Source organism: Nocardia sp. NPDC004568 (assembly GCF_040609955.1).
Taxonomy (GTDB): domain Bacteria; phylum Actinomycetota; class Actinomycetes; order Mycobacteriales; family Mycobacteriaceae; genus Nocardia.
In genome coordinates, this window is the sequence record NZ_JBEXLL010000059.1 from 1 (window position 1) to 46,502 (window position 46,502).

General features: G+C 68.3%; 52 protein-coding genes and 7 pseudogenes. 33 read left to right on the forward strand and 26 right to left on the reverse strand.

Annotation, left to right across the window (positions count from 1 at the left end):
* Window positions 1-292, reverse strand: a 292-nt coding sequence (locus tag ABZV91_RS23425; RefSeq protein ID WP_355245431.1) for a hypothetical protein, incomplete at its 3' end; no start/stop codon positions are given.
* A 250-nt stretch (window positions 293-542) separates the two neighbouring features.
* On the opposite strand from ABZV91_RS23425, the gene ABZV91_RS23430 reads away from it, so the two are divergent.
* The 3 genes from ABZV91_RS23430 (at window position 543) to ABZV91_RS23440 (ending at window position 4,070) form a co-directional block, all read left to right on the forward strand.
* Complete coding sequence (locus tag ABZV91_RS23430; RefSeq protein ID WP_355245434.1) at window positions 543-1,421, forward strand: alpha/beta hydrolase; 879 nt, start codon at window positions 543-545, stop codon at window positions 1,419-1,421.
* A gap of 207 nt (window positions 1,422-1,628) precedes the next feature.
* Window positions 1,629-2,999 (forward strand): hypothetical protein, encoded by a 1,371-nt coding sequence (locus ABZV91_RS23435; RefSeq protein WP_355245437.1) that lies wholly within the window; start codon window positions 1,629-1,631, stop codon window positions 2,997-2,999.
* 93 nt (window positions 3,000-3,092) lie between these two features.
* The gene (locus ABZV91_RS23440; protein WP_355245440.1) at window positions 3,093-4,070 is read left to right on the forward strand and encodes a DnaJ family domain-containing protein; all 978 of its coding nucleotides are present in this window, start codon (window positions 3,093-3,095) and stop codon (window positions 4,068-4,070) included.
* 8 nt (window positions 4,071-4,078) lie between these two features.
* On the opposite strand, the gene ABZV91_RS23445 is transcribed toward ABZV91_RS23440, so the two are convergent.
* The 8 genes from ABZV91_RS23445 to ABZV91_RS23480 form a co-directional block, all read right to left on the reverse strand.
* Complete coding sequence (locus ABZV91_RS23445) at window positions 4,079-4,834, reverse strand: metallophosphoesterase (protein ID WP_355245443.1); 756 nt, start codon at window positions 4,832-4,834, stop codon at window positions 4,079-4,081.
* A 24-nt stretch (window positions 4,835-4,858) separates the two neighbouring features.
* Window positions 4,859-5,137, reverse strand: coding sequence for a BON domain-containing protein (locus tag ABZV91_RS23450; RefSeq protein WP_355245446.1), 279 nt, complete (start codon window positions 5,135-5,137; stop codon window positions 4,859-4,861).
* Window positions 5,138-5,722: a hypothetical protein gene (locus ABZV91_RS23455; RefSeq protein ID WP_355245449.1), complete on the reverse strand. Its 585-nt coding sequence runs from the start codon at window positions 5,720-5,722 to the stop codon at window positions 5,138-5,140.
* A gap of 32 nt (window positions 5,723-5,754) precedes the next feature.
* On the reverse strand, window positions 5,755-5,988 hold the full coding sequence (locus tag ABZV91_RS23460) for a DUF6480 family protein (RefSeq protein WP_355245452.1): 234 nt from the start codon (window positions 5,986-5,988) through the stop codon (window positions 5,755-5,757).
* Between the two features lie 5 nt (window positions 5,989-5,993).
* Window positions 5,994-6,356, reverse strand: a complete 363-nt coding sequence (locus ABZV91_RS23465; protein WP_355245455.1) for a CDGSH iron-sulfur domain-containing protein — start codon at window positions 6,354-6,356, stop codon at window positions 5,994-5,996.
* Window positions 6,337-6,987 carry a HemK2/MTQ2 family protein methyltransferase gene (locus tag ABZV91_RS23470; protein WP_355245458.1) on the reverse strand — a complete coding sequence of 217 codons (651 nt, stop codon included), beginning with the start codon at window positions 6,985-6,987 and terminating at the stop codon, window positions 6,337-6,339. Before ABZV91_RS23470 ends, ABZV91_RS23465 begins: the two co-directional genes overlap by 20 nt.
* Window positions 6,988-6,992: 5 nt before the next feature.
* Window positions 6,993-8,003 (reverse strand): iron-containing redox enzyme family protein, encoded by a 1,011-nt coding sequence (locus tag ABZV91_RS23475; RefSeq protein WP_355245461.1) that lies wholly within the window; start codon window positions 8,001-8,003, stop codon window positions 6,993-6,995.
* Between the two features lie 62 nt (window positions 8,004-8,065).
* The gene (locus ABZV91_RS23480; protein ID WP_355245464.1) at window positions 8,066-8,674 is read right to left on the reverse strand and encodes an NAD(P)H-dependent oxidoreductase; all 609 of its coding nucleotides are present in this window, start codon (window positions 8,672-8,674) and stop codon (window positions 8,066-8,068) included.
* Between the two features lie 318 nt (window positions 8,675-8,992).
* Between ABZV91_RS23480 and ABZV91_RS23485 the strand changes: the two genes are divergently transcribed.
* From ABZV91_RS23485 to ABZV91_RS23500, 4 genes are all read left to right on the forward strand, one after another.
* Window positions 8,993-9,400, forward strand: a complete 408-nt coding sequence (locus ABZV91_RS23485; protein WP_355245467.1) for an STAS domain-containing protein — start codon at window positions 8,993-8,995, stop codon at window positions 9,398-9,400.
* 105 nt (window positions 9,401-9,505) lie between these two features.
* Window positions 9,506-10,159 carry a PAS and ANTAR domain-containing protein gene (locus ABZV91_RS23490; protein WP_355245561.1) on the forward strand — a complete coding sequence of 218 codons (654 nt, stop codon included), beginning with the start codon at window positions 9,506-9,508 and terminating at the stop codon, window positions 10,157-10,159.
* A gap of 168 nt (window positions 10,160-10,327) precedes the next feature.
* Window positions 10,328-10,768, forward strand: coding sequence for an ATP-binding protein (locus ABZV91_RS23495; protein ID WP_063058950.1), 441 nt, complete (start codon window positions 10,328-10,330; stop codon window positions 10,766-10,768).
* Entirely contained in the window at window positions 10,758-11,576 is an 819-nt protein-coding gene (locus ABZV91_RS23500; RefSeq protein ID WP_355245470.1) for a SigB/SigF/SigG family RNA polymerase sigma factor, read from the forward strand. Before ABZV91_RS23495 ends, ABZV91_RS23500 begins: the two co-directional genes overlap by 11 nt.
* Window positions 11,577-11,621: 45 nt before the next feature.
* On the opposite strand, the gene ABZV91_RS23505 is transcribed toward ABZV91_RS23500, so the two are convergent.
* Window positions 11,622-12,161: a DUF664 domain-containing protein gene (locus tag ABZV91_RS23505; RefSeq protein WP_355245473.1), complete on the reverse strand. Its 540-nt coding sequence runs from the start codon at window positions 12,159-12,161 to the stop codon at window positions 11,622-11,624.
* Between the two features lie 178 nt (window positions 12,162-12,339).
* Here ABZV91_RS23505 and ABZV91_RS23510 point away from each other — a divergent pair, with 178 nt between their 5' ends.
* Window positions 12,340-12,816 carry a nuclear transport factor 2 family protein gene (locus tag ABZV91_RS23510; protein ID WP_355245476.1) on the forward strand — a complete coding sequence of 159 codons (477 nt, stop codon included), beginning with the start codon at window positions 12,340-12,342 and terminating at the stop codon, window positions 12,814-12,816.
* Between the two features lie 10 nt (window positions 12,817-12,826).
* On the opposite strand, the gene ABZV91_RS23515 is transcribed toward ABZV91_RS23510, so the two are convergent.
* Window positions 12,827-13,867: an NAD(P)-dependent alcohol dehydrogenase gene (locus tag ABZV91_RS23515; RefSeq protein WP_355245478.1), complete on the reverse strand. Its 1,041-nt coding sequence runs from the start codon at window positions 13,865-13,867 to the stop codon at window positions 12,827-12,829.
* Window positions 13,868-14,043: 176 nt separating this feature from the next.
* On the opposite strand from ABZV91_RS23515, the gene ABZV91_RS23520 reads away from it, so the two are divergent.
* The 6 genes from ABZV91_RS23520 (at window position 14,044) to ABZV91_RS23545 (ending at window position 19,569) form a co-directional block, all read left to right on the forward strand.
* A complete protein-coding gene (locus ABZV91_RS23520; protein ID WP_355245481.1) occupies window positions 14,044-15,390 on the forward strand; it encodes an NAD(P)-binding domain-containing protein in 1,347 nt (448 codons plus the stop codon).
* A complete protein-coding gene (locus ABZV91_RS23525) occupies window positions 15,387-16,034 on the forward strand; it encodes a TetR/AcrR family transcriptional regulator (protein WP_355245483.1) in 648 nt (215 codons plus the stop codon). The genes ABZV91_RS23520 and ABZV91_RS23525 overlap by 4 nt, the downstream gene beginning before the upstream one ends.
* Complete coding sequence (locus tag ABZV91_RS23530; RefSeq protein ID WP_355245486.1) at window positions 16,031-17,038, forward strand: alpha/beta fold hydrolase; 1,008 nt, start codon at window positions 16,031-16,033, stop codon at window positions 17,036-17,038. The genes ABZV91_RS23525 and ABZV91_RS23530 overlap by 4 nt, the downstream gene beginning before the upstream one ends.
* Window positions 17,039-17,372: 334 nt before the next feature.
* The gene (locus tag ABZV91_RS23535; protein ID WP_030521223.1) at window positions 17,373-17,597 is read left to right on the forward strand and encodes a hypothetical protein; all 225 of its coding nucleotides are present in this window, start codon (window positions 17,373-17,375) and stop codon (window positions 17,595-17,597) included.
* Window positions 17,594-18,892 carry a hypothetical protein gene (locus tag ABZV91_RS23540; protein ID WP_355245489.1) on the forward strand — a complete coding sequence of 433 codons (1,299 nt, stop codon included), beginning with the start codon at window positions 17,594-17,596 and terminating at the stop codon, window positions 18,890-18,892. Before ABZV91_RS23535 ends, ABZV91_RS23540 begins: the two co-directional genes overlap by 4 nt.
* Before the next feature lie 176 nt (window positions 18,893-19,068).
* Complete coding sequence (locus ABZV91_RS23545) at window positions 19,069-19,569, forward strand: L,D-transpeptidase (RefSeq protein WP_355245492.1); 501 nt, start codon at window positions 19,069-19,071, stop codon at window positions 19,567-19,569.
* Between the two features lie 237 nt (window positions 19,570-19,806).
* On the opposite strand, the gene ABZV91_RS23550 is transcribed toward ABZV91_RS23545, so the two are convergent.
* A complete protein-coding gene (locus ABZV91_RS23550) occupies window positions 19,807-20,049 on the reverse strand; it encodes a hypothetical protein (protein WP_355245494.1) in 243 nt (80 codons plus the stop codon).
* A gap of 10 nt (window positions 20,050-20,059) precedes the next feature.
* Window positions 20,060-21,790, reverse strand: coding sequence for a sodium:solute symporter family protein (locus ABZV91_RS23555; protein ID WP_355245497.1), 1,731 nt, complete (start codon window positions 21,788-21,790; stop codon window positions 20,060-20,062).
* A gap of 445 nt (window positions 21,791-22,235) precedes the next feature.
* Between ABZV91_RS23555 and ABZV91_RS23560 the strand changes: the two genes are divergently transcribed.
* Together ABZV91_RS23560 and ABZV91_RS23565 are read left to right on the forward strand one after the other, a co-directional pair.
* Entirely contained in the window at window positions 22,236-24,212 is a 1,977-nt protein-coding gene (locus tag ABZV91_RS23560; RefSeq protein WP_355245500.1) for a hypothetical protein, read from the forward strand.
* Window positions 24,213-24,334: 122 nt separating this feature from the next.
* The gene (locus tag ABZV91_RS23565) at window positions 24,335-25,090 is read left to right on the forward strand and encodes an SDR family oxidoreductase (RefSeq protein ID WP_355245503.1); all 756 of its coding nucleotides are present in this window, start codon (window positions 24,335-24,337) and stop codon (window positions 25,088-25,090) included.
* Between the two features lie 22 nt (window positions 25,091-25,112).
* Here ABZV91_RS23565 and ABZV91_RS23570 read toward each other — a convergent pair whose 3' ends face one another.
* The 3 genes from ABZV91_RS23570 to ABZV91_RS23580 are packed head-to-tail and all read right to left on the reverse strand — an operon-like array spanning window position 25,113 to window position 26,519.
* Window positions 25,113-25,562, reverse strand: coding sequence for a MarR family transcriptional regulator (locus ABZV91_RS23570; RefSeq protein ID WP_355245505.1), 450 nt, complete (start codon window positions 25,560-25,562; stop codon window positions 25,113-25,115).
* An 11-nt stretch (window positions 25,563-25,573) separates the two neighbouring features.
* The gene (locus ABZV91_RS23575) at window positions 25,574-26,209 is read right to left on the reverse strand and encodes a DJ-1/PfpI family protein (protein WP_355245508.1); all 636 of its coding nucleotides are present in this window, start codon (window positions 26,207-26,209) and stop codon (window positions 25,574-25,576) included.
* Window positions 26,210-26,246: 37 nt separating this feature from the next.
* Window positions 26,247-26,519 carry a hypothetical protein gene (locus ABZV91_RS23580; RefSeq protein ID WP_355245511.1) on the reverse strand — a complete coding sequence of 91 codons (273 nt, stop codon included), beginning with the start codon at window positions 26,517-26,519 and terminating at the stop codon, window positions 26,247-26,249.
* Between the two features lie 43 nt (window positions 26,520-26,562).
* Here ABZV91_RS23580 and ABZV91_RS23585 point away from each other — a divergent pair.
* The 6 genes and pseudogenes from ABZV91_RS23585 to ABZV91_RS23610 all read left to right on the forward strand — a co-directional run.
* A pseudogene (locus tag ABZV91_RS23585) lies at window positions 26,563-26,859 on the forward strand (FMN reductase); the annotation flags it as partial.
* Window positions 26,860-27,149: 290 nt separating this feature from the next.
* A pseudogene (locus ABZV91_RS23590) lies at window positions 27,150-27,726 on the forward strand (alpha/beta fold hydrolase); the annotation flags it as partial.
* A gap of 137 nt (window positions 27,727-27,863) precedes the next feature.
* Window positions 27,864-28,715: an SDR family oxidoreductase gene (locus ABZV91_RS23595; RefSeq protein WP_355245514.1), complete on the forward strand. Its 852-nt coding sequence runs from the start codon at window positions 27,864-27,866 to the stop codon at window positions 28,713-28,715.
* A gap of 120 nt (window positions 28,716-28,835) precedes the next feature.
* Window positions 28,836-29,126: pseudogene (locus ABZV91_RS23600) on the forward strand (cytochrome P450); the annotation flags it as partial.
* Between the two features lie 97 nt (window positions 29,127-29,223).
* Window positions 29,224-30,351 carry a cytochrome P450 gene (locus ABZV91_RS23605; RefSeq protein WP_355245564.1) on the forward strand — a complete coding sequence of 376 codons (1,128 nt, stop codon included), beginning with the start codon at window positions 29,224-29,226 and terminating at the stop codon, window positions 30,349-30,351.
* A gap of 2 nt (window positions 30,352-30,353) precedes the next feature.
* Window positions 30,354-31,349, forward strand: coding sequence for an ANTAR domain-containing protein (locus ABZV91_RS23610; RefSeq protein ID WP_355245517.1), 996 nt, complete (start codon window positions 30,354-30,356; stop codon window positions 31,347-31,349).
* Between the two features lie 357 nt (window positions 31,350-31,706).
* On the opposite strand, the gene ABZV91_RS23615 is transcribed toward ABZV91_RS23610, so the two are convergent.
* Window positions 31,707-32,045 carry an SDR family oxidoreductase gene (locus ABZV91_RS23615; protein ID WP_355245566.1) on the reverse strand — a complete coding sequence of 113 codons (339 nt, stop codon included), beginning with the start codon at window positions 32,043-32,045 and terminating at the stop codon, window positions 31,707-31,709.
* A 53-nt stretch (window positions 32,046-32,098) separates the two neighbouring features.
* A pseudogene (locus tag ABZV91_RS23620) lies at window positions 32,099-32,335 on the reverse strand (helix-turn-helix transcriptional regulator); the annotation flags it as partial.
* Between the two features lie 209 nt (window positions 32,336-32,544).
* Here ABZV91_RS23620 and ABZV91_RS23625 point away from each other — a divergent pair.
* A complete protein-coding gene (locus ABZV91_RS23625; RefSeq protein ID WP_355245520.1) occupies window positions 32,545-32,793 on the forward strand; it encodes an Atu4866 domain-containing protein in 249 nt (82 codons plus the stop codon).
* Between the two features lie 403 nt (window positions 32,794-33,196).
* Here the strand turns inward: ABZV91_RS23625 and ABZV91_RS23630 are convergent, their stop codons facing one another.
* Entirely contained in the window at window positions 33,197-33,646 is a 450-nt protein-coding gene (locus tag ABZV91_RS23630) for a hypothetical protein (RefSeq protein ID WP_355245523.1), read from the reverse strand.
* Between the two features lie 479 nt (window positions 33,647-34,125).
* Here ABZV91_RS23630 and ABZV91_RS23635 point away from each other — a divergent pair, with 479 nt between their 5' ends.
* Both ABZV91_RS23635 and ABZV91_RS23640 read left to right on the forward strand, forming a co-directional pair.
* Window positions 34,126-34,239, forward strand: coding sequence for a hypothetical protein (locus ABZV91_RS23635; RefSeq protein ID WP_355245526.1), 114 nt, complete (start codon window positions 34,126-34,128; stop codon window positions 34,237-34,239).
* A complete protein-coding gene (locus ABZV91_RS23640) occupies window positions 34,236-34,682 on the forward strand; it encodes a sigma factor (RefSeq protein ID WP_355245529.1) in 447 nt (148 codons plus the stop codon). The genes ABZV91_RS23635 and ABZV91_RS23640 overlap by 4 nt, the downstream gene beginning before the upstream one ends.
* Here the strand turns inward: ABZV91_RS23640 and ABZV91_RS23645 are convergent.
* Window positions 34,639-35,094: a MarR family transcriptional regulator gene (locus ABZV91_RS23645; RefSeq protein ID WP_355245569.1), complete on the reverse strand. Its 456-nt coding sequence runs from the start codon at window positions 35,092-35,094 to the stop codon at window positions 34,639-34,641. The genes ABZV91_RS23640 and ABZV91_RS23645 overlap by 44 nt on opposite strands.
* Before the next feature lie 90 nt (window positions 35,095-35,184).
* On the opposite strand from ABZV91_RS23645, the gene ABZV91_RS23650 reads away from it, so the two are divergent.
* Together ABZV91_RS23650 and ABZV91_RS23655 are read left to right on the forward strand one after the other, a co-directional pair.
* Window positions 35,185-36,084, forward strand: a complete 900-nt coding sequence (locus tag ABZV91_RS23650) for an ABC transporter ATP-binding protein (RefSeq protein WP_355245532.1) — start codon at window positions 35,185-35,187, stop codon at window positions 36,082-36,084.
* Window positions 36,074-36,865 (forward strand): ABC transporter permease subunit, encoded by a 792-nt coding sequence (locus ABZV91_RS23655; RefSeq protein WP_355245535.1) that lies wholly within the window; start codon window positions 36,074-36,076, stop codon window positions 36,863-36,865. Before ABZV91_RS23650 ends, ABZV91_RS23655 begins: the two co-directional genes overlap by 11 nt.
* A gap of 98 nt (window positions 36,866-36,963) precedes the next feature.
* On the opposite strand, the gene ABZV91_RS23660 is transcribed toward ABZV91_RS23655, so the two are convergent.
* Both ABZV91_RS23660 and ABZV91_RS23665 read right to left on the reverse strand, forming a co-directional pair.
* Entirely contained in the window at window positions 36,964-37,965 is a 1,002-nt protein-coding gene (locus ABZV91_RS23660) for a DUF1214 domain-containing protein (RefSeq protein ID WP_355245538.1), read from the reverse strand.
* Window positions 37,966-38,126: 161 nt separating this feature from the next.
* Window positions 38,127-38,747 carry a TetR/AcrR family transcriptional regulator gene (locus tag ABZV91_RS23665; protein ID WP_355245541.1) on the reverse strand — a complete coding sequence of 207 codons (621 nt, stop codon included), beginning with the start codon at window positions 38,745-38,747 and terminating at the stop codon, window positions 38,127-38,129.
* 69 nt (window positions 38,748-38,816) lie between these two features.
* Here ABZV91_RS23665 and ABZV91_RS23670 point away from each other — a divergent pair, with 69 nt between their 5' ends.
* On the forward strand, window positions 38,817-40,022 hold the full coding sequence (locus tag ABZV91_RS23670; RefSeq protein ID WP_355245544.1) for a cytochrome P450: 1,206 nt from the start codon (window positions 38,817-38,819) through the stop codon (window positions 40,020-40,022).
* Window positions 40,023-40,281: 259 nt separating this feature from the next.
* On the opposite strand, the gene ABZV91_RS23675 is transcribed toward ABZV91_RS23670, so the two are convergent.
* Window positions 40,282-40,860: a TetR family transcriptional regulator C-terminal domain-containing protein gene (locus tag ABZV91_RS23675; RefSeq protein ID WP_355245547.1), complete on the reverse strand. Its 579-nt coding sequence runs from the start codon at window positions 40,858-40,860 to the stop codon at window positions 40,282-40,284.
* 91 nt (window positions 40,861-40,951) lie between these two features.
* On the opposite strand from ABZV91_RS23675, the gene ABZV91_RS23680 reads away from it, so the two are divergent.
* A complete protein-coding gene (locus ABZV91_RS23680; protein WP_355245550.1) occupies window positions 40,952-41,788 on the forward strand; it encodes a class I SAM-dependent methyltransferase in 837 nt (278 codons plus the stop codon).
* A gap of 111 nt (window positions 41,789-41,899) precedes the next feature.
* Here ABZV91_RS23680 and ABZV91_RS23685 read toward each other — a convergent pair.
* Both ABZV91_RS23685 and ABZV91_RS23690 read right to left on the reverse strand, forming a co-directional pair.
* Window positions 41,900-42,661, reverse strand: a pseudogene (locus tag ABZV91_RS23685) (sterol desaturase family protein); the annotation flags it as partial.
* 50 nt (window positions 42,662-42,711) lie between these two features.
* Window positions 42,712-42,918, reverse strand: a pseudogene (locus ABZV91_RS23690) (helix-turn-helix domain-containing protein); the annotation flags it as partial.
* A 124-nt stretch (window positions 42,919-43,042) separates the two neighbouring features.
* On the opposite strand from ABZV91_RS23690, the gene ABZV91_RS23695 reads away from it, so the two are divergent.
* The gene (locus ABZV91_RS23695; protein ID WP_355245552.1) at window positions 43,043-43,246 is read left to right on the forward strand and encodes a zinc-ribbon domain-containing protein; all 204 of its coding nucleotides are present in this window, start codon (window positions 43,043-43,045) and stop codon (window positions 43,244-43,246) included.
* Between the two features lie 66 nt (window positions 43,247-43,312).
* Here ABZV91_RS23695 and ABZV91_RS23700 read toward each other — a convergent pair whose 3' ends face one another.
* On the reverse strand, window positions 43,313-44,143 hold the full coding sequence (locus tag ABZV91_RS23700; protein ID WP_355245555.1) for an NAD(P)-dependent oxidoreductase: 831 nt from the start codon (window positions 44,141-44,143) through the stop codon (window positions 43,313-43,315).
* A 75-nt stretch (window positions 44,144-44,218) separates the two neighbouring features.
* Here ABZV91_RS23700 and ABZV91_RS23705 point away from each other — a divergent pair, with 75 nt between their 5' ends.
* The 3 genes and pseudogenes from ABZV91_RS23705 to ABZV91_RS23715 all read left to right on the forward strand — a co-directional run.
* The gene (locus ABZV91_RS23705) at window positions 44,219-45,796 is read left to right on the forward strand and encodes a methylmalonyl-CoA mutase family protein (RefSeq protein ID WP_355245558.1); all 1,578 of its coding nucleotides are present in this window, start codon (window positions 44,219-44,221) and stop codon (window positions 45,794-45,796) included.
* Entirely contained in the window at window positions 45,796-46,203 is a 408-nt protein-coding gene (locus ABZV91_RS23710; protein ID WP_063058865.1) for a cobalamin-dependent protein, read from the forward strand. The genes ABZV91_RS23705 and ABZV91_RS23710 overlap by 1 nt, the downstream gene beginning before the upstream one ends.
* Before the next feature lie 86 nt (window positions 46,204-46,289).
* Window positions 46,290-46,406, forward strand: a pseudogene (locus tag ABZV91_RS23715) (LLM class F420-dependent oxidoreductase); the annotation flags it as partial.
* Window positions 46,407-46,502 lie beyond the last annotated feature (96 nt).

Sequence of the window (46,502 nt, forward strand, 5' to 3'; positions counted from 1 at the left end):
GCCCGCCGCGGCGGGCGAGCACCGGGATCTGCGGCCGGTGCCGGCCCGGGGACGGGCGCCAGGGGTCGCGCCGGGCCAGGGCGCCGGCGAGCGGGAGTGCGTGCCGCGCCGCGTAGAAGCGGCGGCCCCGGAGTTCGGCGCGGGTGCGCGGCCGGAACCTGCGGTCCCGGTCGCCTCCGTGGCTGCGGTAGCCGTCGTATCGGATATCGCTGCTCAGGATCGCGGCGGCCACCGACCGGGCGGCACGGTCGTTCCGGGCGGGTACGGCGAAGTCCGATCCGGCGCAGTACATTTCGATTCCACAACGCGGGCAACCGTACCGCACCGTCACACGTGGATCCGCCCCGGCCCGCCGACTCCACTGCTTCGGCGATATCCGGAAGGACGCGCAGACGTAGTGCGTCCGGTATCGGTACGACCTGTTTCGCACATGCCGCGAAGGTAACCCGCCCCACCGGTGAACATCGCGCAATATGCTCCGGAGCGAGCCGTATCCACCCCGGTTCCGTCCACCGGGGTGGATACGGAGGGAGGAGACCGTCATGGTGAGTCGCCGCGCCCGGGCACTGTCGGTATTCCTGCGGGTCACCCGCAAACGCGGTATGGCGACCGCCGAGCGGGCCCGGACCGCGATGGCCGAGCCTGCCGGCGCGCACACCCCGCCGCGGTGGCTGGAGCGCCGGCACCGGGTCGAGGCCCGCCTCGTCGACGGGTTCCCGTGCTACCGCGTGACACCCCGGACGACGCCCGGATCCGGGAAGGTCGTGGTCTATCTGCACGGCGGCAGCTTCTTCCGGGAGATCAGCCGGTGGCACTGGCGGTTCATCGATCGGCTCGTCGCGGCCGGGCACCGGGTCGAGGTACCGATCTATCCGCTGGCGCCGCGCTACACCTACCGGTCGGCGCGGCCGTATCTCCTCGCGGTGTACCGGGAGGTGATCGCCGCGGTGGATCCCGGGCGGGTGGTGCTCGCCGGGGATTCGGCCGGCGGCACGCTGGCCCTGCTGCTCGCCCAGGCGCTGCCGGCGGCCGGGCTGCCCGGTCCCGCGCGGCTGATCCTGTTCGCGCCGTGTCTCGATATGCGCCTGTCGGCTCCGGAGATCGACCGGGTACAAGCGGACGATCCGTGGCTGGCGCGCCCCGGTCTGCTCGAGGCGGGACGCGTCTGGGCCGGCGGGGACGACCTCGGGCGTCCGGAGCTCAGCCCGATCAACGGCCCGGTGGACGCGCTGCCGGAAACGGATCTCTTCGTCGGCACGCACGACATCCTGTACCCCGACGCGCGCGTGTTCGCCGAACGCGCCGGCGCGCGCGTGCGCCTTCTCGCCGAACCCGGTTTGTTCCATGTGTATCCGCTCGCACCGGTCCCCGAGGCGCGTCCCGTGGTGAAAGCGGTCCTGACCACCCTGAACGCCCTGTGAACTTCCGCGCTGCCGGGCGTCGCCGGGGCGTGTCGCGCACCCGCGGACGCGGAAACGCCGGGCCGCCGGGGGAACTCGTGAACAGCCCGTGAACGTCCACGGAATTCGATTGTTTCGACCGTGACGATGCATCGCGGAGCAAAGCGCGGTACCGTACCCCGGCGTGACTACTTGTCTGCCATCGAATCACCCGAGGCGGGAGCCGCAATGACTGTCGAACCGCCACTCGAGGACGATGTCACGCAACTGGCTCAGCGCGTCGAACACGCTCGGGGCCGCTTGGCCTACCAGTTCGACCCCGCCCTCACCGAAGCACTGTCGGAATCGGAGCTACGCGCCGAACGCGAACTCGCCGAGCGCATCCGCGAACAGGAGCGCGGGCAACGCTGGAAGGAGATCCAAGCGGTCGCCTCGGCCAACGATCGGGCCAGGCAGACCACCGAGCAGATCGAGAAGGCGGATATGCGCGACCTCTTGCTCGCCCGTAAAGCCATCGCCGCTCAGCGCCGGGAGTCCAGTCCGCACGCCAAACTCGCTTCGCTGTACCGGCATCGATCCTGGTCGTTGCGCGCACTGGCCGGTGTGGTCGGCGCCGGGATGCTTTGGTCGGCCGTCAACGTGCAGCAGAACATCGCGCCCACCGGCCCGACCGACCCTCTGTTCTGGTTCAGCTACCTGCTGGAAGCGATGATCAGTGTCTGCCTGATCATCATCATGATCGGTACCAACAAGGTCGCCGAGTGGGGAGTGATCAACAACCGGAAGCAGACGGCCGCCGCCGAGATCGCGCTGCTCGCGCTGACCATCGGGTTGAACACCTACCCGTATCTGAGACTCGGCGAATGGTACGACGCGGCTGTACACGCGGTCGCCCCCGTGATGATCGGTGTCGCACTGCTCATCCACGACGCGGCGAGTGCCCGGTACGGTATGGCGATCCTGCGGGCCACCGAACAGGTCCGGGTGCTACCCGATCCGGCGGATCAGATCCGCAACAACCTGCCCCGGGTGAGCCTGCGCCTGGACCATGCGAAGGCAGCGGCCACGCTGCCGGTGACCGAGGCCGCGCCGCAACCGGCAGCGCTGGAACCGGGTGGTAACAAGACATCGGGTACCGCATCGAGCGGTTCGGCCTTCCGGTCGGACAGCAAGGGTGGTGATATGGGAAAACGCCGGTCGGGGGATCTGGCGGAGGTCACCTCGGGATTGATCGGACGGACCAGCTCGCTGCTCGATGAGATGGCCGCCAATTCGCCACTGTTCGACGGGGATTCGGTAACCACCAGGACCGCCGACACCACCGACAAACTTCCGGTGCCCAAGCCCAAGAAGATCTCGGGGTTGGGTAAGAGTTCCTCGGACGGGGCCAGGAACGGTTCCTCGGACGGCCCCAAGGGCAAGATGTCCGGGGACAAGGAGACCGACGAGTTCCTCGATGTCGTGCGCTCCTCCGACGGCTACGACACCGGCCAGTTCCGGGTCGCCGACATCCTCGAGCAGGAGCTCGCCGAACTCCAGGCGGAGCGCCGCCGCGCCCGTTCCGGTCGCACCCGCAGCGCCTCCACCAACGGCGCCTGAGCCCCGGTGCGCGACCCGTGGGCTCCACGGGTCACCACCGGTGCCGGCTGCCGGGATCGCCGCTACCGTGGTGGGAGACGGTGAGGAGGCACGATGACCGAGCGCAAACCCGTCGGTATCGACTTCGAGTCCTGGGTCGATCGCAAGATCCGGGAGGCCGCCGAACGTGGTGACTTCGAGAACCTCCCCGGCGCCGGTGAACCGCTACCGGGCGCCGGAAATCCCTACCACGACGAGAACGCGTGGTTGCGCGACTATCTGCGTCGCGAAGGTGTGAGCGGCGACGCGATGCTGCCCCCTTCGCTGCTGCTGCGCCGTGATGTGGAGCGCTTACCGGAGACCGTCCGCGACGTGACGTCCGAACACGAGGTCCGTGCGACGGTCGCCGAACTCAACCGGCGCATCGTCGACGGCTGCGGCTGCCCACCGGCCCACAGGTGCCGATCGCGCCGGTGGACGCCGACACGGTCGTCCGGGAGTGGCGGGAGCGGCCCGCCCGGGTGGACGTCGCGGTCCCGGCGCCGCGCCCGGGCATCGCGGGGCCCGGCCCCGCGCCCGGGGTGCGCCGGTGGCGCCGGATCTTTCGCCGCCGCCGAGCCCGAACCGGCCCGGAACACCGCGACGGTGCGGTTGTATGGACGGATGGATTCAGCGACCCTCGCCGACCGGCTCGAGATCACCGATCTGCTCACCCGCTACGCCACCGCCGTCGACAGCAAGGACTGGGCGCTGTACCGGACGGTGTTCACCGCCGACGCGCAGATCGACTACAGCACGGCCGGCGGCCCGGTCGGCGATCTCGAGACCGTGGTGGCCCAGCTGACCGAACAGCTGAACCTGTTCGTCCGCACCCAGCACTTCATCTCGAATATCGCGGTCGACCTCGACGGCGACACCGCGAAGGTGCGGGCGATGTTCTTCAACCCGATGATCGTGTCCCCGGGCAAACAGTTCACCTGTGGTGGCTGGTACAACCACGACCTGGTCCGCACTCCCGAGGGCTGGCGCAGCACCCGGCTGCTCGAGGAAGCGGCCTGGTTCGACGGTATCGAGGCCGCGTTCTCCCCATAGAGGCCACGTCATCCGCTCAACGCGGTCTCGGTGCGTTCGCGCTCGCGTAGCTGCCGCGGATGCAGTTCGTATACGGCGAAGGCCGATCGGATGACCGGCTGGGCGACATTGCGGACGCGGATACCGCCGGGTGTGGTGCCGCGTTCGCATCCGGCGTGGGCGTGCCCGTGTAGCGCCAGATCCGCCCGATGGGTGTCGATGGGTTCACCGAGTAGGTAGGAGCCCAGGAACGGGTAGATCTCCCGCGGTTCACCGTGCAGGGTGTCGCTGACGGGGGAGTAGTGGGTGAGGACCACTGTGACATCGGTGTCCAGCTCGGCCAGCGCGGTATCGAGCCCGGTGGCCAACTCCACGGTGTGCCCGGCGAACTCGCGCATCAGGGGTTCGCCGAACACGCTGGCGCATTTCCCGGCGAACCCGCCGCCGAAGCCCTTCGTCCCGGCGACCCCCAGCGTGCGGTCGCCGATCGTGACCGTGGTGGCGCTGCCCTCGAGGACCGTGATGCCGGCCGCACCCAGCATTGCGGTGATCTCGTCGGAGAGGTCGCTGTGATAATCGTGGTTGCCGAGTACCGCGATGACCGGGACGCCGAGATCGGCGAATTCCCTGGCCACCACCTCGGCTTCGGGCATTGTCCCGTGGTTGGTCAGATCACCGGCCAACAGCAGCACATCGGCGTGGTCCGGGAGGCCGCGCAGTGCCGGACGCAGCAACCCCCGCGAATCGGTTCCCAGGTGGACATCCCCCACAGCGGCGATCCGCATCGGTGCACTCCCTTCCGCCCGGTGTCAGTCACCGAGGTCCTCGCATTCGCCCGGGCCGGGCGTCGCGGTCACGTGTACGTCGTTGTGGATCTGGACGTCCGGTGCGATCTCGTGCACCACGTCCTCGAGCCGGCGCCGACGCTGCGCGGTACCCACTTCGCCGTCGAGTACCACCACATCGCCCCGGATCCGTACGCGTACGCCCTGTTCGGCGCAGCGTGGATCCTCGGTCAGTGCCCGGTGCAGTTCGGCGGCCAGATATTCCGGTGGCCGGCCGGGCGGACGGTTCTGGGTTTCCGACATCTATCCGGCCTTTCCTGAGGTTCGATCATCGGCGTGGGTGTCGGCGATGCCCAGATCGTCGATCAACCCGAGAAACGCCCGCGCGTAGGGCGAATGTTCGGTCTGGGCGCGCACCGACGGCCAGTCCACCTGTTCGCGCAGATCGCGGGAGATACGTAACAGCGGGCTCAGGTCCAGCCGGTGTGCGTCGAAGACCAGCAGTTTGTCGACCAGCAGGTCGGTGCCGTGCACCACCGGCGCCATCGTCGGTCCCACCCGCATGAGTTCGGCCCGGGCCAACAGGGCGTCGTCGACCTCGCGGTTGTTGGGCCGGTGGATGACGTCGATGAGAGTATCGCCGTCGTAGGCCTTGGTGAGCCAGTCCTCGGCCGCGTCGGCGATACGCAGTCCCGCCCGGGCGAGTTCGCTGCGCGCCCGGCTGCTGTCGGCGGGTTTGACGAAGATATCGACGTCGTGGTCCGAGGGCGGTCCGCCCCGGGCGTAGACCGCGCAGCCGCCTGCCACGGCGAAGGGGACGTCGTGGTGCGTCAGCGCATTCGCGGCTCGCGTCAGCGCATGGAGCAACTGCTGAAGGGTCGGAGCCATACGGGGCGGCTACCCGCATACGGCGCCGCCAATCAGCTCACGACCGCGATCACCAGGGCCACCGCCACCACCGCGAACACCGCGACCAGGGCGATCGTCAGCACCACCGCCAGGACCCCGGTCGGCGGGAAGTGATGCCGGGTGGCCGGCTCTTCCGCCGACAACCCGGAGGTCTGCGGGGTGTCGGGTGGTGTGGAACCCGGCGGCACACCGCCGCCCGGTTCCAGATCAGGGGTTTCGGCGGGGTCGGGATCCATGGATGACATACCCTCTACCTCCCGTCTCGGTCCTTTCCGGAGCGCCGGGCCCGGCGGCGATGGCTCGTATCGCACAGCGGGTAGCTCCCGGAACGTTTGCAGGTACACAGCGCGACCAGGAAGCGGTCGGCCGGCACGTGGTCGCCGTCGGGGGTGACCACCTCCAGCGGGCCCTCCACCAGAGCCGGGCCTTCGGCGGTGAAGGTGATCCGGCGCACCCGGTCCGTCCCCTCCGGTGTCGTGGCGTCCGGCGCGGGCCGCGGGCCGGCGCCGACGTCCTCCGCCGCACCGTAGTCCGGCGGAGCGGAGGCGGCGTGGCGGATGGCGGCGAGCAGTTCGTCGGGACCTGCCGGTGTGTCAGCGGGTTCGGTCGGCACGGATCACCACCAGTTCCTCGTGTTCTTGTTCGGGCTGGATCAGCCCGCGCTCGCGCAACCACTCCTGCCGGTCGCGCATCACCGGCCCGAACGGGATGACGGTGCGGGCCACCACGGTCGCCTTCAGCCCGCCCGTACGCAACCGGGTCAGGGTAGTGGCGATCCCCGAGACCGCGGAGTGCACGATCAGCGCGGTACCGCCGACCCGGAGCAGCTGCGGCATCATCTCGCACAGCGGGTCCAGCAGATGGCGGCCGTGCCAGCCGGCATCCCAGGCGCGCGCCGGTCCGTCCTCGGGCGGATGTGTTTCGCTGGGCACGTACGGCGGGTTGGCGACCACCACGTCGAATGTCCGGCCCTCGATCACCTGGGTGACGTCCCCGCACAGCAGTTCCAGCCGCACGCCGTACAGCCGGCTGTTGAACCAGGCCGAGGCCAGCGCGGCACGCGACAGGTCCACCGCGGTGACCGCCGCCGCCCCCGACCGGGCGGCGTGGATCGCCAGCGCACCGGTTCCGGTGCACGCGTCGAGGACCCGCGCGTCGCGCGGCAGGGCCGCATCGGTCATCGCACGGGCCAGCAGCCGGGTATCCGGCTGGGGACGGTAGACGCCGGGAACTCGGACGAACACCGGATTCACCCTTCCGTCGTCCGCAGCGAGCTCGCGCCCGCGCGCCAGCGGCCGAGCATCTGCTCCGCGCACCGGTCCTCGAGCAGATCGGTCGCCTGGATGCCGAAGACGACCGATTCGGCCAGCTCGGGTTCGCGGGCCAGCAGATCGTCGAGCACCTCCCGGCGGACGACCTGTTCGTGGACGGCGTCGGCGGTCACATGCTCGCTGTAGAAGCGGACGCAGTCCGGGTGGGCGGAGAACCGCCGCAGCGCCTCGACCATGAGTTTCGAGGCCGGTGAGGAGGTGATCTCCACCGCCGCGAAATGGCCCACGACCGCCCCCCGCAGCGAACGGTGCAGGCCGAACAGCGACATCATGTCGACCAGGGCGAGCATGGACGCGGGAACGATGTCCAGATAGTGCAGATAGCCGTCGGACAAGCCGGCGCCGCGCAGCAGGTCGGCGTAGAGGCGGGCGTGGACGCGATCCCCGCGACCGCCGCCGAACTCGTCGAACTCGATCGCCACCAATCCGGCCTTCGCCCGCCCGCGCAGACGCGGTATCACCCAGGCCACCGGATCGGCCTCTTTGTGGTGGTAGATCGAGCGCTGGACGAAGTACTCGCGCATCTGCCACCAGGACCCGTCGTCGCGCAGCCGGCCCGGTACGCCGCCGGCCACCGGTACGGTGAGCAATCGGTCCAGTTCCGCGGTGACATCGGTACCTCCGGGCACCTCGGCGCGCAGGGTGGCGAGGAACCGGCGCTCGAGTTCCGCGCGTAATCGCAGCAGCCCCGGGTCCCACTCCCAGTCGGCGTCGACCCCGCGCAAACCTTGATAGTGCAGCTCGTAACAGGTGTGCAGGGTCAGCTGGAAATCGTCACCGTAGGGATCGAGGTCGTCGGGGACCTCGGGTACCGGCCGTCCGGGCGCTTCCCGCAACAACGGCAGCACGGCCGCCGACAGCGGGCCGCGGGCCACGGGGAGCGCGGGCGCGCCGACGGCGGCTCCGCGCGGGGTGAGTGTTTCGACCATGGTTCGCCTTTCACAGGCATCGGGCGGACCCCTGGAGAGGGTGGCGGGAACACGCCGCGGGTTCAGTCGGCCGGGTAGGGCGCGCCGCGCAGCGCCCGCGCCAGATGTGCCGCATTCCGGGCGGCGGTCGCGTTGGTGGAGGCCACCGCATCGGGGATCTTCTCCAGGTCCAGGTAGTCGACCCCGCTCATGGCCTCACCGTTCCAGTAGGTTCCGCCCTGCGCGGGCACGGTGTAGCCGATGTCGTTCAGGCCCTGGAACAGGTCGGCGGTGATCTTGTGGGCGCCGTCCTCGTTCCCCACCACCGCGGTCAGGGCGACCTTCCCGAACATGGCGGGCCGCCCCGCGTCGTCGGTTTCCGACAGTTCGGCGTCGAGTCGTTCCAGCACACGTTGTGCGACCGAGGACATATGACCGACCCAGGTCGGCGTCGCGAACAACAGGATATCGGCGTCGGCCACCCGGGCCCGGACACCGGGCCATTCGTCGCCGTCACCTTCGTCGGCACTGGTACCGGGCCGGATATCGTGGTCGACGACCCGGATCACCTCGCCCGACACATCGTGTTTCGTGAGTTCGTCGAGCACCTGCCGGGCCAGTAGATCGCTACTGGATTCGGTGGGTGAACTCTTCAAGGAGCACACCAGTGCCACCGCGGTCAGAGAAGCCATTCCGGAAACCTCCGCCCCTGTTCGGTCGGCCGGTCCGACCCGGCCCTGTGCCTCTGCGCAATAGCCGGTCGTTCGAGGGATAAACATCTCCATCCGGCCGTCCGGGGGTGCCGGTGATCGGATATGCCGGGGTCGGCGGCGGTGTACACGGTCGGCCGACCGTGCCAGAATGGTCGACAGGTTGAAAACATGCAGCCGATCCCGGTGCCGCGTATCCCGGTGCCCGGGTTCGATGAGCGGGAGACGTTCCCATTCCGATATCCGCCCGTCGCGCGTACGCCAACCGGAAATCCCCCACCAGCAAGGGATGGGATTGATATGTCGGTTACCACCGCCCGGTGCCAGGTCGATCAGCATCGCAAGAGCGACTCGCGTCCGGTGACCACCGGGCGCATGTGGTCGCGACGCAGGTCCGAACACCCCGAATGTGTGATCGCCCGCGTCGAAGGCGAGTTGGACGCCGTACTGCACGAAGAACTACGCACCCTGCTCGAACGATGCCGCACCGGCCTGTGCCGCGCCGTGGTCCTGGACCTGCGCGCGACCACGTTCATGAGCATCCGTGCCGCCGTCATCCTCGCCGAGGCCAAGGCCGCCGCGTGGCGGGCCGGCGTCGAGTTACGGGTGGTCAGTGGCCGCAAGGAAGTGGAACGGGCCCTCGAGGTCGCGGGAGTGCGGCCGCTGTTCCAGTACTTCCCGAGCCTGAGCAGCGCGCTCACGAGCTGAGCCGCCGCTTCCGCGCGCTACCCCGCCCCGGCCGCCGAGCGGCCGGGGCGGGTCGCTTTCCACGTTGGAACGGTCGATACTCGAGCCGTGACGCGAGAAGACGGCGTGGTCGCCGAGGAACTGCTGGACTCGATCGGGGGCGTCTCGCAGTGTGCGGGCGCCTTCCGGTTCTGGTTCGCCGACCAACGCTGGGAATGGTCGGAAGCCGTAGCCGAGATGCACGGTTACCCGGCCGCGCCGATGACGCCCAGTACCCAGCTGCTGCTCGGCCACAAGCACCCCGACGACCGCGCGCAGGTGGCGAACGCGCTGGCGAGATCGGTGGCCGAAGCGACGCCGTTCTGCAGCAGGCACCGCATCGTCGACCGCGCCGGTCGGACCAAGCACGTGATCGTGGTGGCCGATGTGATGACCGACGAGCACGGTGTCGTGATCGGGTCCACGGGCTACTACATCGACCTCACCGAGACCCTGGCCGAGGAACGAGAAGAAACTCTGCAGGACACGTTGCCGGGTCTGTACGCGGCGCGCGCGGTGATCGAGCAGGCCAAGGGCGCGTTGATGGTCGTGTACGGGATCAGCGCCGACCAGGCGTTCCGGGTCTTGATCTGGCGCTCCCAGGAGACCAACACCAAACTCCGCGCGCTGGCCGCGCAGTTGGTCGCCGAACTGCCCACGGTCGACTACGCTGCACCCGCGTTGCGTACCGAATTCGACCATCTGCTGCTCACCGTTCACGAACGGACCGACCGCGCGTGAACTGGGCGGGGTTTCGGCGATTCCGGCCGGGGTATGTGCGCATGTGACAATCAGGCCGACATCCGAAGGAAAGACGAACCGCGGCGTCACCGACGGTCACGGGCACCGACGGGACCCGGTGGGCGCCCCCGGCCGCCGGGGTGCGGCAGGAACGAGGTGGTGGTGCGCATGGGGGAGAGTGTCTCCGATTCCGTCTATACGACATCGGCGGATACGACCGTGGGCGTACGGATCCCGGCCCGGCAGGAGCAGCTGGTCATGCTGCGAGCGCTGGCCGAGACCGTATCGCTGATCGCCGATTTCGGTCTCGACGAGGTGACCGATATCCGGCTCGCCCTCGACGAGGTGGCCACGTCGTTGATTGCCGCGGCTGTTCCCGATTCGAGTCTGACCTGCGATTTCGATTACGACGAGCATCGCATGACAGTGCGCGTAACCTCGATCTCGGAGGTCGACTCCCTCCAGGACCAGGAGGGGTTCGGCTGGCATATCGTGCGGACGCTGACCCGTTCGGTCAGCGTGGAACAGCACCCCTACGACGTGGCGAGTGGTGGTTACCCGACCGATGTCGAGTTCAGCTGGTTCCGAGGAGGCGCCGATGGCGCGTGAAGGAGTGCGGGCGGACCCCGGACCTTCACGCCGTCATCGCGGCCACGACAGTTACGACAACATCGAGCCGTTGTTCGGCAAATCGGCCGCCCTGCCGGAGGACGACCCCGCCCGTGCGGAACTGCGTGCGGAGATCATGCGACGGTGCCTGCCGTTGGCCGAGCACATCGCCCGGAAATTCTCCGGCCGCGGCGAGAACTACGACGACCTGCTGCAGGTGGCCCGGCTCGGCCTGGTGAACGCGGTGGACCGCTTCGACGTCGCACGGGGTTCGTCGTTCCTGTCCTTCGCCGTGCCGACCATCATGGGCGAGGTCCGCCGGCATTTCCGCGACAACACCTGGTCGGTCCGGGTGCCGCGCCGGGTCAAGGAACTGCAGCTGAATCTGGGCCCCACCATCGAGATCCTCTCGCAACGGCTGGGTCGGGTGCCGCGGGCCAAGGAGATCGCCGCGGAACTCGAGATCGATGTGGTGGAGGTGACCCAGGCCCTCATCGCCGGCAACGCCTACCAGGCGTCCTCGCTGGACGCGCCCGCCACCGGGGAGGACAGCGACAGCTCTGCCCTGCCACTGGTGGAATCGCTGGGCGCCGAGGAACCGTCCTACGGCTGGCTGGAGGACTACCTGGCGATCGAACCCCTGCTCGAAGAGCTGTCCGACCGGGAACGCCAGGTGTTGCGGATGCGGTTCTTCGAATCCCGTACCCAGTCCCAGATCGCCGAGGAGCTGGGGGTGTCGCAGATGCACATCTCGCGGATACTCTCGCGCACCCTGGGCTGGCTCCGCGAGCAGGCGCTGCGCGATTGACGGGCGCGCTCTTTCCCGGCCCGGCGCCGCCGGGCCGGGCAGCGGTCAGCGGGTCGCGGCCGGATCCGCGCGGCCGGCGGGGGCGCGGGACAGGATCCCGCGGACGAAAGCGGCCTGCCCGGCGTGCTGGAGATCGTCGGCGATCACACTGACCAGGCGGACGCCCATGGTCACCGGCGGATCCCAGTTCGCGTCCACGACCGCGTCGAGGTCCCGGTCGACCAGCGCGCCCACGAAGCGGACCGTCCGCGCGTGCACGGCGTCGTGGTAGCCGGTGAGCAGTTCGGGCGGCGCGCTGATGCGGGCCACTGCGGCGGGCGTGTCGCCGTAACCGGTGGCTTCCCGGTCGATCGGCAGGTCGAAACGTTCGAACCAGCCGCGGCCCGTCCACAGCGATTCGGCACTCTGCAATTCCGCCAGATGCTCGTCCTGCACCCGCGTGAGATGCCAGACCAGCCACGCGATGGAATTGGCCGCCGGGTCGAGACGGTGGGACAGAGCCTCTTCGTCGAGTCCGTCCACCGCCTCGTGGACCGCACCGCGGACCCGGTCGAAGGCGTCGATGAGTATGTCGGCACTGTGCATTGCTGTCTCCGTCGCTGCTGGATCGCGCGACAACCCCTGCGCGACGGACCGGGGTGCCGCGAGCTGTCGTCCGGTATCGGCGCAGTACCACGATCGGGAATGCGCAAACGAGGGTCGCCGCGGCGAAAAAGTAGAACATGTTCTTGCCGCGCTCGTGTCACCGTGCCAAGGTGGCTGCATGGATCTGCAGGCACTCGAACTTCTCCGCGGCCTCAAGTACCGGTACTTCCGCACTCTGGATCTGAAGCAGTGGGACGATTTCGCCGCCACGCTGGATCCGGAGATCGAAGCCCGTTACGGCACCCACGCCATGGGTGAGGCGCTCACGCTCGACGGACGCGACGCGGTGGTCGGGTTCATGCGCGAGAACATGGGTCCCGGCCTCGTCACCACCCACGTGGCCAATCATCCGGAGATCACCGTCGACGGCGACACCGCGACCGGTAGCTGGCTATTCGAGGACACGGTACTGGCCACCGAGTTCGGTGTGCTGATCCGCGGCGCCGGGTACTACACCGACCGCTACCGGCGCGGCGCCGACGGGGTCTGGCGCATCCACGCCACGTCCTATGTGCGGATCTACGAATCCTCGCAGTCGCTGGCCGATACCCCCAGCCATAAACTGCTCAGCAATATGTGGGCGACCGGGGCGTAGGGGAGCCCGGTCAGGGCACCAGGACCGCGCGCCCCCGGATCCGGCCCTGTTCGAGCAGTTCGTAGGCGTGCGCGCCCTCTTCGAGGGAGAACTGCTGGGTGCGCACGGTGATCCGCCCTTCCCGGGCCAGCGCGATACTGTCGATGAGATCGCGTTTGGTACCGCCGTAGGATTTGCGCACCGTCGCGCCCCACGGCAGACCGGGGCCGCCCGCGGGGCCCGCGGTGATACCGGGATCTCCCTCGCCCAGCCCGATCATCCGGTAGGCGCCGTTGGGTCCCACCGATTCGACCGAGAGCTTCGCGGTCGCGTCCACACCGACGAAGTCGAATACCGCTTCTGCGCCGCGGCCGCCGGTCATGGCGAGGATCCGGGACGCGGTGTCCGCATCGGCGGGAAGACCCTCGTGCGCACCGCATTCCGCCGCCAGCTCGAGCTTGTCCGGATCGGTGTCCACCGCGATCACCCGCACCGGGGTGACCGCGCGCAGGATCTGGATCCCGACGTGGCCGAGTCCACCGGCGCCGATCACCACCGCCGTGGCCCCGGGGTAGAGCTGATCGCGGGCGCCGCGGATGGCGTGATAGCTGGTGAGCGCCGCGTCGGCCAGTGGTGCGGCGGCGACGAAATCCAGCTCGCCGATGGGGACGAAGGAGGTGGCCGGAACGGCCACGTACTCGGCCATACCGCCGTCGGGTCCGAGGCCCGGACAGGGTGGCATGGCGACCCGTCCGGCCGCCCGGCACACATTCTCGTTACCACTCGCGCATTCCGGGCAGTGCCCACACGACCAGCACAGATACACCACACCGCGTACGCCGGTCGTCCGCCCGGCGACCTGGTCGCCGACCGCGGCGACGGTGCCGGCGATCTCATGGCCGAGGGTCAGCGGGTCTTCGCGGACCTTGAAGGGGAGGTGGAGTACATGCAGGTCGGAGTGGCAGAGCCCGGCGGCGCCCACCCGGATCAGCAGCTCGCCCGGACCCGGTTCCGGAATCGGGACCTCACGTATCTCCAGGGTGCCGGGTTCGGTGAGTTGCAGCGCTCTCATGGGTGACCTCCCGCTCCGGCCGACTATGGCGTGCCTCACAAAGTAGGCCCCTCCGCCGAGGGCTGACAAGAGTTGATTTTTATTGACACCTGTCAAATTCATGCCTAGGGTCCGTGTGTGACCGGTATCACCCGGCTCGTCGGCCGAAATACCGGCGTAGTGCTCGAGGAGGTCGTATGTCTCAACCCACCGTCGCTGTCATCGGGGCGGGTATCAGCGGCCTGACCACCGGGAAGATGCTGGGCGACTACGGTGTTCCGTACACCTGTTTCGAAGCCTCCGACCGTATCGGCGGCAACTGGGCGTTCGGTAATCCGAACGGCCACTCCAGCGCCTACCGCTCCCTGCACATCGACACCTCGAAATACCAGCTCTCCTTTCGCGACTATCCGATGCCGGAGTCCTATCCCGACTTCCCGCACCACACCCTCATCAAGGAGTACCTGGAGGGCTATGCCGCGGCCTTCGACCTGAAACGCGCCATCGAATTCGGCAATGCCGTCGAACACGCCCGCCCGGCCGCGGGCGGTGGCTGGGATATCGAGACCGGGACCGGCGAGACCCGCCGATTCGATCTGCTCGTGGTCGCCAACGGGCACCACTGGGATCCCCGCTTCCCGGATTTCCCCGGTGAGTTCACCGGGGAATCCATCCATTCCCACTCCTATATCGATCCGCGCACGCCGCTGGATCTGTACGGCAAGCGCATCCTGATCGTCGGCATCGGCAACAGTGCCGCCGATATCGCCGTCGAGCTGTCCTCACGCAGTACCGAGAACGAGGTGTGGTTGTCGACCCGGTCGAGTGCGTGGGTGGTGCCCAAATACTTCGCCGGTACTCCGGCCGACCGTTATTTCCGCACCGTCCCCTATATACCGCTGTCCTGGCAGCGGAAGATCACCCAGATCTTCACGCCGTTCGTCTCCGGAGATCCGGTGAAATACGGTCTGCCCGCGCCGAACCACAAATTCTTCGAAGCCCATCCCACCCAATCGGTGGAACTGCCGCTGCGGCTCGGCTCCGGTGATGTGGTCGCGAAACCCGATGTGAGCCGGTTGGACGGCGCCACGGTGCATTTCGAGGACGGGACGGCGAAGGATTTCGATGTCATCATCTACTGCACCGGATACAACATCACCTTCCCTTTCTTCGATCCGGCATTCCTCAGTGCTCCGGGCAATCGGATAGCCCTCTACAAGCGGATATTCACACCGGGTATCGACGACCTCGCCTTCGTGGGATTCGCCCAGCCGTTTCCCACGCTCTTCCCGTTCGTGGAATGCCAGGCGCGGCTGGTGGCCGCGTACGCGGCCGGGCACTACCGGCCGCCGCCGGTGGAGACGATGCACCGGGTCATCGAAGCCGATCAGCAGCGGTTCACGGGTCATGTGGTGGACCGTCCCCGGCACACCCAGCAGCTGGACTACTTCGTCTACGAACGGGACCTGCGTCTCACCGAACTGCCCGCCGGGCTGCGCCGGGCCCGGGCCCGGGGGCCGGTCCCGCTGGGACGGGCGGGATGACCGCACGGTCGCGCACCGATCGCCGGGCCCCGCAGCGCGGCGATCAGCGGCGTAGCGCGTTGTTGACGGCACTGGACGAACTGCTGCGCGACAACGGTGGCCGGCTCGAGCCCATCAATATCGCCGAGATCTCCCGCCGTGCCGGGCTCACCCGATCCGCGTTCTACTTCTATTTCGAGAACAAGGCCGCGGCCGTGGCCGCCGCGCTCGAGGAAACCTATGAGGAAGTATTCGCGCTCAACGATATTCTCGTCGGCGCCGGCGAACCCGCCGAGCGTATCGAGCGGACCATCCGCGGACTCGTCGAGTTCTGGGATCGCAACCGTCATCTCTACGGCGCCGTACTGGCCGCGCGCAGTGCCCCGGGCGTGCGCGAACTGTGGGAGTCCGATCGCCAGGCCTTCATTCCGTCCATCGCGGCCATGATCGAGGCCGAACGCGCCGGCGGTCGCGCCCCGGCCGGCGCTGACGCCACCGCCGTCGCCGATGTCCTGCTCCTGCTCAACGAGCGCCTGCTCGAGCGACTGACCTTCGACGTGGAACTGGACCGGGAAAGCTATATCGAATCGGTGGTCAGCGTCTGGCTGCGGTCGATCTACGGCGCCGGACCCGCCGCACCCAGCACAGCGAGGAACGATTCATGACTCTGCGCGAGACCCCGGGCCCGGCCGATACCACCGCCGTGGCCACCGTGACCTTCCGCTCCGGCGGCGAGGACTGTCACGCGTGGCATTTCCCCGCCGCGTCCGCCGAGTTCGACGGCCCGGCCGGTCGTCCGGTCGCGGTCATGGCGCACGGTTTCGGGGGAACCAAGGATTCCGGGCTGGAACCGTTCGCGCGGGCCTACGCCGCGGCCGGAATAGACGTCCTCGCCTTCGACTTCCGGTACTTCGGTGCGAGCGGGGGCCGGCCGCGGCAGCGGGTGCGTATGTCGGAACAGTTGGCCGACTACCGGGCCGCGGTGCTGGCCGCCGCGCGATTACCGGGCATCGACCCGCGTCGGGTGGTGCTGTGGGGCGTCTCGCTGTCGGGCGGTCATGTATTCGCCGCCGGTGCCGCCGCTAGCGCCACACCGGCCGACTCGACCGCCGTCCGGGCCGCTCTGGCGGCGGTCGTCTCGGTCACTCCGCTGGTCGACGGCCGGGCAGCGGGTGTCCTGGCGGTGCGGGAGAGTGGTGTCGCGGGAGTACTGCGCGGAGCGGTCGGCGGTGCCCGGGCCCGGCTGGCCGCGGCCTTCGGCGGTAGCGGGCTCATCCCGCTCGTCGGACGGCCCGGGGAGGTCGCCGCGCTGACATCGGAGGGTTATTACGACTCCTACCGCGCGCTCGCCGGACCCACCTGGCGAAACGAGATCGACGCGGGTGCGCTGGCACAGCTTCCCGGTTACCGGCCCGCGCGCGCGGCCGCCGAACTGAACCTTCCCGTGCTCGTGCAGATCGCCGATTTCGATCGGGGCGCACCGCCGCACGCCGCGGCGCGGGCGGCGTTCGCGGCGCGGGCCGAGGTACGTCACTATCCCTGCGACCACTTCGGTATCTGGCCGGGCAATCCGTTCTTCGATGCCGCCGTGGCCCACCAACTGCTGTTCCTGCGCCGGCACCTGGCGGCAGCGGAGAACGGGACACCACCCGCGCCCGCGGCTCGCTGATACCGGCGTCCGTGGCGGGTGAGTGCTCTCACTCCCCGGCGGCCGCAGCCGCCGGGATCCCCAGCGCCCGAATACAACAGCATTGACCTGGGGTGATCGGCGAGCCGGGCCCGAGCCGGGCCCGTGTCGGTCAGCGGACCATCGGGCAGGGTACCGGCCTGCGGTAGCGTCTGCGGCACCCCGGCGGTGTGCGGCGACACAAATTGCAGGCAGATAACACCAGTTGTGAATGCCCTTACGTTCGCGAAGATTCGGCATATCGTCGGGCGGGTAATACCCGGTGTCGGCGGTGGTTGTCGCGGCCGCCGGCCCCTGATAGATACACAGGAGCAGAATGAGTGCCAAAACCGAACTCGTCCGCGAACTGAACGGACCCACTGCCGCGTCGGAAATGCTGTCCGACTCCGAGATCCAAGATCTGCTCGGATTGTTCCGCAGTGCCCAGCAACAGGAGAAGGACCTGCTCATCGAAGCCGTCAACGGCATGATCCGGTTCTTTCCCCCGCCGTTCCGGACGATCACCCGCCGGATCATGTTCGGGGACAAACTCGAAGGATGAGCGATCTGGTCACCCGCGCGCAGATGATCCTGCTCGCGCGCACGCTACACGTGCCTGTCGAACGTATCGCCTACCTCGAACGACTCGGCGCCGATCACCTGCACGAACTCGAGCAGCGTATCTCGGGCCGGATCTTCGAGTACCACGGTGAGATGTTCAAACGGATCGGACGCTTGATCCCGATCATCCCGCTCACAGTGTCGCTGCCCCTGGTACAGCGCATCGTGCCGCCCATGATGACCGGCCGGGCGGCCGGAGCGGTCGGCGTCGAATATCCCGATGCCGCCGCCGAGACGCTCACCATGCTGAAGACGGAGTACGCCGCGGACTGCACCCCCTATGTGGATCCCAAGGCACTCGGCGAACTGGGCGACATCATGGCCTCCGAGCCGCTGGTCGCCATCGTGAACGAGGTCCTACGCCGCAAGGACCACATCACCGTCGGACCGTTCCTCGAATACGCCAAACCGAAATTCGTCGAGGCGGTCGAGCACGGAACCCTGGACGACGAGGGCATCATCTTCTCCGCCGCCTACGCGTATTCCGCGCCCGCGATCAGCAACATACTGCGCCAGTTGCTGGACGGCCGGTCGCGACGGGTCCCGCGCATGATGGAGACGGTGCTGGCCGGTTCGCCGGAATTGAAGGAGGCGGCGATCTCGGTGATGTCGCGGGCTTCCCGGGACGTGGTGTCCGAGATCGGGGATATCCTGCTCGCGATCGCCAGTCCGGAAGCGCTGGGCAAACTCGCCGCCCACGTCATCCAGAAGGGCGCGGCGCCGGAACTGATGACCTTCGTGTCGAAACTCGGTAACCCGGCCCTGCAACGGATGGCGATGAATCCCATCTTCGCCAATACCGCGGCGCTCACCGCGATCGTCGAATCCCTGGTCATCGCGTTCTACCCCGGACCGTGGCGGGGTCTGCTGCTGCTGGCCGAACGCAGCCACCCCGACGTGCAGCGCTATATCGTCGGTCTGCTGGTGCGGATGCCGCCGGAACGGATCGCCGAACTGCCGGAGATAGCCAACGCCGACGACCTCTGGCCGGAACTCCTCCGGTTGGTGGCTCTTGCCGATCATCCCTCGCAACGCCGGATCGGCGCGATCTGGGCGGGCTTGTCGGCGGAACGGAGAGCCGGGCTGCACCGGCGGATCGCCGAACTGCGGCTGGACGCGCAACTGGCCGGAATCGTCGAGGAGATGCCCAACATCTCGGTGGAGGAGGTGTTCTACCAGCGTCGGCGGCGCGGGCGGCGACGCGGCTCGACGCCTGGTAGCTGGAGTGTCGCCTGAGCGGGTGAAGGTTGCTGTGTGATCGCCGGGCCGGGTCTCATTTCGGCACGTCCCCGGTGATTATCGCCCACGGCTCGGGATATTCGGTTACCTTGGTGAAGGTCTCTGATTTCGCTCGGAATTTGCTATCCCTCGCCGGATGCGGCGGCAAATCGACGAAAAGAGGTCGGCACGAGATGAGCAACGGACAGTTCCTCCATCGGATATGCCGTACGGCCGCGCTCGCCGGTATCGTGGCGGCCGCGCTGGCGCCCACCGCGCCCGCGCTGGCCGAACCCCTCTGGCCGAACGGGCCGGATGTGCCCGGTGCACCGGCCGTCATCCCGGCGCAGGCGCCCTGCTCACCGGCGGCCCGGGCCTGCCTGCGACTGTCCAGCAACGAGGTCTGGTTGATGGACAACGGCATTGTCGTCTACGGGCCGACGCCGATGTCACACGGTATGCAGGGCTTCGAGACCCCACCCGGTGTCTTCCACGTCGCGTTCAAGGAGCTCTACCACTGGAGCACCATGCACAACGCCCCGATGCACTACGCGGTGTTCTTCAACGGCGATATCGCGTTCCACATCGGGCCGGTGGAACACAAATCACACGGGTGCATCCGCTTGACCGAACCCGGCGCCGTCGCGGTCTACCACTACCTGAACCCGGGTGACGTGGTCGAAGTCGTGCCCTGATCTCTCCGGATGAACCGGTCCGGGCCGCGCCGCCCGGACCGGCGACCCGGTCCCCGGGTCGCGCGTCCGGTTTCGTACGCTATGCCCCATGTGGATCATCGTGGCTGTCGCCGTCATCAGTTGTGTTCTCATCGCGATCGGCTTCGCGCTGGGTCTGCCGGACTGAGCTGCCGCCGGTCCGCGTATCGGCCCGCTCCACCGTGGAGGGATACGCCGCACTTCCGGGCACCGGGCGGATCAGTCGGTGCCGTCCCGCGGCGATTTCCGATCGGGGTGGTCGACCGCCACGGGACGCAGTAGCGCCCAGGCCACGAAGGCCGCGGCGACCACCACCAGGCCCAGTCCGGCCCACAGGTTCACATTGATACCGCCGGTCTTGGCCTCCTCGTCGACGGTGTCGTGAACCAGTCCGGTGATCACCAGGATGACGCCGTAGAGGCCGAGCAGGCTGCCGACAATGGTGCGGATATCGAAGAGCACGATGGTTGTCCTATCCGGTGACGATATTGAGGACGATCACGAGCACCAGCGCGATACCCGCCAGCAGGACCGGGCGCTGATACCAGGGCAGGGTGGCGGCCTCGGGGTCGGTGCGCAGTTCGCGCGGTGTCTCCGAGTAGACCAGCCCGACCAGCTCGGCGGCCGGTTTCGGTGCGGTCACCAGCGTGACGGCCACGCTGACCAGGATATCCACCACGAAGGCTGCGCCGGCGGCCACGAAGCTCACGCCCTGGCCCGACAGTGAGAACACCTCGGTCTCGTTCAGTACGAAGATGGTCACCGCCACCGCGGTACCGGCGACCAGGCCGGTCCAACCGGCCGTGGGAGTCATCCGTTTCCAGAACATGCCCAGGATGAAGGTGGCGAACAGCGGGGCGTTGAAGAAACTGAACAGCGTCTGCAGGTAGTCCATGATGTTGCTGAACCCGCCGGCGATGAAGGCGGTGAAGATGGCGGCGACGGTGGCGCCCACCGTGGCCAGCCGCCCCACCCGCAGGTAGTAGCCGTCGGATTTGTCCTTGACCACGTACTGCTGCCACAGGTCGATACTGAACACCGTGTTGAAGGCCGAGACATTGGCCGCCATACCGGCCATGAACGCGGCCAGCAGGCCGGCCAGGCCCACCCCGAGCAGACCGTTGGGCAGCACGTCCTTCATCAGATAGAGCAGCGCCTGGTTGTAGGTGACGTCGCTCTCCACATCCGGGTTCGCGGTGACCGCCGCCTTGTACTGGGCCATCTGCGGAACCAGGACCGCGCTGATCATGCCCGGGATGATGACGATCAGCGGGATGAGGATCTTCGGGTAGGCGCCGATGATCGGGGTGCGACGCGCGGCGGCGATGGAGTGGGTGGCCAGTGCACGCTGCACTTCGACGAAGTTGGTGGTCCAGTAGCCGAAGGACAGGACGAATCCGAGGCCGAACACGATGCCGAGGACGGACAGGAAGTCGTTGGCGAAGCCCGACAGCGCGTTACCCGGCCAGGAGTCCAGTTGTTCGGGACCGCCGGGGGAGGCGGCCACCTTGTCCTGCAATCCGTCCCAGCCACCGACCCGGTGCAGGCCGATCAGGGTCAGCGGGAGCAGCGCGGCCACGATGACGAAGAACTGCAGCACCTCGTTGTAGATCGCCGCCGACAACCCGCCCAGGGTGATGTAGGAGAGCACGATGATCGCCGCCGCGATCACCGCGACCCACAGCGGCCAGCCCAGCAGCACATTGAGGATGGTGCCGAGCAGATAGAGGTTGACTCCGGCGATGAGGACCTGGGCCACCGCGAAACTGAGCGCGTTCACCAGATGCGCACCGGTACCGAAGCGGCGGCGCATGAACTCCGGCACGCTGCGCACCTTGGAGCCGTAGTAGAACGGCATCATCACCACGCCCAGGAAGAGCATGGCCGGGACCGCGCCGATCCAGAAGTAGTGGAAGGCGGGGAAACCGTACTCGGCGCCGTTGGCCGACATGCCCATGATCTCGACCGCGCCGAGGTTGGCCGAGATGAACGCGAGGCCGGTGACCCAGGCCGGTAGGGACCGCCCGGAGAGGAAGAAGTCCATACTCGACGACACCCGTTGCCGGGCCAGTAGCCCGATACCGAGGACGAAAACGAAATAGAGGGCGACGATCGCGTAGTCGACGGGCTGGGCGTCGAGCCGCAGTACCTCGCCTTCCGCGACCAGTGAAACGACCTCGTGGGATAGCTCGTGCTGCGACATACGACGTTCTCCTCGAAGCGGTCCCGGACAACCGCGCGCAGCTCGCGTCATCGCTTCTACCGATGGCTGGCCGCACTACCAGACCGGCTCTGGTGTATCGAAAGTACCGTGTTGGACGATCGACCGGGCGGTGTCGGCGGAATCGGGCGTGTCCGTGAAGAGGAAGGAGTCCCGCTGGGTGGCCGTCGCCCGATTGCGCGCGCCCTGATGCGGGCGCAGGCTCTCGTGCGCTGTCCCGGGTATTGCTACCATGGACGGCGGCGCATCCAATCGCATTGTGCGCCAGGGAATTTCGGAGGTCCCTGGCGCCGCTGTGATGTGCGCGGGTTTCGTGGTCACCGATGTAGGGGTCGCCGTGATTGTACGCGTGCAGAGCACCGAATTGTCGGGCGTTCAACGTTTTGTCCGGCGACTCGTATCCGATTGGGGTCCGGGAGCCGGCCGGTTGGGTGGTGTGGCACTGCTCGGCTCGTCGCGACCGCGCTCGCGCCGCCGGCCCGCCCCCGACACCGACCTGCTGATCTGGACCCCGTATGCCTGCACCCTGGTGGTACTGGCCGATTTCGGTTCCGTCCAGCACGGTGTGCTCACTACCGGCCCCACCGGACGCTGGCTGATCGATGGCGGCGTCGCGGATCTGCGTACCGGGAAGTCCGCGCCGAATCCGATGCTGCGGGGGCGCAAAGTACGCGATGAACTGGCCACGCTCTTCCGGCGGCACGGCCTGTCCGAGCATATCGATGTACTCGTGGTGCTGATCCCCAAGACCGGCTCACGGATCAGCTGGACACCGCCCCCGCCGGAGGACGGTATCGAGACCGTCCTGGTCCGGATCGGTCGCTCCGAGGGTTTGGCGGAGTATTTCGAGCGTTCGACCACGGGCCCGGTGCGCTGGCGCGGCGAGGACATGGAGCGGGCCTTCGAGGCCCTCGGAGCGACACGGTATCTGCCCGATCCGGACGCACTCGGCGAGGAGGGATTCGCTTTCGCGCCCGATCCCGGTCCCGTTCCGGGTGCGTCGTCGGAGCCGGTGTCCTCGGGTGGGCAGAGCCCTGTCGCGGCGCTTTCCACAGCGTCCACCCTGCTGCCGGGGCGAGGCGGCACCGGAGACTTCGTGGTCTCGCCGCGGGGTGCGTCCGCGGAGCAGGCCGCCCGCTCCTGGCCGCCGGTCCGGGGATCGGGCGCCGCGGCACGGTCGGCCGCTCCGGATGCGTATCCGGAGCGCGGCGAAGTCACCCGTGGGACCGGTGCGGGCCCGGCCGATTCCGCGGGGTCGTCGATCGGCAACGAGCGCGGGGCGAAGCGCGAGACAGGTAGCTCGGCCGGGATGCGGGCCACGGATACCCGGGCTCGTGGCCGGGCCGACTCCGATCAACGACTCTCCGGGCCGGAGACCGGGGTCGAGGACGGTCATGGGCGCCCGGCCGCGGAGGATCCCGGTGTCGGGGACGCGGTGACCGGGCGAGGGCGGGACGACGGTGGTTCCGGTGGCGCGGTGGCGGAACCACGGCAGCGGTCCGGGATCCCGGCTCGGGAGACGGGCGCGGAGCCGAGGGTGCGGACCGGCTCGCCGGCGGTATCGGCCGGGCACGACGGCCGGGACTTCGCCGATCCGGCGGCCGCCCCCGGGCCCGATCGTGGCCACCGCATCGGCGACCGTATCCCGGCGCCGGTGCGACGGGGTCTCGCCGGGCTCCGGGAGATGCCGGAGCGAGCGCGCCGGGCGGCGGCGGGACCGCGGCCGGCGGCCCGGCCGCCCCACCGGCCCTGGGTGGAGCGCGCCTACGGTGAACCCGCGCGCCGCCGGAAGGACCTGCGGTATCCGGCGGCACTGGGGTTGGCCGGGGTGGCGCTCGCGGCCGTGACGGCCACCGTGTTCGCGGCTTCCGGTTTCGCCCGGTTCGATGTGGCCGAATACGGTGCGTTGTGTGCGGGCGGTGCGGGGAATCCGGCCGCCGCACCGTATTCGGCCGCCGGGCCCAGCCCGGTGTACCTCGGCGGGGAACTACCGGAGTACACCGCGTTCGGGCCTTCCGCGGTATGGCGTCCGATCGATTCCGGTGCGGTGCAGCTGGTCGCGTGCGTGAGCCAGGCGCGCCGAGGGGAACTCGTGCACACCTGCCAGTACCCGCCCGCGCCCGGGCAGCCGGTGGGCCGGACCCTCAACCTCTTCACGGCGGTCTATCGCCTCACCGTGTACGAGGCCCGTACCGGTGGCCGGCTGGCCGCGATGGAGATCACCGGCGACGAGTTCGGTACGGATCCCGCCGCCGCGGACACCGATCCGTGCCGCGCGGCCACCGGCGCGCCCGAGGACGGGCTGCCGGGACGCCGGTACAGCCGGCCCTCGCATCGGCAGATCGAACAGGCACTCACACCGTTCGTGGCCCCGGCGGAGCAACGGATCCGGGCCGCTCGCTGAAGCGCCGACAGCTCCGGTGCCGAACTGCGGGCAGGCGCCCTCGTAGCCGTTAGGCTCGGGACATCCGCCGCTCATCGCCGCACCGGTCCCGGTGCCGGCCCGACCGCAGGAGATTCAGCACAGTGGGCACTGGTTCGATCCTCATCACCGGCGCGAGCTCCGGTCTGGGCGCCGAAATGGCCCGGCAGTTCGCCGCTCTCGGCTACGACCTGGCCCTCTGCGCGCGCCGCACCGAGCGCCTCGACGAACTCGCGGCGGAGATCGCGGCGGCCCATCCCGGCGTCCGGGTGCGGGTCGCGGCGCTGGACGTCACCGATTTCGAAGCCGTACCGACGGTGTTCGACGGATTCGCCGCCGATCTCGGCCGGATCGACCGGGTGATCGTCAATGCCGGCCTCGGCAAAGGGGTGCCGTTCGGGAAGGGCGGCGACCGGCCCAACCGGCAGACCGTCGAGACCAATTTCCTCGGCGCCATGGCCCAGATCGAGGCGGCCATGAAGATCTTCCGCGCGCAGGGCGCCGGGCACCTCGTGGTGATCTCCTCGATCTCCGCGGTACGCGGTATGCCCAAGACGATGACCGCCTATGCCGCGAGCAAGGCCGGGGTGGCCGCGCTGGCCGAGGGTATCGCCGCGGAGCGGGTCCCCGGGGTGGACGTATCCATCATCTACCCGGGCTATATCGCCTCGGAGATGAACGACAAGGCCGCGCATCCGCCCACCTTCTTGGTCGATACCCGCACCGGTGTCCGCTCCATGGTGTCGGCGATCGAGAAGCGGCGGTTCAAGGCCTACTGCCCGGCCTGGCCGTGGGTACCACTGGCCTACGCGATGAAGGTGCTGCCGCTGTCGGTCGTGCGCCGGCTCGCCGGGATCTGAGCGGGCCCGTACGCGGGCGGGCTCATTCCGGCGGGTCGAGCACCGTCACGGCCGCGGACAGGTCGGTGAGCGCGGCCACGATCTCGGTCAGGCGCTCGACACCGAGTTCGGCCGCGAGCCGGGCGGCGAATTCCGCGTGTCGCGGTGTGATACGGGCGACGGCCGCGTGACCCGCGTCGGTGATCGCGACCAGTTTGGCGCGGCGGTGCGCCGGATTCGGCCGGTATTCCGCGAGGCCGCGTTCCACCAGCAGATCGGCGATCCGCTGCACCCCCTGGCGGGTGACGCCCATCGCCCGGGCGATACCGGCCACCGGGAGCGGTTCGTGCAGGACCGCGCCCAGCACCTGCCACCAGGCGGCGGTGAGGCCGGCCGGCCCGGCCAGGTTCTCGGCGATCGCGAGAAACTGGCCGTTGAGCCGGAACGAGGTGATGGCGGCCGTGCTGAACAGCTCCTGTTCGGGATTCTGCACGGTGCCCGGCCTCAGACCCTCGCCTGCCGCGCCTCGTACTCCGCCAGAATCGCGTAACCGGCCGGATCCCCCGCGCTGAAGAGGCGGTACCAGCCGTCGAGTACCTCGGGTTCGTAGATCTCCAGGGCGGCCAGCACTTCGCGCGCGAACTCGAACGGCGCGGTGGAGTTGGCGGTGATCACCCCGCGGTCGGTGACCGCCGGTTCGTCGATGTAGTGTTCTCCGCCCGCGTACCCGCTGGCCGCCAGGAACTCGGCGATATTGCTGGTGTGCCGGCGGTCGTCGAGCAGGCCCGCTCGCGCGAGGCCGAAGGTGGCACCGCAGATCGCGGCGACCGGGACGCCCGCGGCGGCGAATTCGCGGGCCTTCGCGGCGAAGGGATCCAGTTCGCCGAGTTCCCAACCCGTGGCGCCCGGCAGGATGAGCATGGCGCTGTCGGCCGGGGTCAGCTCTGCCAGGGTCATATCCGGCACGATCCGCATGCCGCCCATCGTGGTGACGGGATCGGTGCTCACGCCGACGGTGCGGGTGCGGTAGGCGCCCGGTGTGCGGTGCCAGGCGTCGTTGTTGATGTGCGCGGTCGCCGCGCCCACCTCCCAGTCTGCGAGGGTATCGAAGACGGCCACGTGCACGATTCTCGAAGTCATGACAACATTCTGTCGATATGACAGTTTGTTGTCAAATTCAGAGATGTGGTGTCCCGCCCACCACCCCGTCGCGTTCGAGGGCAGCCACTTCCTCCGCGCTGTACCCGAGTTCGGCCAGTACCGCATGATTGTCCTGGCCGAGCAGCGGAGCGTGGGTCCGGTGGTAGCGGCCGGGCCCGGCGGAATAGCGGGCGGGGACCGTGCTGTGCCGCGCGGTGGGATTGATCGGATGCGCGACGGGTTCGAAGAACTCGCGATGGCGCAACTGGGGGATCTCCGACTGTCGGTGCGGCTGTAGTACCTCGGCCACCGGTATCCCGGCGTCCCAGAGGCGGGCGACGACCGCACCGGCCGCACTGGATTATGTGGAGGATATGCGCACCGATCCCACGGTCTACCTGGACAACAAACCCTGGGGTTGCATCACCTGCGCCTACGGCTGGCAGGCCGCGGTCGGAACGCTCGGCCAGCTGCGCGGTATCGGTCACGCGTTGCGCGCCTGGCCTACACCTATCGGGGTGGCGATCAATTCGGCGGACAAGATCTGGGACGACACCGGGGCCTTGGCCGATCCCGGGGTACGCGGTCAGCTCGAGCTGCTGGCCGCGCAGGTGCTCTCCAGCGCCAGGGCGATCGGTGGCACCGTATGAGCGACTCGGACCGGGAATCGGCCGGGGAGCGTGACCACGGGGGGACCCGGGTCGTGCCGGAAGGACGCAGCACGAGCGGGTCGGATAGGCAGGCGCCCGCGGAGCGCGGCCGTGGCGGATCCTCGGTGGTACGGGGTGAGAGCACAAGAGAGCCGGCAAGGCGAAACCACGGAGAGTCCTCGGCCGGCCTCGGTGGACACAGCACAAGCGAATCGGGTCAGGGACCGGAAGCGGAGCGTGGCGGTGCAGGGCCCGTGGGCGTCCTGGATCGGCACAGCACGACCGGTTACATGCACCGCACACTCGTGGTGGACGGTCTGCACACGCATTTCCTGGAGGCGGGGGCGGGTGAACCGGTCGTCCTGCTGCACGGCGGGGAGTTCGGGGCGAGCGCCGAAATCGGCTGGGAGAAAACCCTCTCCGTGCTGGCGCAGCGCTATCACGTCTTCGCGCCCGATATGCTCGGCTTCGGCGAATCGGCCAAGGTCGTCGATTTCACCGACGGCCGGGGATTGCGTATCCGGCATATCGCGCGGTTCTGCGCGCTGCTCGGTATCGAATCCGCTTATTTCGTGGGGAACTCCATGGGCGCGGTGAATCTGCTGGCCGATACCACCGCCGATCATCCGGTGCTGCCGGTGCGCGCCATGGTGACCCTCTGCGGCGGCGGGCAGATCCGGACCGGTGAGCATAGCCAGGCCCTCTACGATTTCGACGCCACCCTGCCCGCCATGCGCCGGATCGTCACCGCGCTGTTCGCCTCGCCCGCCTACCCGGCCGACGAGGACTATGTGCGCGGGCGGTTCGACTCGGCCACCGCCCCCCGGTGCCTGGGAAGCGATCGCGGCCGCACGGTTCCGGCGTCCCGACGGTGAACGCGCTGCTCCTGGATTTCCTGGACCGGCAGTCCGCCCGGCCCACGTCGGTCTCCGATAAGGCGCGCAGTGGATGAGCGGGGGCTCGCCGGCGGTCGCGGGAAGTCGTTACGAGAGGAATACAGCGCAATGGGCAACGAGTTGGCGGGCAAGGTCGCGGTGGTGACCGGGGGCGCGACCGGCCTGGGCAGCACCATGGCCGAGCGGTTCGCGGCCGAGGGCGCCCGGGTGGTGGTGGGTGATATCGACGCCGACCGCGGCGCCACCGTGGCCAGGCGCTGTGGCGCGGACGCCGTATTCCGGGCCGCCGATGTCGCCGATCCCGAGCAGATCGCCGCACTCGTCGCGTGCGCGGTGGACCGCTTCGGCGGCCTGCACATCATGTGCAACAACGCCGGTATCTCCGGGACGATGCACCGCAGCATCCTGGACGACGATTTCGCCGATTTCCACCGGGTGATGTCGGTCAATGTGCTCGGCGTCATGGCCGGGACCCGGCTGGCCGCTCGGCATATGTCCGAGCACGGCGGCGGCTCGATCATCAACCTGTCCTCGGTGGGCGGGGTGCAGGCCGGGGGTGGGGTGATGACCTACCGCGCCGCCAAGGCGGCGGTCATCCATTTCACGAAATCCGCGGCGATCGAACTCGCGCAGTACGACATCCGGGTCAACTGCCTCGCCCCCGGCAATATCCCCACCGACCTGCTCGCCAAGGCGTCCACCACCATGTCGCCCGAGAAAGCGGAGCGGATGACGCGGGCCATGCGGGAGATGATGAACCAGGACCGTCCGCTGCCCTGGGAGGGCACGCCCGAGGACGTCGCCGAAGCGGCCGTCTACTTCGCCGGTGATCGGTCCCGCTATCTGACCGGGACGGTCCTGACCGTCGACGGCGGCACCACCGCGGGCAAACCGCTGCGCACTCGCCGACCCGACCCGGCGGCCAACGGTTCCGCCTCCGCCCCGGCGGGATCCTCGTGAGCCGGCCGAGTCGCGATCATCACCACCAGAAAGAGAACGTCATAAAAGTGACTGTCGAGCAAGGGAAATGCGTTCCCGCCGGGCATTGCGTGATGGCGGCGGACGCGGTGTTCGATCAGCAGGCCCGGTGAGGGTGTGATCATCGACCTCGCCCCGGCCAACTGGGATCCCGCCCAGTTCCCGGAGCCCGGCAAACTCGACCTCACCCGCCCGGCCCGACTACACGTCGGCTTCGGCTTCGGCCCGCACCAGTGCGTCGGCCAGCAGCTGGCCCGGGTGGAACTGCAGATCGTCTTCAAAACCCTGCTGCGCCGGATCCCCACCCTGCGCCTGGCCATTCCGGCCGAAGACGTCGAATTCAAACACGACAAGCTCGCCTTCGGCGTGTACCGCCTACCCGTGACGTGGTGACCACGCCGCACAACTGCCGGAGAGGAGACGGCCTGTGACGACCAGCGACGTCTACTACGACCCTTACGATGTCGAGCTGAACGCCGACCCGTATCCCATGTTCAAACGGCTCCGCGACGAGCGACCGCTCTATTACAACGAAACCCACGACTTCTACGCGCTGAGCCGGTTCGCCGATGTCAATGCCGCGCTGATCGACAAGGGCACCTTCAGTTCGGCGCGCGGGGCGATCATCGAACTCATCAAGGCGAATATCGAGATTCCGCCGGGTGTGCTGATCTTCGAGGATCCGCCCGTCCACACCATGCACCGCAAACTGCTGTCGCGTATGTTCACCCCGCGCAAGATCTCCGCGCTGGAGGAGAAGGTGCGCGAGTTCTGCCGGCGCAGCCTGGACCCGCTCGTCGGCACCGGCCGTATCGATTTCATCGCCGATCTGGGCGCGCAGATGCCGATGCGGACCATCGGCATGCTGCTCGGTATCCCCGAGGAGGACCAGGAAGCGATCCGGGATTTCGCCGGCGACCAGATGCGCACCGAAGAGGGCAAGCCGATGCAGGTCTCGGCCGAGAGCCTGGCCAGCGGCGAACTCTTCGAGAAATATGTCGACTGGCGGGCCGAGAATCCGTCCGACGACATCATCTCCGAACTGCTGAAGGTCGAGTTCGAGGACGAGACCGGCACGCTGCGCCACCTGACCCGCGCCGAGGTGCTCACCTACATCAATGTCGTCGCCGGGGCCGGTAACGAGACCACCACCCGGCTGATCGGCTGGGCGGGCAAGGTCCTCTCCGAACATCCCGCCCAGCGCCGCGAACTCGTCGAGAACCCGTCGCTCATCCCCGCCGCCGTCGAGGAACTGCTGCGCTACGAACCCCCCGCGCCGCACGTGGCCCGCTATGTGACCCGGGATATCGATTTCCACGGCACGACAGTGCCCGCGGGCAGCGCCATGATGATGCTCATCGGCGCCGCCAATCGCGACCACCGGCAATTCGCGCCGGACGGCGACGTTTTCGATATCCACCGGGAGAGCAGGCCCCATCTGGCCTTCAGCGTGGGCACCCACTTCTGCATGGGTTCGGCGCTGGCGCGGCTGGAGGGCCGGATCGCGCTGGAGGAGATCCTGAAACGTTTCCCGGAGTGGGAGGCCGACGCGTCGAACGCCGAACTCTCACCGACCTCCACAGTGCGCGGCTGGGAAAGTATGCCCGCGACATTCTGAATGTGCGCGCCCGGGCCGGGACTGCGACGGCCGCCGCATTCCCGGAAGGCGGCCCAGCCGAAAGCGCCACCATGGCCGACGAAGGCGGGCGTGGCCGGCGAGCGAATGCGGCGACCACCGGCATGACCGCCAGACGTCGCACTGACATTGCGGTAGTCATCGTTGTTGCCGGCCCAGGCGGCTACCGGCCGGTCCCAGCGGGCTGGGCTTCAGGAGTGCCTCCCAACCGGTGGCCTGCTCTCCTTCGGCCCAGCACAGGTCGCGCGATCGGCTGCTCGGGGCATTGGCAATACTGGGGTCGTGATCGAGAAGACGCTATGACCGGCCAGCCGAACCCCAGCCCTGAACCGCAGCGTGTGGGGGGTTTCTGGTTCTATGCCGACGGGCAGCGCTGGGAGTGGTCCGACGAGGTCGCCGCGCTGCACGGCTACAGCCCCGGCGAAGTCGAACTGACCGTCGAGCTTCTGCTGAAACACAAGCACCCCGATGATCGGGATCATGTCGCCGACGTGCTGTCGGCGGTGGTGGAGGCCGGCCGGCCCTACTGTTCCCGGCACCGCATCCTGGATGTCGACGGCGCCGAACATCATGTTCTGGTGGTGAGCGATCAGATGCGCGATGAAGCGGGCGCCTCGATCGGCACCATGGGCTTCTACATCGATGTCTCCGACACTGCGGCCAGTATCCGCACCCAGGTGATCGACGAGGCGATGCCCGAGATCGTGGAAGCGCGTGCGGTGATCGAACAGGCCAAGGGTGCGGTGATGGCGATGTATGCGATCTCTGCTGAGAAAGCATTCGATGTACTGGTGTGGCGGTCGCAGGAAACCAACACCAAGCTGCGGGTCCTGGCCGAGAAGCTCGTCGACGGCCTGACAGAGTTCGGTGGCGTGGCGGTGCAGACCCGCACCCGCTTCGACCACCTGCTCCTCACCGCCCACGAACTCCCCGACCGCACCGCGGATAAGGACGTGGACCAGGGGAAACGCTCGTCATGACACGGCTCACGGCTGCGGGTGAGCTTCGGCGAATACTTGTACAGCGTGGTCCGCGACACCCCCGGTAGCGGCGCGATCGAGGACACCGTTTCATCCGGCCGGGTCGGCAGCGCGTGGGCCCGGCGGACCTGCTCGTCGCCCATGGCCGGCCGGGGCGTTGCCCGCGAGCCCGGGCGGCGGCGAGGTCGTGGACGCCGCCGACGATGAGCTCGCGGACGAATCCGGCCGCCGCAGGGACCGGAACCCGAGACCGCGGCGGCGCATGTCTGTCCGCGCCGGCAGGAGCGGCCCGTGTCGGATGGGAGGCACGGATACCGGTGTGCCGCCCTGCCCTGGAGGCGAGGGCGGCTCGGCTGCTCAGATGATCTGGGCGGTGGGCAGGATGGTGATTTCGGTGAGGTTGACGTGCTTGGGGACCGCGGCGACGAAGGCGACGGTTTCCGCGACGTCTTCGGACTGCAGGACGTCGATCTGGTCGATGAGGTCGGCCATCAGTTTGCCGGCGTCGGGGTCGGTGACGTGGTCGGGCAGTTCGGTGTCGACCATGCCGGGTTCGATCGTGGCGACGCGGACGTTCTTGCGGCCGAGTTCGGTGCGCAGCAGTCGGGTGAGCTGGCTGATGTAGGCCTTGGTGCCGGAGTAGACCTGGAACTTCTCGCGGACGCGGGTTGCCGCGATCGACGAGGTGGTGATCAGGTCGGCGGTCCTGCCGGCTTCGGCCGCGTCGACGAGGGAGGTTGCATCTCCTGATCGGCATCCAGGCCGAGCGCACGGGAGAGCGCGTCGAGCACCTGGGCCGACGGGTTGCGTTCACGGCCCTGCTCCAAACGCGTGTAATAGTCGACGCTGAGCCCGGCGAGGAACGGGACCTCTTCACGCCGAAGCCCCGCGACCTTACGCACTCCGTAGGTCCGGACCCCGGCTTCCTCGGGTGAAACCTGCGCGCGACGCGACCGGAGGAAATCTCCGAGCTCATTGGACGACATACACCGAGCGTAATTCCGAACCCAGGCTTCCAGGTGGGTGCGCTACACCCACCCGAGCCCGATGCCACCGCCGCCCTGCTGCGCTGCCGCGTCTTACCGGGGCGGGTGGCACCCAGGTAGGTCACGGCCTGTTTCCCCTGCTCGGACCCGGACAGACTCAGCTCATGCATTCACATGAGTCGATCGATACCGACCATCCGAGGCCAACCATGGACAGAGCAGACGTCGTCGGTATGTGGGTGACCAGCGATGGCCACATCCGGCAGGAATTACGCGCGGACGGTCGCTACGACGAGGCCAGAGGCTCACGCCGCAGCGCCTACACCGGCAGCTACACGGTGACCGGAAATCATCTCGACTACGTCGACGACCTCGGCTTCACCGCCACAGGAGATATCCGCGACGGCGTGCTCTACCACGAACACCTCGTCCTGTATCGAGAGGACCGAGCATCGTGACGCGGGGCCGAGATGCTGATCACCGTGTTCCAGAACGCAGCATGGTGCCACCCCCGGCATGAACGCACCGATGCCGGCACCGGCCGACCTGGTCGTGCAGTGACGTCTGATGCCCACCTGAAGGCTTTCCCAACAGCCCGTGGTCATTATGTCCATCAATGAGTTCCGTACCCTGCCCCGGCGGATCACAGGGTTCGTCTTGCGGTCATCCCATCAACACCACCACCGGACAACGGCACCCCAGCACAACAGCGTGCGGCTACCGCGGCACGCCCTCGGCAACCAACCACCGTGCGGCACCCTCTCGACGCTGTCCAGGAAGGGTGTTTCTGGACTGATTCGAGGCCGGAATGATCGTCGATCAGCCATGTTCCGGGCTATAGATGTCCACCAACGCATCGTTTCAGGAACCCGACCCCGGCGATGGTGCTGCGCGCCTTCGCCGGGGTCCGGGCTTCTGCACCGACACGATCGCCAATGTCACTGCCCCGGTGACCGATGCGACCCCGCCCAGGCACAACGGGTTCAGTGCGGCCTGGACGGTCACTTGTTCGGCGAGTGCGCCGGCGAACTCGCCTGCGGTGATCGTGCCGGTCGCTGTCACCACGGGTACGCCATCGACGGTGGTGACTGTCCGGTTGTAGGCGAACGTGCTGGTGTCACCGGTGTTGTAGGTGAAGACCCGTGTGCCGGAACCGCCCTCGACGATGTCGATGCAGCTCTTGGTGATGGTGGTCGTGTACTCGTACTGCACCGACGAAATCGGACCGCCGACCGGGCAGAGGGGCAGATCTCCGACCCCGTGGACCGTGGTGACCTGCGGAGTCAGGGTTACCGGCGGATCGTAGGTCACCGTCTCCGTGCCGGTGCAGGAAAGCAGTGTCGCGGCGCTCGCCGGCGCCGCGGCGGGGTGGCGGTCGGCCGCCGTACCACCCCGGTTCCCGCAAATGCTTCGGTCATACCCATCCGGTGGGCTCTCGGCGCGCACTACTGGCTGGCGTGACCCCGGTGCTGTTCGTGCTGACCCTCACTCACCGGGGCACCCGATGACCGCACTGAGAGCAGTGTCGAATGAGGCAGTTGCCCTCGTGCGCCCCTTCCGTTGCACCGAGTTTGTGCGCCTCCGGAGAGGGTAGACGTCGCAGATGGACGCGAACGAGCGCGAGGTGGCGGGGCAATCCGGTCCGGCCGGTGACCAGGTCTCGGTGTTGCTGCTCGCGGATCCGGGCAAGCCCGCTGCTGTCGCGGAACGCCTCGCGCAGTGTCTGCCGGGACGTGGTCGCCACCGACGGGCCGTTCGCGGAGCTGAAGGAGGTCCTGGCCAGCTTCGCGGTGATCGACGTCGCCGGACACGAACGGGCCGTGCAGATCACCGCCCGCATCGTCGAAGTGCTCGGCGAGCCGATCGAGATCCGCCCGATCATGGGTGAGGACTTCACCGCGTGACCCGCGCGATCGAGAACCTGCTGCGCGCCGAAACGCCGCAGGTCCTCGGCGCGCTGGTCCGCCGGTTCGGCCGCTTCGACACCGCCGAGGACGCCGTCCAGGAAGCGCTGCTGGCCGCCGCGCACCTGTGGCCGGCCGAAGGCATCCCGGACAACCCGCGCAGCTGGCTTATCCGCATCGCCTACCGGCGCATGGTCGATCTGCTGCGCTCCGATCAGGCCCGCCGCCGCGAACTGGAAACCGGTGCCGCCGAACTGGCCATGGCCGAACCCGCACGGGCAGCTCGGGCCGGCGGAATCGACGACAGTCTCACCCTGCTCTTGCTGTGCTGCCACCCCGCGCTCGGCCACACCTCCCGGGTAGCGCTCATCGCAGGTGGTTGCGCCGGTGGCGTAGTGGTCAGGGATGTTCGGCAGCGTAGTTCTCGCGCCACCGCTCGATGAGGGGCACCAGTTCGTTGAGCATGAAGGTGTAGAAGTCCTGCATTTCGTGCAGGCGCCGGGCGGTGACGGTATCGGAGCCGGTGGCGTCCAGGCCTTCCTGAGCGGAATCGCGCATGGTCACGAGCATGCTGTTCTGCTGTGACATCAGCGCCGCCCAGGCCCCGGCCCGGAACCGGTAGTGGTCTCGGCGGCTGCCGGGGGCAGGGACGCGTTCGATCAGCCCGACCGGGGTGAGGTGTTTGATCGCGGTCGACACGGCGCCCGAGCTGATCGAAAGTTCCTGGCACAGGTCGGCGGCGGTCATGGTGTCCTGCTCGGTGTAGAGCAGGGCGGTCAGCACCCGCGCGGTCGAGCGTTGCATTCCGCCGCCGGCCGACAGGGTCAAGGCCAGTTTCTCCGCCGCGTCACGCAATCGCTCATTGGTACCCATGCCCGCCAAGATATCAGAAGCATGAATGTTCTGAGTATTTACAAATCTGTGAAGGTTCGATAGTTTTCGGTCATGGTGAAAGCAATCGAGCTGCACGGGCTCACGAAGACCTACGGCTCGGCCCGCGGCCTGGTCGAGTTGTCGCTGTCGGTGGAGACAGGGGAGGTATTCGGCTATCTCGGGCCCAACGGTGCCGGGAAGTCCACCACGATCCGGCTGCTGCTGGATCTGATCCGTCCCACGACCGGCACCGCACAGGTCCTCGGCATGGATCCGCGTGCCGACGCGGTGGCGCTGCACGCACGGATCGGCTACCTGGCCGGGGATTTCGTCGCACCGGGTCGTCAGCGCGTCGGTGCGGCTCTGCGGTTTCTGGCCGCGTTGCGCGGTGGGGCGGGAGCGGACCGTATCGACGGATTGTGTGAGCGGCTGGAGCTGGATCAGGGCAAACAGATCGCGGCCTTGTCGAAGGGCAACCGGCAGAAGGTCGGGTTGGTTCAGGCCTTTATGCACGAACCCGAGCTGCTCGTTCTCGACGAACCGACCTCGGGCCTGGATCCGTTGGCGCAGCAGATCTTCCTGGACATGGTCACCGAGGCCGCGGCCGCCGGGCAGACGGTGTTCATGTCCAGCCACATCATGAGCGAGGTCGAAGCGGTCGCCGACCGGGTCGCGATCATCCGCGAAGGACGCCTGGTCGCCCTCGACACCGTGGCGGGCCTGCGTGCCGACGCGGTGCGCGAGGTGGAGGTCGGCTTCACCGAAGCGATCGAGGCCGCGGAGTTCGCGGCGTTGCCCGGGGTCACCGATGTGCGGGTCGAAGCGAATACGTTGCGCTGCCGGGTGACCGGGAGCCCGGACGCGCTGCTGCGTGCGCTGGCCGGTCACCGTGTGGCCGGACTGCTGGTCACCGAACCAGCCCTCGAGGACCTGTTCCACAGCTACTACACCGGAGAAGCCGATGCTGCCTGACCTCTACACCCGCACCCTGGCCGATAACCGCCGTGCCCTGCTGGCGTGGTCGGTCGGTATCGCCGTGGTGGGGCTGCTGTATGCCGCGTTCTACCCCCAGGTCTCCGCGGGAGGTATGGCCGACACCGTGGCGAACTACCCCGAAGCGATGCGTGAAGCCCTGCGAATGCAGGATATGAGCTCCGCGGCGGGTTATCTCGGGTCCACCGTGTTCGGGTTACTGCTACCGCTGCTGGTCACCGCCTTCGGGATCACCTTCGGTGCTCGTTTGATCGCCGGCGACGAGGAAACCGGATACCTGGACCTGCTGCTGGCCCACCCGCTGGGCCGCCTCCCGCTGGCGCTCCAGCGTTTCGCCGTCCTGGCCACCGGCGCGGCCGCCATCGCGGTTCTGGTGTTCGCCGCGATGATGACGATCCGATCCGGCGCCGACCTCGACACCGTCGGGATCGCCGGGTTCGCCGGCCAATGCGTGCACCTGGCGCTGCTCGGCACCACCTTCGGCGCTCTGGCCATCGGCCTGGGCGCGGCGCTGGGCAGCTGCGGGCCGGCACTCGGAATCTCGGCCGGGATCGGCGTGTTCACCTACGTGGCGGGCAACCTCGCCGGTGTGATCGGCGCCGACTGGCTGAAATACCTGTCCCCGTTCCACTACTACATCGGCGGTGAACCCCTGCGCCACGGCCTGCGACCAGGCGATGCCGCGGTCCTGCTCGCCTTCACTGTCGTTCTGCTCGCGCTCGGGTTCTGGCGGTTCGACCGCCGCGATCTGCGTTCTTGACCTACCGGTGAGGCCCGCAGCCCGTAAACGGCTACGGGGCCTTTCTGAAACCGACCCACACCTTCCGTCCGGCGAACAGCCGGTTCAGGGTCGCCGTTTCATTGCCGGGTGATGACCGGTGGGGTCCAGCTGCCGTCAGTGATGGGGGTCTTGCCGCCGTAGGCGCGCAGGTAGAGGGAGAAGTTGTGTTCGGGGGCGGGGAGCCAGTTGTCGTTGTGGTCGCCGCCGGGCGGGGTGTGCCCGGCATACAGGGTCAGTGCGCCGTCGTGGCCGTGGTGCAGGGAGGCGTTCTTCGTGCCCAGCGAGTAGCGGCGCAGTTCGTTGGGGTGGAAGAAGTGGGCTTCGTTGTACATCGTCAGCGACCAGAAACCGTCGCCCGGAGGCAGATCGCCGGCGGCGAAGGTGACGGTGTAGGTGTGCGCGCCGGTCAGTTGCCGCCCAGTGGAGTCGGTGTCGCTGTAGAAGTACTGGGTTTCGCCGGGGCGGTTCTCGAACATGTTGGACTTGGAGGTCACGGCACGGTTGTAGTAGTCGAGGCCCCATTCGGAGTTGTGCACCGACCGGTTCCAGCCGTTGCCGGCGGGTGTGCCGTTGTAGCGCCACTGCATCGCGTCGGCGACGAAGGTGTCGTCCATCTCGGCGAACACCTCGGCCATCTGCTTCGCGATCGCGGGGTCACGGCGGCCGCGGTCCCACAGGGCGGCGAACTGGGCGTGCAGCGCCTCTTCGCCCGGCCGCGGCGCGACCGTGTGCAGCAGCTCGGCGAACTGGTCGAAGTAGGTCTCGGGCGCGACCCATCGTGTTTCACCACCGCCTGCGTCCGGTCCCGGGTCGAAGGAGGGGACCGCCGACCAGTCGGTGGTCCGCATCCGGCCGGTGTATTCGGTCAGCGGGTAGACCATGACCTGGTTCAGCAATGGCCGGATCGCGGCCCGGTCCTCGGCGGTGTCGTCCATGAAGATCCGCGGGATCGCATTGCCCAGCGCGGTGGGACCGGTGAACACCTGCGCTATCCCGTCGGGCACGGTGCCTTCCCAATTCGGGCCGACGAGGAGGTAGTGGCCTGAGCTGCTGCGGTACGGGGAGCCACCACGCAACAAGGACCTCGGTCAGGCGGCTACCGACACCCACCACATTCCCGGCGGCCTCCACTCACGCTATGGCCGGAAGCTACCGCCACCAAGCACAACACGCCCCATGCCCGGCGGACATAGGCAGCGAGTCGGTGTCCAGGTAGAAATTCATTGTTCGAACAGTCGGGTCAGTCGGGTGTGGCGAAGAGTAGGTGCGCGGCGCGGGCGATGGTGCGGCGGATGTCGGTGATATCGGCCGGGTTGGTGGTCAGGTCGAGTAGGCAGGTGGTCAGGACGTGGCCGAGGACCAGGGCTCGGTCGTGTTCGTCGGTCCAGTCCGGGTCGGTGAGCGCGGCGCGGACCAGTTCGGTGAACAGTGGGCGCCATACCCTGATGCCGGGTCCGTCGCCGGAGTGCACCGAGTTCATGCCGGCGTGTAGCAGGTTGCGGTCCTCGTCGGCCCAGTCGATGACCTGAGCGAAAGCGCCGGCGACCCGGTCGGCGGGGGCGGCGGTGGGGTCGACGGGTAGCCGGGTGATGCGGTCGAGGGTATCGAGAGCCCATTCCGCCATCAGGTGCTGGATCAAGCCGTCCTTGGAACCGAAGTACCGGTACACGGTGACCGGGGTGGTGCCGGCTTCGGCCGCGACCTGCCGGATGGTGACACCTTTGTAGCCGTCGCGGGAGGCCATGACGCGGGCGACGGCGGCGATTTCGCCGCGCCGCTTGCGTTCGGTGGGCCCGAATTCGCGTACGACGCGCAGGGAATCGCGGGACTCACGGAGTAGGGCGGCAGCGTTATCGACCACGAGCCGAAGGGTACCGCAAACCCGTCAACGTTGTATAACGTGTTATACAACCTGTGAAAGGACGGTGCTGTGACGAGTGTCCCCGACCTGTTCTCCCCGGCCGCGCTGGCGGACCCCTACCCGGTGTTCGACCGGCTGCGTGCCGCCGGTGATGTGCATTTCCTGCCCGGTCAGCAGGTGTATGTCGTACTGGGATTCGACGCGATCCGCGCCGTGCTGGCCGACCCGCAGACCTATTCGAGCAATCTGGTCGCGGTGCTGTCGGCAGTCTCGGGTTCGGCGGCGGTGTCGGTGACCGCGGCTGCCGGCGCGGTGGATGTGCTGGCCACCGCGGATCCGCCCACCCACACCGAGCAGCGGGCTCTGGTGATGCCACGGTTCAGCCCACGTTCGGTCGCCGCGCTGACCGAAATGATCGACGCCGCTGTCCGGCCCGCGGTGACCGAGTTGGTCGCAGCCGGGGGCGGTGACTGGATGGCCCGGGTCGCTCACCGGGTGCCGGTGCAGGTGATCGGGCACCTGATCGGGCTGCCGGATTCCGATCACGAGCAGTTGGCGCGCTGGTCGGACGCCGCGATCGATATGGTCTCCGGTGTCGCGACCCCCGATCGCGCCGGGCAGGCGGCGCTGGATGTCCTGCAATTCGTCCACTACCTGGGCGCACAACTCGATAACGCCCGGCCAGGCGAACAAGCCGGGGTGCTGGGCACTGTGGCCGCGGCCGTTGCCGCGCGGACCATGACCCGCGACCAGGCCGCGATCCTGCTGGTGCAGTTGGTGACGGCGGGCGCCGAATCCACCACGAGTCTGCTGGGCACCGCGGCCCGGTTGCTCGCCGAGGACCGCGAGCTGCAGGACTGTGTGCGCGCAGATCGCGGACGCGTCGATGCGCTGGTGGAGGAGGCCGTGCGGCTCGAGAGCCCGTTCCGCGGCCACTTCCGCGTCACCACCACATCCACCCGCCTGGCCGGAATCGAACTCGAAGCCGGTGCACGGCTGATGCTGATGTGGGGGGCGTCCAACCGCGACCCGCGGATCTTCGACCGTCCCGACCATGTCGACCTCGACCGCGCCCAGCCGAAACTGCACCACAGCTTCGGCCGTGGGATCCACTTCTGCCTCGGCGCCCACCTCGCCCGCAAGGAAACCGCCCAGGCCGTGTACACCCTGCTCGACACCACCGGCAACGTGACACTCCACGGCCCCGAACCGACCTACGACCCGAGCCTGATCGTGCGACGCCTGGCGCATCTGAACCTCGCGATCACCCCATGAGCGTCCCGCACCGCAGGGTGCGAAAGCCGTTCGGCGGCTTCGGCGGGGGTCCAGGCCTGCCACAGTCGGTCGCATTTCGCGACGGGTCCGGCCCTCTCGGTCGCTCCTTCGCAGCGCCGGGACGCCGGGGCATTCGTGAGGCTCCCCGTTCCGGGGGCGGCCGCTGCACGGGCGGGACACCGAAATGGCCGGTTTCGGCTGTCTACCGCCACTGCTGAAAGTTCGTTGCCGCTGATCCCGACGTCGCCGGTCGGCGTCCTCACAGGGTCCCCACGTGGTCTTCCAGCACGGTGAGAACGGTTGCCCGGTCGACGGTCCCGTGTGGAGTGACCGCGTCCAGCGATAAACCGGAGACCAGCGCGGCCAGATGCGCGGCGGCACGAGCGGGGTCGGCGGTGCCGGTCGCCGCCACCGCATCGGTGAGCACCTGCCGCAGATCCGCGGCCATCTGCCGGACCACCGGCTCGAAGGCGGGATCGATCCGGGAGGCGGTGACGATCTCCAGCAGCACGATCGACTCGCGATGGCGTTCCTCGTCCAGCGGTACCAGTTCCGCGAGTACGGCGAGGAGGTGGCGGCGGGCCGCCCGCCGGTCCCCACTCGCGGGCGCGGGATGACGCGTGAGCCGTCGGCCCATCCGGTCGCCGACCTCGGTCGCGACGGCCACGACCAGCGATTCGTGATCGGTGAAGTAGTGCCGCACCGATCCGATGTTCAGATCGGCCTCCGCCGCGACCTTCCGGAAAGTGGCGGCCGCGAGACCACCGCGCACTATCAAGCGTAACGCGGCATCGACGATATGGCGGCGGCGCGCCTCGGCATCTACTCGAACCGGCACCAGCCCAGTCTAGAAAACCGGTTCAGTTTCTATCACGGTCGTGATAGAAAACGGTTCGCTCCTGCTACCGACCGTGTGGAGAGGACGGATCATGGACGAGGCCGCGGCGATCGCCGCCAACCGGGCGAACTGGGACGACCGCGCCGAGGTCCACCGGCGCTCGCGGATGTACGACGTCGACGCCTTCGTGGCCGATACCGGGCGAATCTCCCAAGCGGTGCTCAACGACTCGGCGGTCCTGGCCGCGCATCTGCCGGAATCCGGGGTGCGGGGGCGGTCCCTGCTGCATCTGCAGTGCCATATCGGCATCGACACCCTCTCCTGGTCCCGTCTGGGCGCGGTCGATGTGCACGGGCTCGACTTCTCGCCCAACTCGCTGAGTCACGCCGCGCGCATCGCGCGTGCCGCCGACCGCGAGGTCACCTGGGTGGAGGGCGACGCACGGTTCGCCTCGACGGTGCTGGACCGGCGATTCGACCTCGTTGTCACCAGCGCCGGAACGATCGTGTGGCTACCCGAACTGGGCGACTGGGCGCACTCGATCCACGACCTCCTGGAACCCGGCGGCGTCTTCCTGATCCGCGACGACCATCCGCTCCTCGGGTCCATGGAATTCGAGCCCTGGGAGATCAACGACGACTATCTGGGCGGCGGTGGTCACCGTACCTATATCGAATCGGGAAGCTATACCGAGGATTCGGCCGGGCAGATCGCGCACGACACCGTGAACGAGTGGCGGCACGGCCTGGGCGAGGTCGTCGGCGCGCTGCTGAACGCGGGCCTGCGGATCGATGCCGTCGAGGAACTGCCCACCATGGACTGGCCCGCCTTCCCCGACCTCGTGCCGTGCCCGCAGGGATGGACACTGCCGCCCGGAGCGCCGCGGATACCGCTGAACTTCGCCGTGGTGGCCAGGCGACCGGACTGAACGACGCACCGCTCGAGACGGCTCGCCGGGTGGTCCGGCCGCCGGCCGTCGCGGCGGGGGAGCCCAGCGCAGCACCATACGCACTCGGTCGTCCGGCGTGGAGCCCCGGTTTCAGGTGATCGTCGGCCCGGCGGCGGTCTCCCGGACGGTTGCCGGCCTCTCCGCGGTTTTTTCGAGCGGACCGCCGGCGGTGGCCGCGCAGCCGCCGTGCCGGGTGAACGGTTCGGTGAGCTGGGCCAGATAGCCGACGGGGTAGTCGGGCTTGGCGGCCATGCCCAGATCGGCGCTGCCGAACCGGCGTTCGGGGTCGTAGCTGTAGGTACCCAGCAGGTGATCCCAGAGCAGCGTGAACAGTCCGAAGTTGACATCGCCGATCCCGGCCCATTTCAGATGGTGGAAGCGATGGCCCGCGTTGAGCGCGAGTACATGGGTGAACGGGCCGACGCGATAGTCCGCGTTGGAGTGTTGCAGCAGGAGTTGCACCGCCACGGTCGGCGACAGTGCCGCCGCGACCGGTAGCGGGATTCCGGCCGCCAGCAGTGGAGTGACGCCGGCGGCGGTTTCGACCATCTGGTGCAGGGGGTGTTTCATCAGGCCGTTGAGGCCGTAGAAGCGGGTGACACTGTGGTGTACGGCGTGGAAACGCCACAGCACGGCGACTTTGTGGCTGGCGTAGTGGGTGAGGCTGATCCCCAGATCGGCGACCAGGATCGCGACCAGCACCTGGACGACGAACGGCCAGTGTGTGGGCCAGAACCCGTCACCGGGAACGAGGGCGGCCAGCGCGGGGACGGCGAGCACTCCGGCCAGAACCAGGGATTCGTTGACAAAGGTGTGGGCGGTATCGCGCCGGGTCTCGCCACTGCTTCGGTGGGCGTGATACCGAACAGATCCCGGCAGGTCTTCGTCAGGTGCGCACTGTCGGTGAACCCCGCCGCGTGGGCCGCCTCGGTCAGTGTCCCGCCCCTGCGCACGGTGCGGGCCGCCAGTTGGAGCCGGGTCCAGCGCCGCCACGCCGCGTAGGGCAATCCGACGTGCTCGGTGAACAGATGAGACAGCCGGCTCGGTGAAATGGCCACGGCCGCGGCCAGCTCTCCCAGCGTCGGCGGGGGACCGGCCGCGAGGGCCACCCGCAGGGCTGCGGCGGGGAGGCTTCACCGCTCCCGGGCCCGATGGCCCGGACGGGAGCCCGAAGCGGGCGGCGCACCCGCTCATCACCGGTGAGTGTCGTCGATCGGCCCCTACGCTGAGCTGATGTTCTTCATCTTCGGTTTCGGTACCAAGCGGCGGAACCTCGGCCCCGGCGGAACCCGGACCTGCCCGCGCTGTCACAACACGACGCAGTGGCTGCGGGTGCGGGAGTTCAGGCAGTTCACGGTGTTCTTCGTCCCGGTCGCGCGCTGGAAGCGCCGCTCACTCGAGGTATGCGGTATCTGCGGCACCGCGGTCGAAGTCTGAGCCGAGCCGCCGGCCTCGTTCGTCGGTGCACTGTGCTCCGCCGAACTCGACCGAGCGGTCGACGGCTCAGTCGAGGAACATATCCGGGATCGGGTTCGTGCCGCCGCCGTATTCCGACAGGTTGGTCCGGCCGGATTCGATGAGCGCCGCGGCGTCGATATGGCAGTTGCCGGTGTTGTACCGCGCCTCGCGGGAGAGGATTTCCGCGGCGGCGTCGCCCATGATCCGCGGATCCCGCGACCGCTCCAGCAGGTCCGAGCCGTCGGGCAGGTTCGCCACTGCCGAGGTCGCGATATAGGTCTGCGGCCACAGGCAGTTCGCGGCGATCCCGGCGGCGGCGTACTCCGCCGCCCAGCCGAGGGTCAGCAGAGTCATACCGTATTTCGACAGAGTGTACGAGGGGTGGGCGCCGAGCCAGCGGGGGCTGGTGTTCAGCGGCGGCGCGACGGTCAGTATGTGCGGATTCGGTGCCTGCCGGAGATGGGGCAGGCAGGCGCGGGTCAGCAGGAAGGTGCCGCGCAGGTTGATCTGCTGCATCAGGTCGAACTTCTTGGCCGAGAGCTGCTCGGTGGGGTCGGTGGCGATGGCGCTGGCATTGTTCACGCAGTAGTCGATGCGGCCGAACCGTTCGAGCGCGGTCTCGACGACCCGCTGGACATCGGCTTCCGCCCGCACATCGCCGACCACCGCGGCCGCTTTTCCGCCGGCCGCCTCGATCTCCGCGACGGCGGTGTGCACGGTGCCGGGCAGCTTCGGATGCGGCTCGGCCGTTTTGGCCAACAGGACCACGTTGGCGCCGCGGCGGGCGGCCGACAGGGCGACGGCGAGGCCGATGCCGCGGCTGGCCCCGGATATCACCAGGGTTCGGTCGGTGAAGATCTGCTGTTCGGTCGGCATGTCACTCCCGGTCGATCACGTGTTCGCGTAAAGCGGTATTGGCATTCTCATTTTCTGCAAGTATCGTATTCAACGATGAACGACGCAGTCCATACCTCCTCGGGTATCCCTCTCGACCCGGTCTACGGACCGGTCGATCGGCGTACCGAACCACCCGCGCCCGGCGCGTTTCCGTTCACCCGGGGCAACTACGCCACCGGATACCGGGGGCGGCTGTGGACCTTCCGGCAGTACTCGGGATTCGGCACCGCCGAAGAGTCCAACCGGCGCTATCGCTATCTACTGGACCAGGGCGGCACCGGCCTGTCCGTCGCGCTCGACCTGCCGACCCAATGCGGTTACGACTCCGACGATCCCGAAGTGGGGGAGGAGGTCGGCCGGGTCGGTGTCGCGGTGGACACCCTCGCCGACGCCGAGATCCTGTTCGACGGCATCCCGCTGGACAAGATCAGTACCAGTTTCACCATCAACGGCACGGCCGCGATCCTGCTCGCCTTCTACGTCGCCGCCGCGGAGAAGAAAGGCGTGCCGCGGGAGAAGCTCACCGGCACCATCCAGAACGACATCCTGAAGGAATACGCCTCACGCGGCACCTGGATCTGGCCCCCGCAACCCTCGCTGCGGCTCATCGCCGACACCATCGAGTTCTGCGCCGCCGAGGTCCCGCGTTTCAATGCCATCTCGGTGGCCGGTGCGCATTTCCGCGACGCCGGTGCGACCGCGGTACAGGAGATGGCGTTCACCCTCGCCGACGGTGTCACCTACTGCGATACCGTCGTCGAACGCGGCCGGATGAGTATCGAGAAGTTCGCCCCGCAGATCTCGTTCTTCTTCTACACCCACGGTGATTTCTTCGAGGAGATCGCCAAATACCGGGCCGGCCGCCGCCGCTGGGCGACCATCGTGCGCGAACGCTACGGCGCGACAACGGACAAAGCGTCGATGTTCCGTTTCGGCTGTGTGGCCGGGGGTGCTTCCCTCTACGCCCCGCAGGCGCAGAACAACCTCGTCCGCGTCGCCTACGAGGCGATGGCCGCGGTGCTCGGCGGCGTGCAATCGATGTTCACCGCCGCCTGGGACGAGCCGTTCGCCCTGCCCAGCGAGGAATCGGCGACCATGGCGCTGCGCACCCAGCAGATCCTCGCCTACGAGACCGGGGTGACCCGGGTGGCCGATCCGCTGGGCGGCTCCTATTTCGTGGAAGCGCTCACCGACAAGACCGAGGCGGCCATTCAGGAGATCATGACCGACCTGGAGAACCGGGGCGGCATGGTCCGGGCGATCGAGGACGGTTACCTGCAGGGCCTGATCGCCGACGAGGCCTACAAACTGCACCAGGACATCGAATCCGGCGCGAAACCGGTGGTCGGGGTGAACAGATTCGTCTCCGACGAGCCGGCCCCCGAGATCTCCACCTACGAACTGGATTCCGACGGCCGCGAAACCCAGTTGAAGCGGCTGGCCGCGGTGAAGGCCGAACGCGACACCGCCGCCGTCCGCGAAACCCTGGCGGCGCTGTCGCGGGGCGCCGAAGGAGACGACAACCTCATGCACCGCCTGATCGACTGCGCCAACGCCTACTGCACGGTGGGCGAGATGACCGCCGCCCTGAAATCGGTCTGGGGCGAATTCCAGCAGCCGGTGGTGTTCTGATGACCGCGCGGGTACTGGTCGCCAAACCCGGCCTCGACGGCCACGATCGCGGCGCCAAGATCGTCGCCCGCACCCTGCGCGACGCCGGATTCGAGGTCGTCTACACCGGGATCCGGCAGCGTATCGAGGACATCGTATCCATCGCCGTCCAGGAGGACGTGGCGGTGGTGGGCCTGAGCATCCTGTCCGGCGCGCACGTCGCCCTGACCCAGCGCGTGGTCGACGCTCTGCGCGCGGCCGATGCCGCCGATATCGCGGTCGTGGTCGGCGGCACCATCCCGCAGGGCGATATCGAGAAACTGCGGGCCGCCGGCGCCGCCGCCGTCTTCCCGACCGGCACCCCGCTGGACGTACTCGTCACCGAGATGCGGGCGCTCACCGGAACCCCGGCACCGCCCGCACCCTGACCCCCGGACGCCGCGTCGTCCGGGCCCGGAGCCGCCGCCGTGACGGTGGGCGGCGGCTCCACCCGAATCATGAGAGTGGAGGAATCGTGCGGATCGGCGTGATGATCGGACCCGAGCGCGGCGACACCGCGCGCAAGGCCGCCCGGATGATCGACGACATCCGATGGGCCGAGGCGGCCGGTATGGACACCGCCTGGATTCCTTAGTGGGCGTCCGGGAACTCGGTCATGCTCGGGCGAGTCGGCGTGACATGGTCATGATGGTGGCGATATAGACCATGGCCTCGTGGTGGTCGGGCC

Excerpts from the sequence above, each read along its gene's own strand:
- ABZV91_RS23430 (WP_355245434.1), top strand. The coding sequence starts at position 543 with ATGGTGAGTCGCCGCGCCCGGGCACTGTCGGTATTCCTGCGGGTCACC.
- ABZV91_RS23435 (WP_355245437.1), top strand. The coding sequence starts at position 1,629 with ATGACTGTCGAACCGCCACTCGAGGACGATGTCACGCAACTGGCTCAG.
- ABZV91_RS23440 (WP_355245440.1), top strand. The coding sequence starts at position 3,093 with ATGACCGAGCGCAAACCCGTCGGTATCGACTTCGAGTCCTGGGTCGAT.
- ABZV91_RS23445 (WP_355245443.1), bottom strand. The coding sequence starts at position 4,834 with ATGCGGATCGCCGCTGTGGGGGATGTCCACCTGGGAACCGATTCGCGG.
- ABZV91_RS23450 (WP_355245446.1), bottom strand. The coding sequence starts at position 5,137 with ATGTCGGAAACCCAGAACCGTCCGCCCGGCCGGCCACCGGAATATCTG.
- ABZV91_RS23455 (WP_355245449.1), bottom strand. The coding sequence starts at position 5,722 with ATGGCTCCGACCCTTCAGCAGTTGCTCCATGCGCTGACGCGAGCCGCG.
- ABZV91_RS23460 (WP_355245452.1), bottom strand. The coding sequence starts at position 5,988 with ATGTCATCCATGGATCCCGACCCCGCCGAAACCCCTGATCTGGAACCG.
- ABZV91_RS23475 (WP_355245461.1), bottom strand. The coding sequence starts at position 8,003 with ATGGTCGAAACACTCACCCCGCGCGGAGCCGCCGTCGGCGCGCCCGCG.
- ABZV91_RS23480 (WP_355245464.1), bottom strand. The coding sequence starts at position 8,674 with ATGGCTTCTCTGACCGCGGTGGCACTGGTGTGCTCCTTGAAGAGTTCA.
- ABZV91_RS23485 (WP_355245467.1), top strand. The coding sequence starts at position 8,993 with ATGTCGGTTACCACCGCCCGGTGCCAGGTCGATCAGCATCGCAAGAGC.
- ABZV91_RS23495 (WP_063058950.1), top strand. The coding sequence starts at position 10,328 with ATGGGGGAGAGTGTCTCCGATTCCGTCTATACGACATCGGCGGATACG.
- ABZV91_RS23500 (WP_355245470.1), top strand. The coding sequence starts at position 10,758 with ATGGCGCGTGAAGGAGTGCGGGCGGACCCCGGACCTTCACGCCGTCAT.
- ABZV91_RS23505 (WP_355245473.1), bottom strand. The coding sequence starts at position 12,161 with ATGCACAGTGCCGACATACTCATCGACGCCTTCGACCGGGTCCGCGGT.
- ABZV91_RS23510 (WP_355245476.1), top strand. The coding sequence starts at position 12,340 with ATGGATCTGCAGGCACTCGAACTTCTCCGCGGCCTCAAGTACCGGTAC.
- ABZV91_RS23515 (WP_355245478.1), bottom strand. The coding sequence starts at position 13,867 with ATGAGAGCGCTGCAACTCACCGAACCCGGCACCCTGGAGATACGTGAG.
- ABZV91_RS23520 (WP_355245481.1), top strand. The coding sequence starts at position 14,044 with ATGTCTCAACCCACCGTCGCTGTCATCGGGGCGGGTATCAGCGGCCTG.
- ABZV91_RS23525 (WP_355245483.1), top strand. The coding sequence starts at position 15,387 with ATGACCGCACGGTCGCGCACCGATCGCCGGGCCCCGCAGCGCGGCGAT.
- ABZV91_RS23530 (WP_355245486.1), top strand. The coding sequence starts at position 16,031 with ATGACTCTGCGCGAGACCCCGGGCCCGGCCGATACCACCGCCGTGGCC.
- ABZV91_RS23535 (WP_030521223.1), top strand. The coding sequence starts at position 17,373 with ATGAGTGCCAAAACCGAACTCGTCCGCGAACTGAACGGACCCACTGCC.
- ABZV91_RS23540 (WP_355245489.1), top strand. The coding sequence starts at position 17,594 with ATGAGCGATCTGGTCACCCGCGCGCAGATGATCCTGCTCGCGCGCACG.
- ABZV91_RS23545 (WP_355245492.1), top strand. The coding sequence starts at position 19,069 with ATGAGCAACGGACAGTTCCTCCATCGGATATGCCGTACGGCCGCGCTC.
- ABZV91_RS23555 (WP_355245497.1), bottom strand. The coding sequence starts at position 21,790 with ATGTCGCAGCACGAGCTATCCCACGAGGTCGTTTCACTGGTCGCGGAA.
- ABZV91_RS23575 (WP_355245508.1), bottom strand. The coding sequence starts at position 26,209 with ATGACTTCGAGAATCGTGCACGTGGCCGTCTTCGATACCCTCGCAGAC.
- ABZV91_RS23595 (WP_355245514.1), top strand. The coding sequence starts at position 27,864 with ATGGGCAACGAGTTGGCGGGCAAGGTCGCGGTGGTGACCGGGGGCGCG.
- ABZV91_RS23605 (WP_355245564.1), top strand. The coding sequence starts at position 29,224 with ATGTTCAAACGGCTCCGCGACGAGCGACCGCTCTATTACAACGAAACC.
- ABZV91_RS23625 (WP_355245520.1), top strand. The coding sequence starts at position 32,545 with ATGGACAGAGCAGACGTCGTCGGTATGTGGGTGACCAGCGATGGCCAC.
- ABZV91_RS23650 (WP_355245532.1), top strand. The coding sequence starts at position 35,185 with ATGGTGAAAGCAATCGAGCTGCACGGGCTCACGAAGACCTACGGCTCG.
- ABZV91_RS23655 (WP_355245535.1), top strand. The coding sequence starts at position 36,074 with ATGCTGCCTGACCTCTACACCCGCACCCTGGCCGATAACCGCCGTGCC.
- ABZV91_RS23680 (WP_355245550.1), top strand. The coding sequence starts at position 40,952 with ATGGACGAGGCCGCGGCGATCGCCGCCAACCGGGCGAACTGGGACGAC.
- ABZV91_RS23695 (WP_355245552.1), top strand. The coding sequence starts at position 43,043 with ATGTTCTTCATCTTCGGTTTCGGTACCAAGCGGCGGAACCTCGGCCCC.
- ABZV91_RS23700 (WP_355245555.1), bottom strand. The coding sequence starts at position 44,143 with ATGCCGACCGAACAGCAGATCTTCACCGACCGAACCCTGGTGATATCC.
- ABZV91_RS23705 (WP_355245558.1), top strand. The coding sequence starts at position 44,219 with ATGAACGACGCAGTCCATACCTCCTCGGGTATCCCTCTCGACCCGGTC.
- ABZV91_RS23710 (WP_063058865.1), top strand. The coding sequence starts at position 45,796 with ATGACCGCGCGGGTACTGGTCGCCAAACCCGGCCTCGACGGCCACGAT.